This window comes from Inquilinus limosus, assembly GCF_002195995.1.
GTDB lineage: Bacteria > Pseudomonadota > Alphaproteobacteria > DSM-16000 > Inquilinaceae > Inquilinus > Inquilinus limosus_C.
Map to the genome: position 1 here is coordinate 282764 of NZ_NHON01000001.1, position 57671 is coordinate 340434.

Below are 57671 nucleotides of genomic sequence, written 5' to 3' on the forward strand. Positions count from 1 at the left end.
GCGTCTCCGGCATCATCGCCGAGCTGTTCTCCTACCGGCTGCTGCGGGCCGGGGTGAACGCGCATTGCATCCGTGACGCCGTGCTGGCGCATGAGGTGGCGAACGGGCTGGGCGCGGACAGCGCCGCCATCGCCATCTCCGAATCGGGCGCCACCACCGAGACCGTGGCCTTCCTGGAGGTGGCGCGGAAGGCCGGGGCCTTCACCGTCGCCGTCACCTGCCAGGAGCGCAGCGCGCTGGCGACCCACGCCGACGCCGTGCTGCTGATGGCGCGGCTGCAGCGCCCGGCCTATGGCGCCACCATCGCGCCGGTGCCGCGGGCGGTGTTCCTGGCCGAAGCCCTGGCCAGCCGCCTGGCCCCGCCCGGCAGGATCGCTCGATAGAGCAAAACTCCATCATCGATTCATAAAACTGAAGTCACACTCCGTTATGGTCTCCCCGACTCGATCGGGGGTCTCGCATGACGGACAAGGCACTGATACTGCGCGGGCTGACGAAGCGTTACGACGCGGCGGACATCCTGCGTGGCGTTGATCTGGAGCTGGGCACGGGCGAGTTCGTCGCCCTGGTCGGCCCGTCGGGCTGCGGCAAGTCCACCCTGCTGCGCCTGATCGCGGGCTTCGACGGCCCCGATTCGGGCTCGATCGCGATGGCCGGCCGGCCGATCGACCGGCTGGCGCCGCATGAGCGCGACATCGCCATGGTGTTCCAGAGCTTCGCGCTGTACCCGCATATGAGCGTGTTCGAGAACCTGGCGACGCCGCTGGCCGTGCGCCGGCTGTCGCTGGCCGGCCGGCTGCCGCTGACCCGCCACCTGGTGCCCGGCGCGCGCGCCGGCTGGGCCGGGATCCGCCAGGATGTCGCCGAGATCGCGCGGATGCTGCGGATCGAGCCGCTGCTGGGCCGCCGGCCGGGCCAGCTGTCGGGCGGCCAGAAGCAGCGCGTCGCGCTGGGCCGGGCCATCGCCCGGCGGCCAAATCTGTTCCTGATGGACGAGCCGCTGTCGAGCCTGGACGCGGCGCTGCGCACCGAGCTGCGGGTCGAGCTGGTCGAGCTGCAGCGCCGGCTGGGCGTGTCCTGCCTCTACGTCACCCATGACCAGACCGAGGCCATGACCATGGCCGACCGCATCGCCGTGATGCTGAACGGCCGGGTGGCGCAGGCCGGCACGCCGGCCGAGGTCTATGGCGACCCGCAGCACCTCGCCGTCGCCCGCTTCATCGGCACGCCGTCGATCAACATCCTGCCGGCGGAGCTCGGTCCCGACCGGCGGCTCTTCGTGCTGGGCCAGGCCCAGCCGCTGCGCGTCGCCGCCGAGGCCGGGGCCGGCCTGATCGCCGCGATCCGGCCGGAGCACCTGGCCTTCCGCCGCATCGCCCAGCGCACGCCGGAGCCCGGCGACCTGGTCGGCACTGTCCGCCATGTCGAGCATCTGGGCCATGAGGCCATGGTGCAGCTGGCCCTGGCCGGCCGGCCGGACCTCGCCGTCAGCATCCGGGTCGGCCAGGCCCGGCTGCACGAGGCCCTGGCCCTGGCGCCGCAGGAGCAGGTGGCGCTGCGCATCGCCCCCGAATCCCGCCTGGTGTTCGACGCCTCCGGCGCCCGCCTGCCGGCCCTGCCGGTGATCGGCCACCCGGCCGAGACGGCGGTGGCGTCGTGACCGCCGCCTCGCTGACCCGCTCCGCGCCCCTGTCACGGCCGGCCACGGCCCGGCGCGAGGCGCTGCTGGGCTGGTGCCTGGCGCTGCCGGCGACGCTGCTGCTGGCCGTGCTGGTGCTGGCGCCACTGGCCGTGGTGCTGGGGCTGAGCCTGACCGATTACAGCCTGGGGCAGGCGGACACCCGCTTTGTCGGCGGCGCCAACTATGCCCGGCTGTGGGGCGACCCCACGATCCGCCGAGCCCTGGCGAACACCGCGACCTATGTCGGGCTGGTGGTGCCGGCCGCCGTCGGCCTCGGCCTGGGGCTGGCCCTGCTGATCCAGGCGCGGCGGCGCCTGCGCCATGTCTACGAGGTCGTGTTCTTCCTGCCGGTCACCAGCACCTTCGTCGCCATGGCCTTCGTCTGGCAGTACCTGCTGCACGGCCGGATCGGCCCGATCAACGGCTGGCTGCAGCAGCTCGGCCTCGGCCGCGTCGACTTCCTGACCGACCCTTCGGTCGCGATCTATGCCCTGGCCGCGATCGGCGCCTGGCAGCTGATCGGCTTCAACGTCATCCTGTTCCTGGCCGGCCTCGCCTCCCTGCCGCGCGACGTGCATGACGCCGCCGCCCTGGACGGGATGCGCGGGGTCGAGCGCTTCGCCCGGGTGACCTGGCCGCTCTTGGCGCCGACGGCGCTGTTCGTCACCGTCACCTCCTGCATCACCGCCTGCCAGGTTTTCGATTCCGTGGCGGCGCTGACCCGCGGCGGCCCGATGGGGTCGACCGACGTGCTGCTGTACCGGATCTACCAGACCGCATACCAGCAGCTCGACATCGGCCTGGGCGCCGCCCTGTCCGTCGTCTTCCTGGCGATCATCGTCGCGATCTCGCTGCTGCAGGTCGCCATCGCCGACCGCCGGATCCACCAGTCATGAGCGCCCCCGCGCTCCCCCTCGCCTCCGTGCGGCGCGCGCTGGCCCCCCTGCTCGGCCATCTGGTGCTGATCGCCGCGGCCGCCGTGGTGCTGCTGCCCTTCGCCTGGATGGTGCTGACCGCGCTGCGCCCGCCGGCCGATGTGCTGTCCGAGCCCTTCGGCCTGCCGACCGATGCCGGGGCCGCCATCGCCAATGTCCGCCAGGCGGTGACGTCCATCCCCATGCTGCGGCTGCTGCTGAACGGGGTGGTCGTGGTCGGCGGCATCGTCACGGTGCAACTGCTGGTCGCCATCCCCTGCGCCTACGCCCTGGCCAAGCTGCGCTTCCCCGGCCGCGGGCTGCTGTTCGGCCTGGTGCTGCTGGCGCTGTGCATCCCGGTGCAGGTGCCGATGCTGCCGCTGTATCTCGGCCTGGCCAAGCTGCACCTGCTCGACAGCTACGCCGCGCTGATGCTGCCCTTCCTGCTGTCGGTCTTCGCCATCTTCCTGCTGCGCCAGCATTTCCGCGCCTATCCCGACGCGGTGCTGGAGGCGGCGCGGCTGGACGGGCTGACCCAGCTGGAGATCCTGCTGCGGCTGGTCGTGCCCAGCGCCCGGCCGGCGATCGCCGCCTTCGTCGTGTTCTCGGCCACCGCCCATTGGAACGACCTGTTCTGGCCGATGATCGTCGTTTCCTCGACCGACAAGGCGACGCCGCCGCTCGGCCTGCTGTTCTTCCGCGACGGCGAGCTGGGCGCCAATTACGGCGCGCTGATGGCCGCCGCGCTGATCGTCACCGCGCCGCTGGTCGCCGCCTTCTTCGCCGCGCAGCGCCAGTTCATCCGCGGCATCGCCATGACCGGCCTGCGATGACGCCGGCCGTCAACAACAGGGAAGCCTCGCCATGAAACAGATCTGGACCGGCCTGTCCGCCGCCCTCCTGCTTGGGGCCGCCTTCGCCGCTCCGCCCGCCGCGGCCGAGCAGGTGACGCTGCAGGTGCTGCACGCCTGGCCGTCGCACAAGCGCTTCCACGAGCCGATCGCCGAGGCCTTCATGAAGGCCCATCCGGACATCAGGATCGAGTTCCAGGCGCCGGCCGCCAGCTATGGCGACGCGCATCAGCGGATCATCCGCGCGGCGATGACCGACACGCTGCCGGATGTCTACTACGCCGCCTACAACACCCTGCCGGAGCTGGTGCGGACGCTGCAGCCGCGCGGCCAGATCGCGCCGCTGGACGGGCTGCTGCAGGCCGAGGGCGCGGGCTGGATCGCCACCAATTACAGCCCGAACGTGCTGGCGCTCGGCCAGGTCGACGGCAAGCAGTGGGGTCTGCCCTTCAACGCCTCGACCCCGATCGTCTATTTCAACCGCGACCTGATCGCCAAGGCGGGCGCCAACCCCGACGCCTTCCCGGCCGACTGGGACGGCATCATCGACCTGGCCCGCAGGATCAAGGCGTCGAGCGACGCCGACGGCATGTCCTACGCCGTCGACGAATGGGGCGACGACTGGCTGTGGCAGGCGCTGGTCGACAATTTCGGCGGCCAGGTGATCGACCCGCAGACGCAGAAGGTGGCGTTCGGCGGCGACGCCGGGCGCAAGGCGGTGACTCTCGCGCGCCGCTTCGTCGCCGAGACCGACATGCCGTTCCTGAACGAGGACCAGGCGATCCAGCAATTCGCCGCCGGCAAGCTGGGGATCTTCATCGGCTCGACCGCCGAGGTCCGCAGCATGGGCGACGCCATCGGCGGCAAGTTCCAGTTCGGCACCGCGGCCTATCCGGTCGCCGACAAGGCCAAGGGCGGCCTGCCGACCGGCGGCAACGCCGCGGTGATCCTGACCCAGGACCCGGCAAAGCAGAAGGCGGCCTGGGAGTTCCTGAAATTCGTCACCGGGCCCGAGGGTCAGACAATGGCCGTGCTCGGCTCCGGCTACATGCCGACCAACCTGCAGGTGACCAAGCCGGACTATCTCGGCGACCACTACGCCAAGAATCCGGACTGGACCACCAGCCTGAAGCAGTGGCCGATCGCCCGGTCCTGGGCCGGCTATCCGGGCAACAAGAGCGTCGGCATCTGGGACGAGCAGAAGGCGATCCTGTCCGCGATCATGCGCGGCACGGTGACGCCGGAGGACGGGCTGGCCCAGCTGGTCGCCGCCACCGACACGATCCTGACCAACTGACCGATCCCCGATCCATCACCGCCGGGCGGACCCCATGCGCAAGATCATCCATCTGACCGACCTGCATCTCTGCCCGCCCGGCGGGCGGGTGGTCGGGTTCGAGCCGGAGGGCCGGCTCAGGGCCTGCATCGCCTCGATCAACGACCGCCATGCCGATGCCGATCTCTGCGTCGTCACCGGCGACCTGACCGATGCCGGTGACGCCGCCTCCTACGACCGGCTGCGCGGCATCCTGGCCGGGCTGCGCGTGCCGGCGCGGTTGCTGCTGTGCAACCACGACCGGCGCGCGGCCTTCCGGTCGGCGTTTCCGGAAACGCCATGCGACCCGCACGGCTTCGTCCAGTCCGTGCTCGACCTCGGCGACGCGCGCCTGCTGTTCCTGGACACGCTGGACGAGAGCCAGCCCGGCGCCGGGATCCTGTGCCGCGACCGCCTCGGCTGGATCGCCGACCGGCTGGCGGAGGTCGTCGACCGGGCGGTGACGGTGTTCCTGCACCACCCGCCCTTCGCCATCGGCGTCGAGTATTTCGGTCACATGCTGCTGGCCAACGGCGCCGAGCTGATGGCGCTGCTGCGCACCCACGGCAATGTCCGCCATCTCGCCTTCGGCCACTGCCATGTCGGCCTGTCCGGCCAGCGCGGCGGGCTGTCCTTCAGCGCCAACCGCGGCACCTGCCACCCGATCGACGTCGAGCTGCGCGGCCTGCGGGCGCTCTATGTCGACCGCCGGCCGACCTATGATGTGCTGCTGCTGGAGGAGGGCGACGTCGTCGTCCACAGCGTCGAGCCCGGCAGCGATCAGGATGTCGTGGCCGAGGAGCGGGCCGAGCTGGACGGCGGGTCCGGCGTGATCGAGATGCGCCGGCCGGTGCTGGCGGTGGCGGGATGAGGTCCGCGATGGAATTCGACCTGCTGATCTGCGACTGCGACGGTGTGCTGATCGACAGCGAGGTCATCGCCTGCGAGATCGACACCGAGATGTTCACGGCCGCCGGCTTCCCGCTGACCGTCGCCGACGTCCGGCGGCGCTTCGTCGGCATGTCGCAGGCCGGGATGCGGGCGGTGCTGGAACGGGAGGCCGGACGCAGCCTGCCGGCGGATTTCGACGCCCGGCTGTCCGCCCGCCTGGCCGCCGCCTTCGAACAGGAGCTGGCCGCCCTGCCCGATGTGCGCCGCACTGTGCTGGCGCTCGGCATGCCGCGCTGCGTCGCCTCCAGCAGCTCGCTCGACCGGCTGCGCCAGACCCTGACCTTGACCGGGCTGCACGACCTGTTCGCGCCGCACATCTTCAGCGCCTCGCAGGTCGAGCGGGGCAAGCCGGCGCCGGATTTGTTCCTGTTCGCCGCGTCCCGTTTCGGCGCCCCGCCCGGCCGCTGCCTGGTGGTCGAGGACAGCGTCGCCGGCGTCACAGCGGCAAGGGCAGCCGGCATGACCGTGATCGGCTTCACAGGCGGCGGCCATTGCGACGTGGGGACGCCGGACCGGCTGCGCGAAGCCGGCGTCCACCACATCGCCCGCAGCTGGCAGGACATTGCGCTTGAACTGGTTCAGGCGGCCCCCCTTCCGGCGGGCTAGCTTGCTCTGGCCGGTCGAAGGCCGGTTGCAGTCGAGCCGCTGCGGCCGCTGCCGGAATCCTTGATGGTCGCGCCGCCATGGCCATGTCGCACCTGCAAGGTTCCCGCATGGACGCTGCCAAGCAGGTCTGATTGCCTGCTGCAGCCGGGCGATCCGTGTCCTGACCTCCGGATCACGGTCGGGCGCGCTGGTTCATGCCGACGCGGCTTGCCGATGCTGGCCGGCCCGGCGGTTTCGAGATCGGCGCCGGTCGGCTCAAGCCGCCGCCTGGCTCTTCGGCTGAATGTCATAGATGCGGAGCGGCACGCTCTTGCCCCTGAGGACGATCGGATCGAGGGCACGGGTGGCAACCGGCAGCCCGAGATGCGCCGCCGCCTCGACCACCGTGGCGGTGGCCAGCGCCTGCCGGGGCTTTGCCGCCGCGCACAGGCGCGCGGCGACATTGACATGGTCGCCCAGCACGGTGAAGTCCATGCGGTCCCTGGCGCCGATCGCCCCCATCACCACCTCGCCCATATCGATGCCGATCCCGATCGAGAGGTCCCGGTCGGGGCTGGCCGCGGCAAGCTTGACCATGCTCTCCTGCAGCGCCACCGCGCATCGGAGAGCATCGGCGGCCATGGCGGGACCTTGGAACACGGCCATCACCTGATCGCCGACGAATTTGTCGATATCGCCATGATGCGCCGCCACAAGATCGGCCTGCACCGCCAGGTAGAAGTTCAACGTCTCGATCACGGTCTCGGGGTCGCGGCGCTCGGCGAAGGCCGTGTAACCGCGGATGTCGGCGAACAGGATCGCGACCTCGCAGCGCCTTCCGCCCAGATGCACGCCGGTCTCGTCGGAATGCTGGATGGCATCTATCGTCCCGTGGGACACGAACTTGGCCAGCTCGAACCGCTCGTTGATCTGCACGATCATGTGGTTGATGCGCTTCGCCAGATTGCCGATCTCGTCCCGCGAGCGGATATTCTTCACTCGGACCTGGTAGTTCCCCTTGGCCACCTCGCTCGCCGCCTCGCTGATCGCCAGGATCGGGCGGCTGATGCGGTGCGCGAACACGGCCGCGCCCAGGACCGCGACGGCGAGGCCGCCGACCACCCAGAAGACCAGGCTGCCGATCATGACGTCGACGGCATAATACGCATCCGCCTCCCGCTGCTCGACGATCACGGCCCAGTCGAAGCTGCGGGTGAAGGCGAAGGTGCCGAGCATCGCCGTCCCGTCCGGCCGCAGATAGGTGTCGACGCTGATCGCGCGGGCACGGTTGCCCGTGCGCGCGGCCAGCGCCTCCTCGACGATGTCGCGCCGCCCCAGCTGCTTCACCTGGCCGAACTCGTTGAGCTCGGTGTCGAACAGCTTCCGCCCCTCCGCATCGACGGTGGTGATCATGCCGACCTGGCGGAACGGCTGGCTCATGATGAAGCCCCGAATCCGGCCGAGATCGATCTTCGCCGAGAGCACGGCACGCGCCCCGCTGAACCGGCTCTCGAGCGGCAGGGCGACGGTGGCCAGCCAGGTCTCGGTCTTCGGCTCATAGACGACGGCGGTGACCCGCGCATCCGTCTCTTCATCGGACGCCGCCGCGGCCAGCATCACCTCCGGCGGCGCCCGCAGCACGTTCAGCGGGTCGACGCCGGCCTCGGTGAGCCTGGTGCTGAATCGGTTCTGCGAGATCACCAGCGGCAGCCGGCCGCCGTCGAGCGTGATCTGCAGGGCCACGATGTCCGGCAGCCGGGCGATGCCATGGGTCAGGATAGCGACCTTCTCCCCCACGCTGATCTTGTCGCTGTCGATGGCGCTGCGGATCAGCATGAGCGGGGCCAGCCAGGCGCGCTCGTAGATGTCGTCGATCTGGCCCGTTACCTCGCGGACGGTGGTGACAAGGCGTTCGTTGGCCACGCTCTTCATCTCGTCGCGGGCGATCCGGATCAGCGACTGGCCGGCGAACAACAGCGGCAGCGCCGCGATCAGCGCCGAGAACAGCAGCAGCTTGCGGCGGAGGCTGAGCGACAGGAGGCGGAACGCCCGCGGCAGGATGCCCACGGCGCCGGCCTTAGTCCGGCGGGATGGCCGGCGGGACGGCCGGCGGCGCCTCGGTCACCTGCACCGGGTCGTGCCGGCGGACCGTGGCGACGGTGCTGTCGGTCGCAGTGCCGCAGGACAGCCCGGAACCGTCGGTAACCGTCAGCTCCACCGGGATGTCGCCGGCCTGCCGGAACAGGTGCCGGACGCGCTCGCCGGATTCGGTGGTGCCGTCGCCGATCCGCCAGACATGGGTCAGGGCGCCGCCATCGGGGTCGCGGGACCGGGTGCCGTCGAGCAGCACCGCATCCGCGGCGCCGCCGATGAAGGCCTCGAAGGGCGGCCCGGCATCGGCGACCGGCGGTGCATTGACCACGACCTGCACCGATCTGCGGGTCGAGGCGCAGCTCGACTCCGTGTCGTCGGTCACGGTCAGGGCCACGTCATATGTCCCCGGCGCCGCGAAGCTGTGGGTGGCGGTCGGGCCCTGCGCGCTGCCGCCATCGCCGAAGTTCCACTGGTAACGGATGATGCGGCCGTCCGGGTCATAGGACGACGCGCCGTCGAAGACGATCTCGGTCATCGGGCAGACGAGGCGCTGCGGGCCCGGCATAGCCACCGGCGGCCGGTTGATGTGGAGCATGCGGGTCAGCGGCCGGCGGCTGCTGGCCAGGTCGCGGCCGTCATCCGGGATGATGGTCACGTCGTAGCGGCCCGGCGTGTCGAAGCGGCGGACGAAGCTGTGGGCGCCCTCCGCCGTGCCCGCGTCCCGCCATCCGCTTTCCATCGGCTTCGCGGCCGTTCCCTTGACGGCGAGGCGGACATCCTCGCCGATGCAGGCAGCGGCGGGCAGCGCGATGTCGGGAGCCGGCGGCGGGCGCACGGTCAGCGGCTTCTCCACCGTCATGGCGGAGTTCTCGACCCCGGCCTCGTCGGTCACCGTCAGCCGCACCCTGTAGCGGCCGGCCGCCGTGAAGCGGTGGCTGGCCCGCACCCCCTTGGCCGTCGTGCCGTCGCCGAAATCCCAGCCATAGGCGGCGATCGCCCCGTCCGGGTCGTGCGAGGGCCCGGCATCCAGCAGAACCTCTTCGCCCTCGGAGGCGCTGTCCGGCCCCGCGATCGCCGCGACGGGCGGCGCATTGACGGTGACGACATGGGTGGCGGCCACGCGCTGGCAGGTGGGCGAGGCGGAATCGCTGGTCACGGTCAGGGTGACCTTCTTCCGGCCGGGTTCGGTGAAGAGATGCCCGACGGCCGCGCCCTCGGCGGTGCCGCCATCCCCGAAATCCCAATGCCAGCCGGTGATCCTGCCGCCCGGCATCTGCGAGCCGGAGCCGTCGAAGGCGACCTCGCCGAGCGGCGCCGCGGCGCGGGCATCGATCTTGACGACGGGGCCCTGCAGGATCCGCACCGACATCTCGTCGGTGGAGTGCGGATCGCATTGGCCGAGGCGCTGGCCCTCGATCTTCAGGAACACGCGGTAGTCGCCGGGATGCTCATAGACATGGTTTGGCTTCTCGCCGATCGCGAATTTGCCGTCGCCGAAATCCCAGTCGTAGCGCTTGATCGTGCCGTTCGGGTCGAAGGAGCGGGAGGCGTCGAAATCGATCGGCGACATGGCGCAGGCTTCGATGTCCGGGCCGGCATCCGCCGACGGGCCCTGGTCGACCTTGACCGACACGCTGTCGGCATCCTTGCTGTTGGCGAGGCCGGCGCTGTCCTGCACCGACAGGGTGACCGGATAGACGCCGCCGCTGCGGTAGGTCTTGGTCGGGTTGACGATGCCTGAGGTCGTGCCGTCGCCGAAATCCCAGTCGTAGCGCAGGGCGCCGCCCTGGGGGTCGACGGATTTGGACCCGTCGAAGGTGATCACATCCCCGGTGCAGACCTGGCGGTTGCCGCCGGCATCCGCCACCGGCGGCTGGTGGATCACCAGCGACCTGGCGGCCTGGGCGACGGAGTTGCGCAGGCCCTTGCCGTCATCGACCACCAGAATGATCGGATAGGTCCCGGCGGTGGCATAGCTGTGCTGGACCTTGGCACCGGCGGCGGAGGCGCCGTCACCGAAATCCCAGCGATAGGTGAGCGCGTCGCCATCCGGGTCGAGCGAGGCGGTGCCGTCGAAGGAGACGATCAGGCTTTCGGTCAGGGTGTCGCGGCCGGGATCCGCGACGGGCGGATGGTTGACCGCGATCGTGATCTCGCGCGAGTTGAAGCCGTTCGACGCGCCGCTGTCATCGGCCACGGTGAGGCGGGCCGTGTACAGCCCCGGCGCGGCGAAGCTGCGTTCGACCTGCGCCGAGGTCGCGGGGGCGCTGCCATCGCTGAAGTCCCAGCGATAGCTCGTGATCCGGCCATCGGCATCATAGGAGTTCGCGGCGCTCAGCCTGACCTTGTCGCCGGGGGCGACGATCAGGTCGCCGCCGGGATCGGCGACCGGCGCGGCGTTGACCGTGATCCGCGCCTCCTTGTAGTCGACGGCATCGGCATCGCCGCTGTCGTCGGCCACCGCCAGCCTGACATCGTAGAGGCCCGGCCGGGCGAAGCTGTGCGACGCGATGCGGCCCCTGCCCGTGCTGCCGTCGCGGAAATCCCAGCGATAGTCGGTGATGTCCCCGTCCGGGTCGAGCGAGCGGCTGCCGTCGAACACCACCTTCTCCCCGGGCGCGACGACCCGGTCGGGGCCGGGATCGGCGACCGGGCGGACATTGACGGTCACGGTCATGCCGTCGGTCGACGAGCTCCATTTCGTTCCCGACCGGTCCGTCACGGTCAGGCGGACCTGGTAGCGCCCGGTCGCCTCATAGACATGGGTCGGCCTGGGGCCGGTGCCGGTGCTGCCGTCGCCGAAATCCCAGACGTATTGCGCGATCGCATCGTCGCGATCGAAGGAACCGGTGCCGTCGAAGGCGACGACGCTGGCGGTGACCAGCTGGTCGGGGCCGGCGAGCGCGACCGGCGGATCGTTGACGCGCACGCTGAGCGTGCTTTCGCCGGTGGCCGAGCCGGTCCCGGAATCGTCCCGGACGGTGAGGCGGACCGTGTAGGTTCCGGGCCGGGCGAAGGCGTAGGTGGTCTTCTGCCCCGTCCCCGTGTCGCCATTGCCGAAATCCCAGTCCCAGGTCAGCACGCGGCCGTCCGGATCGCTGGAGGCGGAGCCGTCGAACACCAGCGGCTCGCCGATGGCGGCCGACCTGTCGGCGCCCGCGACCGACAGGGGCGGCGCGTTGACGAGGACGGTCGTCGCCGCCGACGTGGTGGAGTTAGGCAGCCCGGCATCGTCGGCGACGGTCAGCCGGACCGCGTAGGTGCCGGGCCGGCTGTAGGCATGGGTCGGCTGGGCGGCGTCGCTGCGCGTGCCGTCGCCGAACTCCCACTGATAGGCGGTGATCCGCCCGTCCGGGTCGAAGGACTGGCGGGCGTCGAAGGCGATGGTCTCGTCGATCGAGACACGCCGCGCCGGGCCCGGGACGGCGACCGGCGGCGTGTTGACGACGATGGACGCCTCTGCGGTGTCGGCGCCGCAGGGCTGGCCGGAGCCGTCATCGACCGTGAGGCTGGCGAGATAGCGTCCTGGCCGGTCGAACCGCCGGCCGACACGGGGGCCCACGAGGGTGTCGCCGTCGTTGAAGTGCCAGGTCATGTGCCGGATCGGCAGCCGGCCCGCGACCGAGGCGCTGCCGTCGAACGCGACATCGGCGCCGACCGAGGCCGAAAGCGGAGCCTCGAGGCGGGCCTCCGGCGGCACCGGGACATCGACCTCGGCCTCGGCCGCCGCGCCGTCGCCGATCCTGGCGGAGGAGCCGAGGACCTCCAGCCGGGCCTTGTAGCGACCAGGCTCGCTGTAGTCGTGACGGACCAGCGGGCCCTCCGCGGTGGCGCCGTCGCCGAAATCCCAGCGATAGACGAGCGGCCCACCTTTCGGATCCGTCGACCGGCCGGCATCGAAGGAAACGGACCCGCAGGCGGCCAGGTCGGACCGGTCGATCGCGGGCTTCGGCCGCACCAGGGCCGGCCAGAGCTTCACCGGAAGCTGGAACGGCACGGGATGGCCGGCGCCATCGGCGATCATGAAGGTGGCGTCGTTCGGCATCTCCATGCCGCGGCCGAATTCGAGGGCCGCTTCCGCCCCGCCCAGTCCGGCGGCGGCAGGAATCTCGGCTGCCTGCCACTCGTCCTGACCGGATGCCTTGAGCGGCGCCGACTCGAAAGCAGTGGTCAGGTCGAGCGACCCGTAGGCCAGGTCGAAATTGTGGACGACCAGCCGGCCATCCCCGGGCGGCGGGCGAAACCGCAGCTCGGCGAAGGACCGGGAATCGGGCACGCGCACGACCGGCCGGTAAGCGAAGATCTCCAGCCCCTCCGGCGCCAGCGGCCGCGTCTCCCGCGCGCTCACCGCGACGTCGAAGACATTGCCGGCCGCCCCGGCCACGCCCTGCACCAGTAGGCGGAAGATCCGCCGCCCATCGACGGCATCGCCCTGGCGCGGATCGACGACCGCCACGGTCTTCCACTGGCCGACCGCATCCGCCTCGCCGCCGAACACCCTGTCCGCGATCAGCGTGCCCGCGGCCTCCTGCTCCGGCGCCGGGACGGCGGGGACCAACGGCGGAAGCCAGAAGGCGCCCGGGCCGCCGAACACCGCGTAGCGGGTCCGGCTCGCCCCGGGCGGGCCTGTGGACTGGTCGTATTCCGGGCTGATTCCGGGGTCGAGCACATTGATCCACAGCCGCCCGGACACCCCCTCGGGCACGCTGATATAGATCGTCTGCTGGCGGTAGAAGTCGCCTTCCCGGGTCAGCGCCTTGGGGCCATAGGTGATGAGGGCCGGCCTTTCATCGGCCGCGCACGCGGGCGATGCCGATGCGCCCGCCAGCGCGGCCGCGGCAACGACGAATAGCCATCCTCCCGTCCGACCTGCCCTCATGTTCCTGGCCCCGACCGTGCTTGCCCGAACGATCTCCCGCTCAATTGATGCGGTAGGATTGCCGGTTGCCGGCCGCATCCGTGAGGTCCACCGTCCTGACCGCGGCCGATTTCAGCTCGCCGCGGGGGACGGGAAGCGATCCCTGATAGGCCTGGGCGGCCCGGTTGAACCGGAGCACCGCATCCGCTGTCCCCGACCCGTATCCCACGGTCGCGAGGGCGGTCGCCGCCAGCCCCGAGGCGTCGGAGGCCCGGATCTCGAGCGCCGCGTAGGATCCGGCCTCCCCCACCTCGGGCGTAAGCTTCGCCGCCACCAGCCGGGGCGGCTCCTGGTCCAGCGTGACCGTGAACCGGACCACGTCGGTGTTGCCGAGCGTGTCGGTGGCGACCAGCTCGATCGGGTTGTCGCCGACGCGCAGGCTGACGATCTCATCGAAGGCGCCGTCCTTCAGCCCAACCTCGCCGCCATTGATGCGGAGCGTCGCGTCGGTCTTGGCCACCTGGCCGCTGACGACGAGCGTTTCAGATGCGGTCAGGCGGGGCAATTCCTCCGAAAGAGTGATCACCGGCCGCTGGCGGTCGACCATGACCTCGATCCGCTGCGCGCTGCGGAAGCCCGACGGGGCGGTCACCACGATCGACAGCACCTCCTCATCGGCGCCGAGCGCGATATTGAGCGCAAAGCGGCCGGCGGCGTCGCTGGCCGTCGACCCGCGCAGGGTGCCGTCGGCGCCGACGACATCAATGCGCGAATCCGGCCTGGCGCGGCCGGCCAGGGAGGCGATGTCGCCGGCCGCCAGCACCCGGCCCGCCGGGTCCCGCGGCACCGACGCATCCAGCGCCACCGCCTCGGACCGGTCCGGCATGACGCTGAACCGGCGCTGCACCCGGGTGGCGTTGCCGGCGCGGTCGGTGGCCACGACCTCGACGCTGTTGTCGCCCTCGCAGGCGGCGACCGGACCGGCGAACCGCCCGGCGGCAGTCACCTCGACCGGTTGCCCGTTCACGGACACGACGGCGCCCGGCTCGGCCTCGCCGCGGACCTCGATCGCCCCGTCGCGCTCGATCGCCCCCTCCTCCGGCGCGTCGATCCGCAGGAACGGCGCGACCTTGTCGACCATCACGGCGAAGCGCCAGGGCGTGCTGCGCTCCCCCGGCAGGCCGAAGGCATCGAGGGCGGAGACCCGCCAGTAATAGTCGCCGGGCGGCAGGTGCTCCACCCGGTAGGCGGGCTTCTGCAGCCCGAACTCCGAGACCAGCATGGTGTCGAAGGACTGCTCGGCCCCGATCTCGAGCCAGTAGCCGGCGGCCCCCTCCGGGCCGGTCCAGACGAGATCGACCGAGGTGCCGTAGGCGATGCCGTCATCGGCCGGTGCGGCCGGGCCCGGCGCGGCCAGCACGTCGCGTTTCTCGCCGGCCTTGCCCTTCGCGGACAGGACGATGCCCTCGTTCCGCCCCAGGACGACCGTCTCATCCCGGGTCGCGACGGCGACGGGGCGGTCGTCATAGTTGGTGAACTTGGCGCCCTCATCGCCGCTGCTGACCCAGAAATCCCCGGATTCGATGCGCGCCTTCGCCTCCGGAATGTCGACGGCGAAACTCGTGCGGTCGCTCTCGCTGGCGAGAAGGGCGTAGAAATCGCCTTCGACCAGGCTGACCTTCGCCTCCTCGTGCCGCGTCAGCGGGTCGTAGCGCATCTCCTGGATGACGGCGTTCGAATTGGCGTTGAGCCGGAGCCGGCTGGCATCGCGGAAGGTCAACTGGGCCGTCGATTCCGACAGGGTGCGGACCTTCTCCTGCTCCACCAGGATGGCGCGGAGCTGGGCGGCGTTCCATGCCAGGTCCTTCGGCTTCTGGGCCTCGACCCATCCGTTCTTGTCGCTCAGCAGCGCCTCGGCCGCCTCGTCGCGGCTCTGCTCCGCTATGGCGAGGGCTTTCGCGGCCTGGGACTGGGATTCGAGCGCCAGATCCTTGGCGTCGCTCCAGGCGCGCTCGACACGGCGGCCGAGCGCCCGGTCGTAGAGGCCGATGGCGCGGCCGATCTCGTCCGGCGCGAAGAGCTGGGCCCCCGCCAGATTGGCCAGCCGGATCTGGTCGGCGCAGCGGGCCAGGGCGCGCTCCGCCGCGGCGATCAGGTCGACGGGGATCCGCAGCGGCTGTCCCGGCGACAGCTGGGCAACCGAAGCCACATCGCTGGCCTTCAGAATCTCGGGCCAGAGGTCGGGATCGCCCAGATAGCGCTCCGCCAATTGCCTGATGGTCTGGTTCGGCTCGAGATGAACCTCGATGGTTTCGGCCCGGGCGATGGACACAGAAACGATAAGAACGAGCGGCACCGCAGTCAGGCATTCGACAGCCGCGCGGCCAACCGATTGGAAACGTGATCCGCGATCCACCGATACCTCCGGTCGGGCGAAGGGTCTCAGCACCCTCAACGAGGTCTGCCGCGCCTGAACGAGTATTGATGTATTATTTCGTCGATCGATTTATGATTGGATCTGATTATCTTATCTGTTCAAAAAAGTCTCTGAGAGAAATTTCCTGTAGGATCTGGATCATAATGTGTCGCGATCGTCGCTTCCGGACACTGGAACTCTCGACACGCTGTCGCGCATTGAGCTCGATCTGACGATCGAGGCTGGTCGGAACACATCCGAACCGGGCATGGAGCGGTACCTCGGGAGCGAAATTTCGCCGACAGCCATTTTTGAACCTGCACTGCGGCGCGGGACCGGCCGGTCAGACCCGGCGACGATCGACGTTATCCTTCGCTGTCGAGCCCGAAAGTGCGCACCTTCCGGTACAACGTGCTGCGTGAGATGCCCAGGGCTCGAGCCGCCTGGACGAAGTTGTGGTGATGCTTCCGGATGGTGTCGGCGATCAGCAGGCGCTCGGCGGCATGGAGGTTGTTCGGTCGATCGAGCGGCCCCGCGACATCGTCGGATCCCATGCCTGCATCGGCGAGTTCCGGCGGCAAGTCCTCCGATGCGACCGGGCCGCCGCCCGACAGCAGGAGCAGGCTCTCCACCATGTTGCGCAGCTCGCGGACATTTCCCGGCCAGGCGTAGCTGTGCAGCCTGACCAGGACCTCGGTCGGGAAACTCCGCTCCGGCACCTGGTGACGCGCGGCGAGACGCCCGTTGAAGTGTTCGATCAGCGGTTCGAGATCGCCGCTGCGCTCCCGCAGCGGCGGGATGCGGAGCCGCGTCACGCTGATGCGGTGATACAGGTCGCGGCGGAAGCGGCCGACCTCCACCTCGTCGTGCAGGTTCCGGTTGGTCAGCGCAAGGAGACGGACATCGACCCGGCGTGGCTGCCCGTCCCCGAGGCGGTAGACGATCCCCTCCTCCAGCACGCGCAGCAGGATCGGCTGCAAGTCGAGCGGCAGCTCCCCGATCTCGTCGAGGCAGAGGGTGCCGCCATCCGCCAGCTCGAAGCGGCCAGGCCGGCCCTCGCTGGTCGCCCCCGTGAAGGCGCCCCTGACATGGCCGAACAGCTCGCTGGCCAGGAGTTCCTTGGACGTGGCCGCGCAGTTGAAGGCGATGAAGGGCGCCGCCTCCCCCTCCTCGCCGTGGATGGCGCGGGCGAAGAGCTCCTTGCCGACACCGGTCTCACCCTCGATCAAAACCGGCACGCGCTTGCCCACGAGTTGCCGGGCGCGCCCGATGACAGCTGTCATCGCTGCGCTGCCGCCGATGATGTGGGCAAAGGCGCTCCGCGCCGGGTCGGCCTCCGAACTCTGGTTCGCGAACCGGTGCCGGACGCGCGGCCGGTCCGGCACCACCAGCAGCGCGCCGATCGCCCGGCCATCGGCTACCACCGGATTGAACCACTCGGCCCGCAGGCCATCCGGCAGCCGGTTCACCCAATGCTCGACGGCGACATCGCGGTCGAGGCCCGGCATCCGCTCCCCGACCCGGATCGGCAACGAGACTTTCCCCGTGGTCTGCACCAGCCTGCCGTGCCGGTCGATGACGACGATGCCGGCGGCGTCGGAGGCGGAGAGGCGCTGCAGGCAGACCTCGAGCAGCAGCATCCGCTCCCGCGTCGACCGTTCGGTCAGCACCATCTCGATCTGCCGGGCCGCGGCCACCGCCAAGCCCAGATTGTTCCGCTGATAGGTGGAGGGAGGGCCGGAGATGTCGATCACGCCCATGATCGCACCGGTGCCGGGCTCGAAGATCGGCGACCCGGCGCAGGTCCACCCCTTGATGCCCTCGCAGAAATGCTCGGCGGCATGGATCTGGGCCGGCCGGCCGGTGGCGATGGCCGTGCCGATCCCGTTGGTGCCGATGACGCCCTCGCGCCAGTCGCCGCCGGACATCAGGTGGATGTTCTCGCCCTTCTCCAGGGTCGGCATGTCCCCGACCGCCTGCAGCACGACGCCGTCCGGGTTGGTGAGCAGCATGATCGAGCCCGAGCCGGCGAGCAGGTCGACCGCATCGGCGAACAGCCCCGACGCGGCGGAGACGAGATCGCCGTGCCGGCGCCGGAGCTCGCCCATGGCGTCGCTGCGCACCGCGAGCGGGGCCGAACGTCCGGTCGGGTTGACGCCCGAATGCAGGCTGCGCTGCCAGGAGGCGACCACGAAATTTTTCGCCGGCACCGTCGCCTGCGGCTCGCCGGACAGATACCGCTCCCAGGCGAGCATGGTGTCGGTCGCCTCGCAGGGCGCTCCCACGAACGCCGGGGTCACGCCCGGGCGAGCCAAGCCGGTCGGCGTCTCGTCGCGTCTGGGCATCGGTCGCTCCCGGTTGCCGGTCGTCTTGTCCGGACGCTCGGTTGGCCGATCGTCCCGCGACCTGTCACGCCTTCACCATACACCATTCCGCGGCCTCGTCCGCCCGGACCTTGGACGGACAACGCATCCGTCATGCCCGGCCGAGGCGTTCGGCACCGCCGCCCAGGGCCGGGCCGGCTGTCGGATCGACCGTCTCGCGCTTGTCCGCGATCAGCGTGTGGGTCGTCAGGACCAGCCCGGCGACGGAGGCCGCGTTCCGCACCGCGCTGCAGCTGACCCGAACCGGGTCGACGATGCCGGCCTCGAACAGATCGACGAAGGCGCCGTTCCGGGCGTCGAAGCCCACGCCGTTGGTCGAGCGCGCCACCTGGGCCGTGACCGCCTCGCCGTTCACGCCGCTGTTGCCGGCGATGTGGAACAGCGGCTTGGCCAGGGCCCGCTGCAGCAGCCTGATCCCTTCCCGGACGTCGCCATCGCTGCGGGAGGCCAGGTCGTCGAGCGCGGGCGCCGCCCGCAGCAGAGCCGTGCCCCCGCCGGGAACGATGCCCTCCGCAATCGCCGCGCGGGTCGCATTGACGGCGTCCTCGACCAGTTGCAGGCGGCGTTTCTGCTCGACCGGCGTGGCGCCGCCGACCAGGATCACCGCGGTGCCGCCGGACAGTTTCGCCAGCCGTTCCTTGAACTTGTCGCGCTCGATGTTCTCGGGCGCCGCCTCCCACTGGCGGGCGACCTGCTGGCGGCGCGCCGCGATCACCTCCGGGAAGCCGCCGCCGCCGGTGACCACGGTCTGGTTGGCCGAGATCCTGACCTGCCGCGCGCTGCCGAGGTCGCGCAGTTCGGCGCGGTCGATCCGCCCGCCGAGATCGCGGGCGATCACCCGGCCGCCGGTGACGATGGCCACGTCCTCCAGCATCATCTTGCGCCAATGGCCGTATTCCGGCGGATGGATGGCCGCGACCACCGGCCCGCCCTTGTCGCGCGCGGCGAGCAGGGCGACCACGCAGGCCGGCGCCACCTCCTCGGCGATGATCAGGAGGGGGCGGTTGCTGCCGGCGACGAGCGCCAGCACGCCCGCGACCTCCTCCGGCGTCAGCAGCTTCTGGTCGGTCATCAGGATGTGCGGGTGGTCGAGCACCACCTGCATCTTCTCGACATCGGTCACCATGTGGTGGGACAGGTAGCCGCGGTCGAAGGCCATGCCGTCGAGCACGTCGAGCTGGGTCTCGACCGTGCTGCCGTAATCCACGGTCACGATCCCGTCCGGGCCGACCCGCTCCAGCGCCTCGGCGACCAGCCCGCCCGTCACCGCGTCATTCGCGGCGATCACCGCCACGGACCGGACCTGGTCCCGGCCGTCCAGCGGCTTCGCGGCCCGCTTCAGCGCCGCGATCACCTGCTCGACCGCCAGCTCCAGCCCCTGCGCCAGCTCGACCGGGTTCGCCCCCGCCGCCAGGCGGTCGAGCCCGTCCTGGACCAACGCGTCGGCCAGGACCGTGGCGGTCGTGGTGCCGTCGCCGGCGACCTCGTTGGTCTGCTTCGACACCTCGCGGACGACCTGCGCGCCCATATTCTCGAACGGATCCTCCAGTTCGATCTCGCTGGCGATGCTGACCCCGTCGCGGGAGATGATCGGCGTGCCGATCGGCCGGTCGATGATCGCATTCATGCCGCGTGGGCCCAGCGTGCCGCGCACCGCCCGCGCCAGCTTGGCGACGCCACGGCCGAGCGCCTGGCGGGCGGCGTCATCATGCAACATGATCTTGGGCATTCTCTCCCCTTTCCGATCCCTGGTGTGGCGGGCGAGGATCGCGCTGCGCCCGGCGGATGAAGTCGGCCAGGGTCGGCTCGGCGCCGGGCGCCGGCGCCTCCTCGGCGAACCGCGCCGCAAGCAGCCCCCGGCACAACGCCCCGTTGAACTCCGTGTTGATCCACACCCGCCGGAGGGCTGCGAGATGGTCTTGCCAGCCCTCGGCCGTGATCGCGGCACCGCCGGGGTCGACGAAGGCGGGCCCGCCGGCGCCGACGAGGTCCTGCCGCAGCGCCAGGTAGCGGTCGATCAGCCGCCGCCCCTCCGCGCCGGCGTCCTGGGCGCGCAGGGCCTCGACGCCGAGTATGCGGAGCGCCGCCGGATCGCGCCCCTGGTCCAGCAGATGGCGGATCACCGCCTCCTGCCGGCGCTGGAAGGCCTTGAGCGTGAAGGTCCGGCGGATCTCCTCCAGGTCGTCATCCGCCTCGTCGCCGAACGCGTCGCGGAAGGCGAGGCCGTGGACCATGCCCTGGTTGATCGCCTCGGCGTACATGTGGTCGCCCAGCTCGACCGTCGCGTTCGTGACCCAGGGCAGCGACAGCGCCGCCCGGCGCATGTCGTCCGCCATCAGGTAGGCGAAGTTGGCGGCGCACCAGTAGGTCGGCAGCCGGAAGCGGATGTGGACCGCGCCGTTCCCGGCGACCTCGACGCCGGTGACGAAGCCGAGCTCGGTCACCGGCTCGTCGAGCTCCGGATCCGTCACCGCCTGGAGGCTGGCCCAGACCTCCCCGGCCCTCGCCGCGTCGGGCCCGGCGGCCACGGCGCTCACTCCGCCGCGACCGGCCGGCGGGCGTCGGCCAGCACGGCCTTCTTCGCCTCGATATCGACGCCGTAGAGCCGGGCGGCATTGAGGCCGAGGATCTTCTTCTTGGCCTGGAGGGTGAGCTTCGCCCCGGTCTCGCGGGTGATGTCCTCCGGCAGCTCGAACGCCATGAAGTCCTCGACCAGCCAGTCCGGCGTCCAGATGCCGTAGTCGCTGCCGTACAGCAGCTTGTCCTCGCCCAGCCACATCAGCAGCTGCGAGATCACATGGGCGAAGTATTTCGGCTGGTTGCGGATGAACGGCAGCGCCACCGCCAGCCCGCCATAGACATTGGTTTCCTGGGTCGCGATCCAGCAGAAATCATCGAGGCGCGGCAGGCCGCAATGCTCGACGATGAAGTTCAGGTTCGGGAAGCTGGTCGCCGCATCGTCGATGTCGGCGACATCGAACGCATCCCGGTTCAGCGGCAGGATGGTCGGGCCCTTGTGGACATGGATGTTCCTGATGCCAAGCGTCTCAGCCCGCTCCAGGAACCTCTGGGCCTCGGGGTCGGACAGCTTGTAGCCCTTGCTGTCGCCCTTCCATTCGGCGGTGTAGAGCTTGACCCCCTTGAGGCCGTGGATCTCGACATCCTTCTCCAGCTGGGCCAGGCCGGCCTCGCCGTCGCGCGGGTCGAAGGCGCCGTTCAGGATGAAGCGGTCGGGGTACTTGGCCTTCAGGACGGCGTTCTGCTCCAGCGTGTTGAAGCCGTTGACGTAGAAGTCCTTCAGATAGGTCGGCTGGAAGATCGCCATGTCGTCATAGCCGCGGACGAACAGGTCGTCATGCATCGTCTCGGCGCCGTAATGGTAGAACTTCTCCCGCGCCCACTGCCTGTCCTTCGGCTGCAGGAAGGTGTGATAGCCGTAGAAGCAGTCGATGAACTGCTGGCCGTGGACGTTCTTCCAGTTTTCCGGGCGCCCGTCCCAGAGATGGACATGGCCGTCGATGACGAAGATCTCCTCGCCGTCCTTGGTGCGATACATGGCTGGCTCCCTTGGGCTGGATTTTCGGCGGCGCCTTGCGGCCGGCGCCGCCGTCGGATCTGGCGGAATGCGGACGGGCGGGCGCCTCACTCGTAGAGCAAGGCGTCGTCCATGTTGCCGAACAGCATGACGGTGTCGTCGTCGATCATGACCATCCGCCCGTAATGGGTGGAGGTGGAGATCTCGAACAGATGCGGGGTCATCGGGCGGCCGAGCGCCTCGCTGATCTCGTCCATCCGGAACTCGATCCTGCCCTCGCCATCGACGCGGATCATGGCCGGCATGTAGGTGACCGTGATGCCGGGCTTCTCGCTCATCACCTCGGCGATGACGCGGGCCTCGACGCTGTCGTTCATGGTGACGCCGCACTGGTGCGAGATCGTCGTCTCGAACTCCATGTCCTTCATGGACTTGAAGATGTTCGCGGTCGCGTGGGTCATCTCGATACTCCTCTTGCCGACGCCGGCGTCGGCGGCTGATGGGGCGCTCAGGCCGAGAGCTGCGGCGGCAGGTCGAGGCCGATCTCCGTGACGATCTTCTTCAGCCGGTTGCGGGCCTGGTCGAAGGCGTCGGTGAACTGCGCCACCTTGACCCGCGGCTGCGACCACAGCGGCTGCAGATGCCGGGCCGCGCCGATGGCCAGCGCCCCGTGCCGGTCCAGCCACTGGATGAACAGCAGGCGGTTGTGTTCGCCATGGGCCGGGTCGTGCGCCAGCAGGTGGAACAGCTCGACCGCATTGGCCAGGTTGCGCTCGTAGTCGCCCTCGGCCGCGGACACGACGGCCGGGGTGCTGAAATCGTTCTGGGCGGCCGCCATCTGCATGATGAAGCCGCTGCGGAACAGCTCCGCCACCAGCGGCTCGAACACGATGTTCACCGCGAAATACTTCTCGAGATAGTCGGTGGCGCCGCCGATCGTCTCGACCGCCCGGCGGGTCTCCTGCCAGATCGGATCCTCGAGCCAATGGGTCTTGCCCGCGCTGCTGTCGAAGGCTTCGAGATCGAGGCCGATCTCGCTGAGATACAGCGTCAGGTCCTGCGAGAAGCGCAGCTTGTAGGAGGAGTTCGTCAGGATCGCGTTGTTGATCATCTGGGTGTAGCCGTAGCGCTGGGCGTGCATCGCCGCCGTGCCCAGGCCGAATTCGGCGTGCTTGTAGGCACCGAGATGATCCTGGAGGACCTTGATCCAGGCCGGGTCGAAGCGGCGCGGCGCGCCGGACCGCCGGGCGTTGTCGATCACGTTGCCGATCATGCCGACGATGGTCGACTGGCGCTGGTAGTGGGTGCGCTCCCACTCCTGGTCGACCGAGCGGTACTTGTGCCAATCCGAGCTCTTGGCCGCGGTCCAGGTCTCGCTGTAGGTCGGCGTGCCGTCGGGGAAGGAGACGATCCAGTCCTGCAGCAGGTAGCGCTTGGGGTCCGGCTGGACGTCGACAGTGACGTCCTCATAATGGGTCGCCTTGCGCCCCTGCGGTTCGAAATAGTTGTATTTGCGGCTGTCGGACCCGGCGAACTGCGCCGCGCCCGCGGCGCCGGACTTCAGGGGTGCTATGGCCTGTTCGAGGTTGGTCATCGGTATCCTCCCTTGCTGGCGTTGGCGGATGAGGGATTCCAGGATCGCCGGTCAGCGGACCGCTGGCGTGAACTTGTCGAAGTAGATTCGCTCCGGCTCGACGCCGGCCATCTGCAGCATCGGCAGCACGGCATCGATCATCGGCGGCGGGCCGCAGGTGTAGGCGTCGATGTCGCCCGGCAGGCCCTCCTCGCGCAGGACCCGCGCCACGACCTCGTGGATGAAGCCGGTCTCGCCGGCCCATTCATCGCCGGGCTCGGCATGGGACAGGGCCGGGATGAAGCGGAAATCCGGGATGTGGCGCTCGAATTCGGCGAACTGGTCGAGATGGAACAGGTCGCGCCGGGTCCGGGCGCCGTAGAAGAAGCGCACCGGCCGCTGCTCGCCGCTTTCGGCATGGTCGCTGAGGATCGACCACAGCGGCGACATCCCGGAGCCGCCGCCGATCAGGACCATCGGCCCCGGCCGCTCCTCGCGCCGGAAGCAGGTGCCGTAGGGGCCCTTGGCGGTCAGCCGGTCGCCGGGCTTCAGCTCGCCGTCGAGCAGCGCGGAGAAGGCGCCGTCCGGGTACTTCTTGATGATGAAGGCCAGCCGGTCCTGGCGGCTCGGGGCATTGGCCATGGAGAAGGAGCGGGTGATGCCGCGGCCGGGGACGGTCAGGTCGACGAACTGGCCCGCCCAGAAGCGCAGCGGCTTGTCGATCTCGATCTCGACCAGCCGGATGTCGTGCGTCAGCGGCGTGACCCCGGTCAGCACCGCCTCGTACTCCTTGACCGCGATCGAACGGCTGAGCAGGTCTTCGTCATAGTTGAGGAGCTCCACCGTCAGGTCGCTGTAGGCGACCGTCCGGCACAGCAGGATGTGGTTGGTCTCGCGCTCGTAATCCGGCAGGGCGAAGGTCGAGTACTTCAGAAGCTCGGCATCCCCGTCGATCAGAAGCGACTTGCAGCTGCTGCACTGACCTTCCTTGCAGCCATGCATCACCGAGATGCCCTGGCGGAACGCCGCCTCCAGCACCGTCTCGCCCTCGGCGACCTCCATCTCGATCCCGACCGGTTCGAACCGGACGGTGTGCACGCGTGTCTCCGCCATCGAAGCCGTCCCTTGTCGTCGGACCCTGTGGCGCCGGACCGTCGGCCGGCCGGCGCGGTGGGAGGATGGAAGCCGGCGCCGATGCCGGCCCCCACCCCGCAACGGTCAGTGCACCGGGTTGATCTTGAAGCCCGCCCTGTAGTCGGCGATGTGCTTCTCGCGCTGGTCCGGCGTCATGCCGCGCAGCAGCACGATCGGGCTCTGGATCGTGTGGCCGCGGACATGGTCGAGCGTCCACATGTCCTTGTCGTCGAAGCGGAGATGCGGCTGCTGGATCAGGGTCTTGCCATCGGGGCGGACGAAGCCGAGATCCTTGATGGCGTCGGCTAGGTCCCAGCCGTGATAGCACTCCTCCCACTCGCGACGGCCGCTGAACCGGCCCATGGCGGGGGTCGGCCGGCCCTCATACTCGGCCGCGAAGGCGACCTTGTGGGTCCAGCGGCACTGCTCGGAGCAGTAGGTGTAGAGCTGGCCGTCGACCTCATCGACCACGAAGTCCTCGCGGATCAGGCATGGCACCAGGCAGCTCCAGCAGCGATGCGGGTAGACGTAGCCGTTCTCCTGGTCGAACAGCATGTTGGTCTCGCCCGGCACGCTCTTGCGCGCGTACCACTTCCAGTAGTCGCCGAACTCGGCATACCAGCCGGGATATTTGTGCTCGAACCACTCGAAGTCGCGCTCGGTCTGCGCCTCGATCCGCCAGAAGTTGACCGGCCAGCCGACCGAGAAGAACTGCGCCACCTTGTGCACGTAATTCTTCTTCACCAGGCGGTCCCAGGCGGCGCCGACGTCGTCGTGGTGGATCTTGATGCCGTACTTCTCCAGCGGCAGCATGTAGGTGCGGTAGTAGTCCTCGTAGATCCAGCGATGCCAGAGCTCGGCGTAGGACTCCTTGGTCTTGTCGCGATTGGTCGTGCCGTATTCGATGAAGGTGCCGATCGCGGCATCGACGATCGCGTGGTTCTGCCAGAAGGCGTATTTGATGTCGCGTTCCAGCAGCAGGTGGTTGTCCGGATCGTTGATCACCGACATCAGCAGCGAATGACCGTTGCCGATATGCCGGCTTTCATCCGATTGCACCGACAGGAACACGGTCGGCAGGGCATAGTCGCCGTTGCGCGCCGCCTCGGACGGCATGGCCACGAACAGCGTGTTGGTGAAGGCGGTTTCGGCGACGACCTGGAGATAGACATTCGCCGCCGTCACCGCGTCGCCGGTCAGGAAGCCCTCGGCGAATTGCCGGCCGATCGTGGTGGCGTAGCACTTGCCGAACGCGGCCTCGGTGATGTCGAACCCGGCCGGGTCGATGTAGTTCTCCATGTACCATTTCTTGAGGTTCATCTGGATGGTCGAGTGCCGGAACTCGTCGACCATCTGCATGGTGAAGCCGGTGCGCAGTTCCTCGCCCGGCGCCAGCCGGCCCAGCATCGCCATCGAGCGTGCCGCCGAGATCTCCGGGAACGGGATGATCGCCAGGAACAGCTTCATCCACTCGACCCAGCGCGGCTCGACATTGCGGAACATGTCGCCGCGCAGCGCGGCATCGAGCGCGCCGTAGACGCGGTTGTCCTTCTCCTCCTGCATCGGGAAGTAGGAGCGCAGCACCTGCTTCATCGGGTCCCGCGGCACCTTCGCGATCTTGTAGTCGGTCGGGAAGGTCATCGCCTCCTGGACATAGCTCGGCGTCCAGCCGAGATCGGCGATGCGGCGCGCCGCGTCGGCGACACCGATCCCGCGTTGCGCGGTGATCTTGTTCAGCGTCAAACCGTCAGGCATCGAAATCTCCTCTTGGGTTGGATGGGGTCTGCTCTGCGGTGCTGATCGGCCTTGCTGGCTCAGGCGGCTGGTGCCGGCGCGCGGATCGCGGCTGTCCCGGCGATCGGCGACGGAATGGCCTGGTCGCCGCATGTCGGCTGTAATGATGACGGCGTCATGCCTTGCTCCCCTCGCCAATCTCTTCTTGTGCACTCGACGGAGCCGGTGCCGTGATTGGCCTTCCGGCAAGCATTGCAATTTGCGTGCCAAATGTGTGGAGGTCCGTTAATCCGGCCGCTCTCGCCGTTTTCCTTGGTGCTGGCTGTCCGATGCTGCAGCGCGTCATGTCCTGTTCTGGGACATATCCGTCGCGGGCCTGTTTCACGTTGGGCCATATCCCGGACCGGAGCCGGCGGCTGATCGCGGTCATGCCCCCTCCCCGTCCGGATCGGGCATCTTCCCGACCGGCTTGCCTTCGGCGATGAAGCGGGCCGTGATGATCAGGGCCCCCATCGCGAAATCCGCCCCGTAGGCGGCAACCATGGCGTCGGCGAGCGCGCCGACCCGTTCGAAGAACTCGCTCTTGGACGGATGCGGATCGGTCATGGCTGAGCCCTCGCCGGCATGCGATCGCGCGCCGGTTCCGCCGGCTCGGGGCGCAGCAGCAGATCGGGAAGCGGAACGAGTCCCGCCTCGCCATCCTCCGTGCCGAAGGCCAGCCCTTCCCCGTCGGCCGACCAGGCCAGGGCGCTGACCGGGCTGCCGGACGAGCCTCGGACGAACAGGCTGTCGGCGGCGCCCGGCCGGCACAGCAGCACCGCGCCGTTGTGATAGCCGGCGGCGATCAGCGGGCGATGCGGATGGCAGGCGACCAGCGTCACCGGGATCCGGCTCTGGATGCCGCATTCCGCCGGCCCGTCCTCCCGCCCCGGAGGATCGAACCGCCAGCACACGACCCGCGGCCCGCCGCTGGTCGCCAGAAACCGGCCATCGGCCGAGAAGGACAGCGACAGCGGCTGGCCCGGATAGCCCGCCATGTCGATGGCGCCGCTATCGGCGACCCGCCAGCCATGCAGCGCGTTCTCCTGCAGGCCGCTGACCAGGTATCGGGCGTTGGGGCTCCAGGCCAGGGCGCGATGGACGCCCGCCCCATCCAGCCGGTGCAGGCCGCGTGTCCCGGCCGACCACAGCGTGACGCCGCCATAATGGCCGATCGCCAGGGTCCGGCCGGTCGGGTCGAAGGCCAGGGCGAAGACGGTACTCGGCAGGTCGATGCTCTCGCCGGCCGGGCCGAACACATGCACCCGGCGGCCGACCGCGCAGGCCGCCCGGCCCAGGGGGCCGGCGGCGACCGGGTCGGCCCAGGCACCGGGAAAGCTGGCGATCGCCACGACCGTCCCATCCGCCGCGACCCGGGCCAGCCGACCATCGTCGCCGCCGCAGAGGAATCCGCCCGCGGGATCCGCGACCAGGCCGAGGCAGGCGCCGTCATGGACCCCGGCCCGCATCACCGGCGGCGCGGACTGCTGTGCGGGGACCAGCTCGGCCCCGCCGCCGGCGCGCGGCACCAGCCTGGAGCCGCCATCCCATCGGCCGCGCGCCAGAGCCAGCGTGCCGTCGCCGAGCCCGAAGCCGGCGACATCCCCGTCCCAGGCGGCGCCCACCACCGGCGCCTCGAGCTGCCAGCGCGCGCCGATCAGCTCGATCAGGGGACGCGACATCACGACGGGTCGGCCTGGCAATGGCCAAGCCCCTCGCGCAGATCCGCTCGATCGAGGTTGCGGCCGATGAAGACCAGCCGGCTGTCCCGCTTCTCGCCGTCGAGCCAGGGGCGGCCCGCATCGGTGTCCATCATCATGTGCACGCCCTGGAACACCAGCCGCCGGTCCGACCCGGCCAGTGCGACGATCCCCTTCGCGCGCAGCAGGTCCCGCCCCCGCTCCATCACCAGCTGCTGCAGCCAGGGCATGAACCGGGTCGGGTCGAGCGGCCGGTCGAGCCGCAGCGAGACGCAGTCGATGCCATGGCTGTGCCGACCGGCCGGGCCATGGTTGTCGGTGTGATCATGAGGAGTGTGGTCTTCGTGACGATCGTCATCGGCCTCGGCCGGCAGGCTGAGGCGGCCGAGGTCGAACCCGCCCTGGTCCAGGATCGCCGCCAGGGGCACATCGCCCCGGGTCGACAGCAGCAGCCGGGCCGTCGGGTTGATGCGGCGCAGCGCCGTTGCCGCGGCGGTCGCGCCAGCCGCGTCGACCAGGTCGCGCTTGTTGATCAGGATGGTGTCCGCGAGAGCGACCTGCTCCGGCGCCTCCCGGGAATCGCCGAGCCGCGCCAGCAGGTGCCGGGCATCGGCGACGCAGACGATGCTGTCGAGCAGCGTGTGCTGGCGGATCCGGTCGTCGCTGAAGAAGGTCTGGGCGACCGGGGCCGGATCCGCCAGCCCCGAGGTCTCGATCAGGATGCCGTCGAAGCCGCCCCTGCGCTTGATCAGGCCGCTGATCACCCGGATCAGGTCGCCGCGCACCGTGCAGCAGACGCAGCCATTGTTCAGCTCGAACACCTCTTCCTCGGCCCCGACCACCAGGCCGCCATCGATGCCGAGCTCGCCATACTCGTTGACGATGACCGCGTAGCGCCGGCCATGCGCCTCGCCCAGGATGCGGTTCAGCAGCGTGGTCTTGCCGGCGCCGAGAAACCCGGTCACGACGGTCACGGGGATGCGGTTCGCGTTCATGGCTGAGGTCATGGGATCAGCACCGCCCGGCCCTTGATCTTGCCGTGATGCAGGTCCTTGAGCGCCTGGTTGGCCTCGCTCAGCCGGTATTCCCGGGTGGCGAGATGGACCAGGCCGCGATCGGCCAGGGCCATCAGCTCGACCAGCTCGGGATAGGTCCCGACCAGGTTGCCGACGATGGTCTTTTCGGTGGTGATCATGTCCATCGTCGGCAGGTCGATCTTCCCGCCATAGCCGACGATGTAATAGAAGCCGGCATTGCGGGTCATCGCCAGGCCCTTGGCCACGGCGTCGCCTTCGCCGACGAAGTCGATCACGGCCTCGGCGCCGCGGCCGCCGGTCAGCGCCAGGACGGCTTCAACCTCGTTGCCGTCGGCCTTGACCAGGTGGTGCGCACCGCATTCCTGGGCCAGCTTGAGCGCCGTGTCGGACCGGTCGACGATGATGATCTCGGCCGCGCACAGGGCAGCCAGCACCTGGATGCCGATATGGCCCAGGCCGCCGGCGCCGATCACGACCGCGAATTCGCCCGGCAGCAGGTGGCGCGACGCCTTCTTGGCGGCGCGATAGGCGGTCAGCCCGGCATCGGTGTAGGGGGCGACGTCCTTCGGGGCCAGGGTCTTCGGCAGCTTGATCAGCGACCGCTCGCCGGTCAGCAGCAGCTCGGCATAGCCGCCATTGCTGTTGATACCCGGGAAGCGGCTGTCGGTGGCGTGCATGTCGTCGCCGCGCCGGCAGGCCAGGCAGTGGCCGCTGGTCACCAGCGGGTGGCAGATCACCGGGTCGCCGACCTTGACGCTTTCGACGCCGCGCCCGACCGCCTCGACCCAGCCGGCATTCTCGTGCCCCATGATGTAGGGCAGCGCGACATCGACCTTGCCGCGCCAGATACCCTCGACCACGTGCAGGTCGGTGCGGCAGACGCCGGCACCGCCGATGCGCACGATGATGTCGGTCGGCCGTTCGATCTTCGGATCCGGAACATCCTCGTAGTGCACGAACTCGTCGCGCGACAGGGACTCGTCGTATTGATGCAGCACCGCGGCCTTCATGCATCGCCTCCCATGATCCGGCATCCAAAGTGGTTGCGGACCAGCGGTGCAATTGCCGTGCCAGGATCTGGAGTCCGCGGAATCCTTGAATTTTCTCAGCCCAGACCGCGAAACGACTGTGGCGTTGCTTCACAACGGAACGGAACAACGCTGTTCCATTTTGGAACACTTGGCCGGTCCTGATTTCTCAGGTTGGAAGCGGGCGGGCACCGGGGTAGCCTGACGGCAATGGACATCCGGCGGTGCCGGACAAGGAACCAAGAACAAGGCCGCGTCCCACGGCGGCCAGCCAGGAGGAACGCCCATGCTGCCGGCCATGGCCGATGAGCGCCTGAGCCAGGCCCGCATCCTGCTTCAGCGTCGCGGCATCGCAGATGCCGACCTGCTGGCGCCGGCGATCCATGACAGCTGGACCCGCTGCCTCGCCGCCGGGCTGGACCCCGAACGGCCGCCGCCCCTGACGATGGTTGACGATGCCATGCTCCGGGAGGCCCGCGACCAGTCGGAGCTGGCGCTGCGCCTGGCCCGCACCGAGATGAAGAACCTCTACCACCAGATCGCCGGCACGAACTTCATGATCGCGTTCGCCACGCCGGACGCCCTGCTGCTCGATACGATCTCCGATTCCAGCTTCAGCGCCACCGCCCGCGCCACCGCCATCCGGCCGGGCTCGCACTGGGCCGAGATCCGCTGCGGCACCAATGCGCTCGGCACCGTCGCGCAGCAGGGGCAGCCGATCACCGTCCATGGCGGCGAGCATTTCTTCCATCGCTACGGCACCCTGACCTGCACCGCGGTGCCGGTGTTCGGCCCCGATGCCGGCCTCGCCGGCGTGCTGGACGCATCTTCCGACTGCCGCTCGCGCCAGCAGCACACCCGGGCGCTGGTCGCGATGGCGGCGACCCAGATCGAGAACGGGCTGTTCCGGGAATGCCACCATGCCGCCATGGTGGTCGCGTTCCACAGCCGCGGCGAATATCTGCGCACGCTCAATGCCGGCTTGCTGGCGCTCGATCCGGACGGTGTCGTCCTCGGCGCCAACCCCCAGGCGCGCTTCCTGCTGCAGGGCCTGCCGGCCCTGCCCGGCCGCCGGTTCGAGGACCTGTTCCGCACGCGCTTCGGCCCTTTCCTGGACGGCGCCCGGATCCGGGAGCGCCAGCGCCTCGACGATCTCGTCGGCAGCGCCTTCGTCGCGACGATCGAGACGCTGCCCGCGGCACCGAAGGCGTCATCCGCCCCGAGGATGTCCCCGACATCGCCGACCGGCTTCGTCGCTGGCGACCGCCGGGTGGCGGAGGTGGTCCGGCAGGTCGAGGCGGCGGCGTCGCGCAAGCTGCCGATCCTGATCCGCGGCGAGACCGGCACGGGAAAGGAGCAGCTGGCCCGGCACGCCCATATCGCCGGCCGGCGCACCGGCGAGTTCGTGCCGCTGAACTGCGCCGCACTGCCCGACACCCTGGCGGAGGCCGAGCTGTTCGGCCATGCCGACGGGGCCTTCACCGGCGCCCGTCGCGGCGGCGCTCCCGGCCTCGTGGTCGAGGCCGATGGCGGGACCCTGTTCCTCGACGAGATCGGCGACATGCCCCTACCGCTGCAGGCCGTACTGCTGCGGCTGCTCGACGACTGGACGGTGCGTCCGGTCGGCAGCGGGCGGCGGCGCCAGGTCGATGTGCAACTCGTGGCGGCGACCAATGCCGATCTGGAGCGGTCGGTCGAAGCCGGGCGGTTCCGCGCGGATCTGTTCTACCGCCTGAGCGCGGTCGAGGTGACCCTGCCGCCGCTGACCGGACGGCAGGATTTCGCCGCCATCGCACGGCACCTTCTGTCCGAGATCGCCCCCTGCTGCTCGATTACACCGATGGCCCTGGAGCGGCTGGCCGTGCGGCCCTGGACCGGCAATGTGCGCGAGCTGCGCAACGTGCTGATCCGCCTGACGCTGAGCGAACCCGATCGCCCGATCGATCTCGATGCCGTCGACACCCTTCCCGATGGAACGGCCGCGTCGGCCCGGAGCACAGGCTCCGGCGGCCTGAAGGAGGCGATGCATCAACAGATCCGGACCGTCCATCGGGACGTCGCCGGAAATGTCAGCGAGACCGCGCGGCGGCTCGGCGTGTCACGCAACACCATCTATCGGGCGCTGCGGGCATCGGCGTCCGTCTGACCGGCGTCCCGGGGGAAGCCGGTGGCGCCGCAGTCAGCCAGCGAGTGAAGACGTTGGGCGCGCGCGTCATGAATCTGCGCGGACGGCCGCGCGAGGCGTCTGCTCAAGAGCGGGTATCCGCCTCCCGCTGCCGGTCGAGCTTGCCCGGGGTGCGCCATATGCGCTCATCGCGTCGACGCCCCGAAAGCGGACATCGCCCGGACGCGACCCGATGCGGACAAAAGGTGTCGCGCCTTCCTTCGGACCGAGATCGGGCTCGCTGCGGCAGCACAAACAGCTCAACATCGCTGACTGTAGATCACCGCTGAGCTCCGCCGAGGTCTTCGCCGACGGCCAGTGCCAGTCGCCGGCGAGGCTGATGCACGATCAGCCCGTCACGGCTCTGCGCAAATCGGAAGCGACCGCGGCGGGGCTGCCGGATGATCTTCCTGGTATCGAGCGATGATCGGTTCGAGGGTCGCTCTCGGCCAGAATTTTGGAGAGCCGATCTGCTTCAGGCAGGAAGCGTTCCAGTAAAGTCCGGCTTGCGACAGCGGACGGCCGGTCGCCACCGCCCGAGCGACGGCGTCGATGTCGCGCGATTCAGGATAGATGTAGAGGGTGGTCGGATTATCGCTCAGCATCGTGATGATCTGCCGGGCGTCCGATGGTGACCAGCTGGTGCAGCCGTTGCTGCGGCCGGCGGTGTAGTCCACCAAGTCTCCAACCGGAACGTAGCCATCCTGCGTCGCGTAGGGGCTGCCCGGATTTCTCTGCAGACACATTCCCCTCAACACCTGGGCTGCATGCCCACCAATGGCACGCTGTCTGGCGTTTGCGGTCTCGCCCTCGCCGTCGAACTGCACGAAGGAGCGAACCAAAGCCGCGTCGTGCCCCGGCGAGACACGGTAATAGCCTTTGAAGGAGTCTTTCGTCTCAGCCGTCACATAGGCTCCGCCGGTCGTCAGCTCCGAATCCAGGGCATTGCTGAAGTTCTTGGCGCACTGCCTTCCGTTTGCGAAATCCGCGACACCTTTCAAATTGCGACCACTGCCGTGACCCGCCGAAATCGCGCGGAACGACCGCTCGGCTTCACAGATGACATAGAATCGACGCCCCGGGCTTCCGTTGCCTGGATCTCCGGGGCGCGTCGCATCCATGGCGAAGTAGCAGGGGTTCTTCACCACGCCCTCATTCACCTTCTGCAGATAGAGCGCCCGTGCCCTCTGAAGCACCACGCCGGCGATTTGACCTTCGCCTGCGCCGATATTGGCTCGCAGCCAATCCGGAACATCCGGCACCGGCTCCGCAGCGATCGTTCGCTGCGGAGCCAAAAGGATGCTGGAGATGATCAAGAGGGCAGGGATGCTGATGACATTCAAGAAGACCGATCTTGTCCACATTGGATCAGCTCTCCTAACGAAGCGTGTTGTGCCGTCTTTCGGCGTTATTGCCAAACACCCACAACAAACGGGTCGGCCATAGAGCGGCTGCGGGCCGGATACGCATGAGAGCCGATCAAAGGACAGGCCCCTGAAGCAGTCTGGGGTGAGCTTCCGCCGGCCTCGAAGGCATCAAGGCGCTCTCTTCGGGCCGTCGCCCGAATATCACGTAGTTGTCGAGCTGCTGCCAGACGGTGCCCGCCTCGACAAAGCCGGCGTGACGCAGCGCGGCAACGTGAAAATCGACGGAACAGTCCTCTCCACTCGCCGCCCGTTTCGCCGGCCGGGAGGAATAGAAGGCATCACGCCGCTCCTTGAGAGCAGCCAGACGGGGAGTGCTTCCCGCGCGTTCCCACCAGGCCGCCCAATCATCCTCACCTTTTGCCACGGCCTCGCGCTCGACGCGCTGCCGAGCCGACTTCGCGACCCGTGCCAGTGTCGGCCAGCGGCTGTCAAATCGCATGTGATCGCCATTCATGACGATCCCGCCGGGCTTGAGCAGCTCGCCTGCTGTGCCGTAGAACTCGGCCAGATCGCCGGGAGACAACCAATGCAATGCGGTGGTCGAAACAAGCGCCGATGGCGTATCCGCATTCATGGATCCGGCCGCATCGACCACCTTTCCTCTCCATGACGGATCGCCAAGGTCCGCCTCGACGACCCGCACCCTGTCTCCATCGGCCGCCAACACAACCCTTGCCATCTCGAGGAGCATGATGTCCGCATCGACGGCGACCAGTTTGGCCGAAGGAAAGCGGTCGAGAAGGCGCCGGCTCAGCGAACCCGGTCCGCAGGCGGCATCGATCACGGTGAACGCTCCGCCCAGGACCGACTCCAGCACCTGAAACATGATCTCGAAGCGCTCCTCGCGCTGCTCGATGTACCCCTCTTGCTGGCGATCCCATCGGCCCAGCAACGTTATGATCTCATTGTCATCCGCCATTTGTTCTTCCTCCAGGGATCACAGCGCGAAGTGATCCAGGTGTTCGGTTCGTGAGAAGATACGCGGAACCGTCGAGCCGCGTGATCGGAAGCGCTCCACGCCTCTTCGGCGAGGGCTGCAGCACAGCGCGGTGTTGCCCGCCCTGATCGGGCCCACGGCCTGGCTGGGCGGAGCCGATCGGGGCGCACGGACACCGATTCGACCCGGCCATGGACGGAGCTCAGTGGAGCGGATGTGACGGCATGGAGAGCACGGCCTGCATCAGCAACAGGCCGAGCGCCAGCAGAATCAGTCCGCCCAGCAAGCCGACGGCATCTGCAATGGCGGCCTGCCGCGCCGATCCGTTGGACAGGGAGGCCATCAGCCGCAGCGACGCCCCGCGGGCGTGCCGCGACAGCAGGGCGAGGGCGTAGACAGTCACCGCGGTTCCGGCCGACATGGCCAGCACCGCGGCGATGCCCGTCCAGCGCAGCTGCAGCGCCCGGGCCAGGACCAGCACCAGGACCGCGCCGCTACACGGGCGGATGCCGACCGAGGCGACGACGCCGAGCAGCCGCCGCAGCGATGTGGATCCGGCGGCGTCCTCCGCCGGATGGGAGGTCCAACCATGGTCGTGACCGCAGGCGCCATACGCCGCCATGCCACGCCGCACACGCCACAGGCGGCGCCCATGCGACAGCGCGAGATATGCTCCCATCACCGCCACCAAGGCAAAGCCTACGGCCTCGAGCCTGTTGCCCGTCGCCTCGGCCTGGCGGAAGGGCAGGCCGAACAACCCGATCGCCAGCTCGACCATCAGGATCGCCGCCACGCCCTGGGTCAGCGAGGACAGCGCCGCCAGCAGCAGGGCATCGCCGGGCCGGCCGCGCTGGGTGGCCAGGTAGGTGGAGATGACGGCCTTGCCATGGCCGGGACCGACGGCATGAAACACACCATGGGCGAAGCTCAGCGCCACCAAGCCCCAGACCGTGGCGCCGTCCGCCTGCACCGCCCGGAGCGCCGCCGCCAGACGGCGGTGCAGCTCGTCCTGCGCCGTCAACGCCGGCGGCAGGCCGGCGCGGATCGCGGCCAGCGCGAGCAGACCAGGGCCACGCCGCCGAGCGCCAGAGACTGCCAAGCCCGCAGCCAGATCATCGGCAGGTGACCTGCACGGTCGCGACGAAGATCTCGCCCAGCGTGTCGTCGGCCGCGGCGCCACGGCGGCCATGGCCACTGCCTGCGCCGGCGGATCGGCAGGCACCACACGGGCGCCGCAGCCCTCGGCCGCGACGCCACGCAGGGCGACCGGATCGTCAGCCACATAGCGCATGTCGATGTAGTAGGTCGGGTCGAAGATCTTCAGGGTGACCGCCTTCGCCCGTGGGTCGATCGGCTCCGCCAGCGGCACGACGAAGCGCAGCCAGATTCGGCCGTTGCGCAGCGTGCTCTCGAAATCCGTCACTGTCCCCAGGGGCACCGCCTGGCCATTCGCCCGGATCCGGGTGAAGTAGTCATAGGGTTCGAGATTCCGCAGATTGGTGCGGGCAAGCGCGGTCACCGCCTCCGGTGTCGGCCGGTCATCCGGACTTTCGCTCTCAAACACGGCCGAGGTGTAGAAGTCGTCGAACAGCCATTGTTCCTCGACCGCGGCGATCCGCCCGTCCTCTTGCAGGAGGAAGGCGCTGCGCAGGTCGATCCAGGCATGGGGATGCGCCGCGGCGACGCTCGGTAGGATGAGCGTCGCGATGGTTGGGCCGATCGAAACCAGACGTGCCGGCCATCCGGTGGCGCCCCCCTTCCTCATCGCGATCTCCGCAACAGCAGCTGCCAGCCCAGCATAGAAGGCCGCGGGCGCGGCTCCAACCGCGGGCCGGTCCGCCGGCTGGATATCTGGGGCATGTCTGCTCATGGGATGATTGCGAAGGTCCACTGAAGGTCAGGCTCGGCTCTCGTCGGAGTCAGGCAGTTTGATTCGGATGATTCACGGCGATGCCCGGCACCATACCGCGCAGCCGAGACGGACCGTCCCTAAGCCCGAAAGGCGAGTTCCGCCGCGCCACACGCTGGGGCGCCCTCCTCCGGTCCAGCCAGCCTGAGCATCCGGGTCGAGATCTTCTCCGCGAAGGTCCGGTCGTGGGTGACCAGGAGCATGCCCAGCCCGGCCTCCGCCACCATCTCGAGCAGCAGCTCGACGACCTCGCGCTGGCTCACCGGATCGAGGCGCGGGGGCAGCGGCGCGTTGCAAGGCGCCGCGGTGCGAGGAGCTATTCAGTCCGGGCGCAACGCGGTTGTGAGCCGCCGGCCCGCTCGTGAAGCTTGGAGCTACCCGGCGCGGGCCGGCGTCGGGCGCCGGTTGTCGATGACGTTCGCCCGAACGGCATACAATCCTACTCAGATGCGAATGTCACCAATCGAATCGGCCCGCACGACCGCGAGGCACCATTTCCGGCCATCCCCGGCGCGCCGCAAAGCCGGACGTCGCTCGAACGCACCGGATCGGGCCGTTGGGGAGAGCAGGCGCCGAGCCGGCGTGCGCCCTAATCGGACATTATCTGGGTTCTCAGAAGCGGTCGTCCTGTCCAATTGGCATGCGTCACGATACGGGGCTCCGTCCAACTCATTCGGGGTGAACAGAGGACGGCATTCTGCGCCCGCAGGCGTGCGTCACACCATTCCAATTTGGGTCTGCGACATTCCCAACCCGACTTGGACGGGCCGTGTACTGCGCGGCTATGACAGAAAGTACACCGCCCGGACAAGTCAATGAAAACTCTGCTACTTTCCTTCTCCGCCTTTCTCTCTCTTCTCACTTCTCCGTCGTGGGCGGACACGCGCACGATCTGCACGATCGTCCTCAGGGCGGACACAGGGGAAGCCATCGTCGATCAGGGGGATTGCGACAGACGGATCTCGCCGGCTTCGACCTTCAAGATCGCGATCAGCCTGATGGGCTTCGATGCCGGTATCCTGACCTCGCCCAGCGAGCCGGAGTTGCCGTTCCGCGAAGGTTACATCGACACGCGGCCGGAGTGGCGGCGAGCGACGACCCCGGCGACGTGGATGCGCGACTCCGTCATCTGGTACTCGCAGCAAGTCACGCAGCGGCTGGGAGCGGACCGGTTCTCCACCTACATCGCGGCCTTCGACTACGGCAACCGCGACCTGACGGGGGACCCCGGGGCCCACGACGGGCTGACCCGCGCCTGGGTTAGCTCGTCGTTGCAAATATCGCCAACCGAACAGGTGGCATTCCTGCGCAAGCTGGTCCGGCACGAGTTGCCGGTTAGCGACGCTGCCGTCGAGAACACGGCGAGAATCCTGGATCAGGGCATCCGACCTAGCGGCTGGCATGTCTTCGGCAAGACGGGCGCTGGAGCATCGCGCAGCGCCGAAAGCGGTCCAGCCGGACCTTTCGGCTGGTTCGCGGGCTGGGCGGATCGCAAAGGGCAGACGGTCGTCTACGCCCGACTGATCCAGGACAGCGAGCGTCAGCCTACGCCCCCCGGTCCTCGCGCCCGCGATGCCCTTTTGTCGGATCTATTCTCCGATAGCGGTCTCCTGGCGCGATGAGGTCATGTTCGCGAGGTTGCCCGAGATGCCGGGGCCGGGCATGGTGAGGATTGCCCGGTCGCGGCGGACGCGCTGCACATCAATCCCTCGGCCGGGGAGGGCGAAACGCGACCCGACATGAACATCGAGCTTCTGCGCGACTTCCTCTGCGTCTCCGAGAGCATGAGCCTGACGCGGGCGGCGGAACTCCGGAACACCACGCAATCGAACCTGAGCAAGCGGCTTCGTTCTCTCGAGATGTGGCTGGGGCGCGACCTGATCGACCGACGTGGCAGACCGCTCACGCTGACGCAGGCTGGCGAGGACTTCGTGCCGAAAGCCCGCGGCATCCTGGCCGAACTCGATGGCGTCCGTGGGGCCGCTATCTCCTGGGATGTCTCGAACGGCGCGGTGAGCATCGCAATGCCGCACAGTGCGACTGTCAGCGTCTTCCCGGCGTTCAAGAAGCGATTGCTGCGGCGCCTGCCCAAGGCGAGCTTCGCGCCGCGGATCGCCAATCACGACATGGTGGCGAGAATGCTCTCTCGATCGGAGTGCGACCTTGCGCTCGTCACCCGTCACCCCCGTGTGCCCCAAGCCGACGAGTTCGCTGTATTCCGATCCGTCGAAATCGCCCGCGACCGTCTGGTTCTGGTCGCTCCTCCCGGCGCGCGCGAAGGCGAGGCACTGCCGCTTCATGTGTCGGATGCACGGACCTACATTGGCCAGATCTGGCAAGCGTGCAAGGTCGCCGTGCCTGCAATCAGGGAGGTCGAACACGGCATGGCCGCCGACATCAGGGCGCATTGCGTCGCGGGCGATGGTCGGGGCGTGCTGCCTGAGACCATGGTCGAAGCCGACATCGCCTCCGGCCGGCTGGTCGTGTGCGACTGCCCTGCCAATCTGGGCTACGATGTCTCGCTCTTCTGCGCCCCAAAAGCGAGTCCTCAGGCAAAGCGAATCTGGGCGCTGGCATCCGACATCTGAGGTGAAAGCGCCTTCCGGAAGCCCAGCCGCGCAACGTCAGCGATGGCCTTCTGCCGTCGACAGTGTCTGACCTCGGGGAACGGAGGATGCGCACGGTGAGAACGACGTACACCAGGCTCTCGATGGCTATGACGTCACTGCTCCTTCTGCCGATAGCGGGGCAGGCGGCAGAGATAGCGATCACCCTGGATGATCTACCCTATGCGATGCCGTCACGCGTCTCCCTGGACGAGGGATGCGGTATCGTCGACGCCGTCAACCGGACGCTGAAGGAGCACGGGGTGCAGGCCATGGGCTTTGCGATCGGAGCCCGCATCACTCCCGAAACCGAGCCACTGATTGCATCGTTCGTCCAGTCCGGCCATGACCTCGGAAATCACAGCTGGTCACACCCGGACTACAACGAGCTAACCTCCGGGGAATTCCGAACGGAAACGATCCGGGCGCACGACGTGATCTCACGCTGGACGGGATCCGGGAACTTCTATCGCTTCCCATTCCTGCACCAGGGCGAAACGCCCGAGAAGCTGGCCGCTTCGAGCGCAATCCTCGCCGAGCTTGGATATCGGAACGTCCCGGTATCCATCGACGACGACGATTTTCTGTTCAACAGCGACTATATGCAGGCTCTCGCCAACCGTGATCCCGACGGAGCGGACGCGATCGCCGAACGATACCTGGAGCACATGAAAGAGCGGACGGCGTTCTTTCAGAACCTCGCCCAAGAGCAGCTCGGCCGCGACGTCAAGCACATCCTTTTGTTGCATATGAACAAGATCAATGCCGACCACCTTGGCGACCTGCTGGATTGGTACCGATCGGAGGGCTGGAATTTCATCCCCGTTCGCGAGGCGCTGGCAGATCCGATCTATGCCACGGCGGGCCGGTACGTGGGGCCAAAGGGATTGTCGCAGATCCAACGCATGGCCGAGACAGAGTGACTTGAAGCTGTCCCTGCCCTAACCAGCTCTGATCTATTGTGGAACGCTCGCATCCCCCGTGGCCTGCCCAGTTGGCCAGGTTGAGGTGCGCCACTTCCGGCCATCGCGCCCACGCTCCGACACCGGACATCGACCGGGTCGGCGTTCCGCGGCCGTTTTCGACCGTGCTGGCCCAGTTGATGCGCCTCCACTCCGGACATCGCCGTAGTTCTCTCCAGACCGGACCTAGCCCGCTTCGACCTCTTGCCGGCGAAACCGGGAGCTCGAAGGATGATTAGTTGCTTTTCCCCGGAAACCCGGCGTCCTGGCCGATGACCGTGCCGGACGCGATCAGCGCCCTGACCGATTCCTGTACGGCCGCGAAGCTCGTGTAACGGGGCTTGTAGCCGAGACGCTGGCGGCTCTTCTCGATCGAGTGGCAGGAACTGCGGATGACGTGTCCGCGGGAAGTCTCGGCATCCCGTCCCTCCAGGCCGCGGATCCATTCATTGAACGGCTTGAATGCGATCCGGGGTTCCCTCCCAAACCAGCGGTAGACCGTTTCGGCATAGCCCCTCAGGGTAACGGCCTGCTCGGACACCGTGTTGAAGGTCTCGCCGATCGAGGCCGGACGGTTCTCGACGGCACAGATGATCCACCGGGCCACGTCATCCGCATGGACGTGGTGCACCATCTCGAGTCCCAGATTCGGCAAGACCAGCTCGTCGCCACGAGCAATCAGCGAAAACACATCCGGATTTGCATTACCGATCGGGTTGATAGGGTTCCATCCCTCTCCGACGATATGGCCTGGGCGGAAGCAGGTCGCTGGAAAGCCGGTGAGGCGGGCCTGCTTCATCAGCCACGCTTCGCTCTCTGCCTTGCCGGCCCCGTAGGTGTCTATGGGGTTGGGCGGCTCGATCTCAGTCGCCGGGATCACAGATAGGCGGCCATAGACCCAGATCGAACTGCAGAACAGATAATGCTCGATCTTGCCGCGCAGCGCCTCGACCAATTGCCGTGTGCTTGAAAGATCGAAAGAGATCATGTCGACGACGATGTCGGGATGCAGATCTGCGACCTTTGTCCCGAACTGCCCCTTCTTCTCTTCAGCCACACGGTCGAGCGCTACGGTCTCGACCGACCTCCAGGCATGATGAGGACGGTAGGGCACCGCCGTGCCGCGGCTGACATTCACGACCTCATGCCCGGCCTCTACGAGCGCAGGAATGAGGTAGCTCCCGACGTGACCGCTCCCTCCAATGACGACAATGCGTGACATGGCCTGCCTCCCCGCTGCTCGCACGATATCCGAAGACGCTAGCATGCGTTGCTTTCGGCGATTAGGAGCAGCAAACTTGATACCTTTGTGAAATAAGCTCAGCAATGCCGCGCGATCAGATCAACGAGCTCACCGCCTTCCTGACCGTCGCCCGGGAGCGCAGCTTCACCAGGGCGGCGGCCGAGCTTGGCGTGACGCCGTCTGCCTTGAGTCACAGGATCAAGGGTTTGGAGGACCGCCTCGGGCTGCGGCTGCTGTCCCGAACCACCCGCAATGTGGCCCCGACCGAGGCGGGGGAGCGCCTGCAGCGCCAGGTCGGTCCGCTCTTCGACCAGATCGCCACCGAGATCGATGCGGTCAGCTCGCTGCGCGACAAGCCGGCGGGATCCATCCGCATCACCTGCACGGACCACCACATCGAAGCGATCTTTCGGCCCAGGCTCGGCGCGTTCCTGCAGCGGTATCCCGACATCCGTGTCGAGCTCGACATGAATTACACCTTAGTCGACATCGTCGCGGAGCGCTTCGATGCCGGCGTCCGCATCGGCGAGGCGCTGGAGAAGGACATGGTCGCGACCCGGATCGGACCGGACTGGCGGTTCAGCGTCGTCGGCTCCCCTGCCTACTTCGCACGTCGGCCGCCGCCCGCGACACCCCGCGACCTGGCCAACCACAACTGCATCAACATCCGGATGGCCACCGCCGGCGGCAATCTGCGGTGGGAGTTCCGCTCTCCGGACGGGCGCGACCTGAATGTACGCGTGGAGGGGCAGGCGACGTTCAACACCTCCGGTGCCGCCGTCAACGGCGCCGTCGACGGCCTTGGTGTCGGCTTTGTCCCGCAGGAGCAGGCGGCTCCATACCTCGTGGACGGGCGTCTGATCGAGGTCCTGGCGGATTGGTGCCCTTTCCATGAGGGGTGCTATCTCTATTATCCCAGCCGCAAGCAGAACTCTCCGGCGTTCTCTGCCTTCATCGAGGCAATGCGCTACCGTGGACCGCGTCGCTACGGGGAGGAGTGCTAGCGTCCAGAACGGATTGAATTCGAGCAGCACCATGCCGCCTTTGTCGTCGGCACGGCTCGGGAGCGCCATATCCGGCCATTGCCGAGAGTTCCCTAAACCGGACGCGACTCGATCAAGCCGGGAACGGCCATTCCTTGCAGCTTGGCGCCCCGGACGGTTGCCGAAACCGGTCACCGAATTCGGTTCCCCGAAGCGGACCGGCCCCCTGGTAAGGGAGAGATCGTGACGGCGCGCTACGCGTGCCCCACCGAGCGCCCACTGAGCCAGACTGGCTGCGGGGGAAAGGATATATCGACAAGGGGCATCAGGTGTGCGGGGGCCTAAGTAGGAGGCGATGCTGTCGGCTGAGCCGGCTACGGCGTGGACGGCGGAGCGATATTGATGATCGCAGTGCCAACGATCATCCCCAGGGCGAAGGCGGCGAGATAGCGAGCCGCGCCATCGAATTCCTTCCGGGGAAATCATTGACATTATGTGACGAAATATAACTGCGCGTGCGCAGATCGGCAGTGGGGCGGGCCGCTCGGGTCGAATGTCGGGCGCTGGATTGCTGTCGGGCTGCTCCAGCCCGCGACCGTCGGCGTGATCGCCGGCGGCCTGCGCGGCCGGGAAGGCCAGCGTCACCGCCCAGGCCACCGGGAGGCGCTTTCCGATGTCTTTGATGTCGTCCGGCGCGATCATTCACAGCGTCCGAACGGTCAATTGGCGTCCCGACTAGCGGACGATCGTCAGGACGGCAATCACCGGCCCAGGGCCTCGCCGGCGCCACGGATCACCAGAACTGCCTTTGGCAGACCTTCGGGCATCACTTCTAAGTTGCGAGCCATGTCAGCGGGCCCTCCGGAAACTGTCCGACCGCATATTCCTTGAGTCCCTCCCCTCGCTGCCCCGGAAATCCGCTTAGAATGATCCGGTCTTGCGGCTGACCGGACTCGCAGTAGAGCAACGCGGTATGTTCCTGGATTTGGCACGGTCCGCCCTCGGCATCTAACATCTCTCTCTGGGTCGCCTGCCATGCGTTTTGCCGTGGCGCGACGACGACAGTTGTGCGAATTCTCGAATCGACACCCGAAATCAGATGCACCTTGTATAACCCTGCCATCTTTACCTCCGATTGCGATGAGTGACGCTCAACTCTTCGCCTTTGTCTCCAAGATAGACACAATCTCGCCAGGGCCCTATTCCTGCCCGTGAAATCACTTCAAATGACATCCCCGCGCACCAGCGCGATCCGTCGGCCGAGTCCAAACTCGGCGAGCCGGCTTCGAGCGAGCAAGCGCAGCGCTGATGCGACGGGTTCTGTGCCTTGCCGTCAGCAAACCTTCTGCGGTCACTCTTCCGTGGCGAGCCATTTCAGTGGACCCTCCGGAAACCGCCCCTTCCGGTAGACCTTCTTTCCTGTGCCTTCCGCCCCCGGAAATCCTTCCAGCACGATCCGGGCGGACGACGAACCGAGTTGGCCAAGCAGCTCAGCCGACCCACCTTCGGCCAAATATTGTCCTACGTCGACTCCGAGCATTTCTACGTCGCCACGTGCCCACATATTTTGCTTTAGAATGATAGCGAGCTTGGTCCGAATGGACGGATCGACTTCCGAAATCAGCTCTACCTTGTATCCATCTGGCATTCTCGCCTCCGGCTGCAGGAGTTTACACTAAATTCTCGGATATTTTTACAGACCCCCGTTGATATATCAGTGACCATATCCGCGCCCGGGCTGTCGGGTCAATTGACGCCGCTGCGGTCGCGGCGGGGACCGAGGCCGAGCTCGGCGAACAGCGCCTCGATCCGGCTCTCCACCATGCGCAGATCGGAAAGCACCTCCGTGTAGTCCACCTCGGGCGGCGCCTTGCGCTCGGCAGGGAGGGATGATCGCCGGCTGCTCCTCTGCAACGTGGCCCGGTGGCGGCCGGTGGCGCGCCAGGCATCACGGCGATGCCGAGAACGGCCAGGTCCCGAGCGACATAGGTGCGGTGGGTGCGACTCCCCGTCATCTCGACCAGCCAACCGGACCTCCGGCGGTGGGGAAGGTCCGTTCCCGTTCCCGCCGAGTCGGCGCGGTTCGGGAGCGCCAATTCCGGCCGCTGCGCCGGTTGCCCGGAACCGGACATCGGCGAACTCAGCCGATTCGCCCCTTTCCGCCCAGTCTGGATCAGTGGGAGTGACCAGAACCGGCCATCACATTGGAATCCCGACAGCGACCATGGTCGGGTTCGATTTTTTCCTGCTGAAGTGACGTGGCTGAAGGGCACCATTTGCAGTTAGCGCGACTGGGCCTCCACGATCGCCACCGTATGGATTCCACATTCTCCGAAATGCGATCTATCTCGCGAGGATTCGGAAACATCCAATGAAAAAACATCGAAAAATCAATCTATCTCTATATCTTTCTTTGTCGTGTAATTCACATCGAAGAACTTTACAATTGCATCTGTTGAGATCAAAAATATTCGGATTATCAATTATAATTTCGCCCCCCCCCATAATGACACCCCTCAATTCCCGCTGGCCGTCCGCATCTTCGCGAACTGCACAACAAAGGAGTCGCCGCCCGCTGGGCGGTGCCGAGCCCATCGCAGCCAGAGCAAGAGCCACCTGACACGCAGTGCAGGGGCAGGGCTGTCCCGTTGCACGCCATGATGTGAGAGATCCACCTCCCGCGGGAGGCCGTAGTGATCGTGGAAGAGGAGAGGAAAATGCCGGCCCCCATTGAGAAGCTCGATCTAGTCGTTTCCGGTAACGCCAGCGCACAGGAGCAGATCGCGCAGACCGTGGGCCGTGGAGACAGCGTGACGCGCCGCGACTTCCTGGCGGGGGCGGCGGCCGGTGCGCTGCTGGCGGGCTGTCCCTGGCCGGCCAAGGCGGCGGTTTCCGCGACAGGCGCGGAGCGTGCGCCGAACGGGGCGGAGACCGCCAAGGTCCGGATCTATCCGGCGATCGGCATCTGCCGGGTGGGCGGCAGCCGGCAGTGGTTCCTGGCGCCCGAGGTGCCGGGCCTGGCGCTGCAGCCGGAAGGTGGCTTCAAGGACGGCGACAGGCGGGTCAAGAAACAGGTCCAGCGCTTCCGGATCTACGCCTTCGATGCCCAGGACCGGGTAATCGGCGAACTGACCGGCGGCACGGCCGGGGTCGAACGTCTGGCTTGGAGCGTGCGTCTCGCCAACACCAAGGCAGCCTGGTACGGCTTCAACAACCCGCTCGACAACGGCGAGCTGGCGCCCGCCCTGCCGGGTCAGATGAGGAACCAGTACTTCGTCGACGATGCCGATCGCGAGCGCATGCTGGTCATCGACGGCGGCAGCAAGACCATCGCCGGCACCTCGGTCAACGAGGGCGGCGGCGATCCGCTCCACCGCTTCGTCGGCCGCTTCTGGGACGAGGTCGAGGTCGGCCTGGGCGAGCTCAGGACCGACGCGGCCGGACGCCTGCTGGTCGTGCCGCCGGACGGCAAGTCGAACTCGCCGGCCGGTGCGGGCATCACCTCTTTCGCCGACAACGACGGCTGGCACGACGATTGGTGCGACGGGCCGGTGACCGCCGAGGTCACCCTGGCCGACGGGCGCAGGTTGACGGCCGAGCCCTCCTGGGTTGCCTGCGTCGGACCGCATTTCGCGCCCGAGATCCCGCCGATCGCCACGCTCCACGACGTCATCGAGAACCTCAATGTCGAGCAGGGCTGGAGCCAGCCGCCGGCCCTGCCGCTGTCGTTCCGCCGACACGTCTATCCGACCTTCCGCCGGGTCGCGCTGATGGACTGGGTGACCACCGCCGCCGACCTGCGCCAGGGCTGGCTGGAGGTCGGCGACTTCGCCGATCCCGCCTTCATCAAGCGCCTGGCCGACCCGAGCCTGGCCAACAGGCCCTTCCGCGAGAAGATCCTGGCGCAGTTCCGCGATCCCTACGACCAGGCCCCCGACGCTTTCCGGCGCCAGCGGCTGAAGATCCCCTACATGCTGGGCGACGGCGTCAACTACGACGGCAGCCCGCTGCAGTGGTTCCAATTTCCCAAGCTGCAGTACCAGCACCTCAAGGACTGGGCCGCTGGCGACTTCGTCGACGACCTGGAGGATTCGAAGTCCGATGCCATCGCGGCCCTGGAGGACCTGCCGGTCGAACTGCAGCCGGCGGCGCTGACCGAGGCGGCGCTGGAGCCCTGCTCGGGCGGCGCCTTCCATCCCGGGGTCGAACTCACCTACTACCTGCGCCTCGCGCCGATGTATGCGCGCCAGCGCGACCCCGAGGCCGAGCCCTTCCGCATCGCTCACGGCGACCGCAGCAGCCTGGTCCAGACCGTCGGACGCCTGCTGACCCCCGAGAAGGCCTTCGAGGGCAGCGGGACCGTGCCGCCGCCGATCGGCCCGCAGATGGCCGGCGACCTCACCCGCTGGATGGGCCTGCCCTGGCAATGCGACGCCTTCTCCTGCCAGCAAGTGCTGCTGCAGGAGAACTTCCCGACCGCGGTCTGGTGGCCGGCCCTGCTGCCGATCAACGTGCTGCCCGAGGTCTACTACCGCCAGCTCCTGCGCACAGACCTCTCGGCCGAGGAGCGGCTGAAATTCTTCCACAGTCGGGTCGCCTGGTCGCGCGGCATCGCCGGCATCGGCTATCACGCCAACGCCAGCTACTGGGACGGCATCACCAACATGATCAGCCTGTGGGAGCGCATGGGCTTCGTGGTCAGCCGCCCGGGCCCGACCGACCCCGGCCGCCCCGAGGGCATCCCCGACACCCTCTACGTCGAGGTCGGCCGCTCCGACACCATGGAGTTCCGCTTCGACTGGCAGCCGCCCGATGGTATGTTGCCGAGATGAGGGGGCGCCGCCCATGCACTTCCCGCTGAGCCTGTCGCAGGGCAACTCACCCCGGCCCTGCCGCCGCGTACCGTGACAGCCCCTGCGACCGCACCCGTCGCCGTCATCGGCGGCGGCATTGCCGGTGCCGCCGCCTGCCTGCGCCTGTCCCAGCTCGGCCACGCGCCGATTTGGATCGCGGCCGGTGTCCCAGGGACCACCCATCCCGACGACAAGCCCGGCGAGCATCTGGCGCCGGCGGCGCGGCCGCTGCTCGCCAAGCTCAGCGCCCTCGACCTGTTGGCGGCACCAGGGCACCGGCCAGCCAACGCCGTGCTCTCAGCCTGGGGCGGGCCGCATCTCGCCGAGCGCAATGCCATCGTCCACCTGGAGGGCCCCGGCGCGGTGCTCGACCGCCCGGCCTTCGAGCGCGACTTGGCGGCGCGGGCACTGGACGCTGGCACCCGCCGCATCGAGGCCGCGCTAGAGGTGGCCGAGACTGCGGACGGGCTCTGGCGGCTCTACGCCGGCGGAGCCGACCTCACGGCCGGCTTTCTGCTCGACGCCAGCGGCCGGACCGCGGTCGTCGCGCGGAGCCAGGCCCGGCGTTTCCGCGCCGATCGCCTGGCCGCGCTGTGGGCCTTCCTCGAGCAGGATCCGGCGAGCCCGGTCGTGCCGACCCGGGCGACCCTGATAGAATCGGCGCCCGACGGCTGGTGGTATGCCGCCCTGCTGGCCGATGGCCGCCTGGCGCTCAACTGGTACAGCGACCCCGACCTGCTGCCTCCCGAGGCAACCCGCGGCGCCGAGGCTCTCGCGGCCCTGACGGCCGAGAGTCGCCATGTCGGCCGCTGGATCGACGAGGCCGGCTTCCGCTTGGTGGCCCCTCGCCTCGCCTCCGCCGGCACGACCTGGCTGGCGCCGGCGGCCGGGCGGGCGGAGGGCGCCGGCTGGGCCGCCCTCGGCGACGCCGCCGCCGCCTTCGACCCGCTCTCCTCTCACGGCATGACCACCGCGCTCTGGACCGCAATCGCCGCCGCCGAGGCCGCCGTTGCGTCCGTGGCTGGCGACCTGGCCCCGCTCGCCCGCTACGCCGCCGCTGTTGCTGGCGGCGTCCAGGACTTCCTGGCCGCCCGAAGCCGCCTTTACGCGGCCGAGCCGCGCTTTGCCGACCATACCTTTTGGCGCCGCCGGGCGGCCAGCCATGATCCCGCCGACATCGGGGCTCCTGCTCCGCTCTCAACGGGAGTTGAAAAGGGCAGACTTCGCCTTTCTCCTTCATCCACTAGGTGGCCGCTCATCGCGCTTCGCTGACACCTCCGCCAGGCTGGGGTGCGCCAAAAGCGGGAGCCGCGAGGACATTTCAGAACCGGACATCGGAACGGTCGGCCGGCGTCAAGCTCGCCCGGTTGATTCCGTGTCATTCGAATGCCAAAAAGCGGCCGCAGCGACCAGTCCCGAAGGGGACAGGCGAACCAGGGCAGCAGCGCCTCGATGATCCGACAGCGCGCCCAACTCGTGGAATTGCGCCGCCCTCGTCCAAGAACCGGGCGCCCCGATCGTCAGTGCCGCCGCTCTTCCGCGGAGGCGGCCCAGAGAGCCGAGCGCTTGCCGCGCCCGGCTCGAGGACCGCTACAGTACAAAATCCGCGGCGGTCAGCGCATGGTCGGCGTACACGGTGATGATCGAATCCGGCTGCCTGTCGCCATTCGTGTCGAGATAGACGCCCTGGCGGCCGTCGCCGAAATCGACCACCCGCAGCTCGCCGGCATGGCTGGTGAAGGCGCCGGTGCCGAAGGTGAAGGCGGTGTCGCCGTTGCCGCTGTTGCCGTCGGCGTCGATCGCCGACAGGTCGATGTGGTCGCCGGTCGAGAAGTCCGCGATCGTGTCCTTGCCCGACGCCGCCACCGTGCTCTCGCCGACGCTGGTGTAGAGGAAGGTGTCGTTGCCGGTCCCGCCCTTCAGCAGGTCGGCGCCGACCCCACCCTGGAGCGTGTCGTTGCCGGCCCCGCCCCAGAGGCCGTTGTTGCCCGCATCGCCGCTCAGGCTGTCGGCGAAGGCCGATCCGTACACCTGCTCGATCCCGGTCATCGTGTCGCCCTGGGCGTCGCCGCCCGTGCCGGTGCCGGCCTGCAGGTCGATGGTCACTCCCGAGGAGGAACCCGCATAGGACGCGGTGTCGATGCCGGTACCGCCGACGATGGTATCGGCCCCCGCGCCGCCCTCGATATAGTCGTGGCCGGCGCCGCCGTCGAGCCGGTCGTCGCCCGCGCCGCCGACGATGCTATCGTTGCCGTCGTCGCCGAAGACGATGTCGTCGCCGGTGCCGGCATCGATCGAATCGTTGCCGATCCCGCCATGGATGGTATCGATGCCGTCGCCGCCGACGAGCCGGTCACTGCCGTCGCCGCCGTCGAGGTTGTCGTCGCCGGCCTCGCCCGAGAGACTGTCATCGCCGCCATTGCCGACGAGCGTGTCGTCGCCGAGCTCGCCGCCGATGATGTTGCGGCCGCTTTCGCCGGTCAGCGTGTCGTCGAAGCTCGACCCGTACAGGTGCTCGATGTTGACCAGCGTGTCGCCGGCCGCGTCGCCGCCGGTATTGACATTGGCCAGCAGGTTGACGTTCACCGCGGCCGACGAGCCCTGGTAGTTGGCGAAATCCGGTCCGTCGCCGCCGTCGATCGTGTCTGCGCCGGCGCCGCCGCGGATGACGTCGGCGCCGTCGAGGCCCAGGATGGTGTTGTTCGACGCGTCGCCGTAGAGGTAGTCGATAAAGGCGCTGCCGGTGATGTTCGTGATCTCGTCCAGGAAATCACCCCGGGCGTCGCCGGCGTAGCCGGCGCGGGCCGCCAGGTCGACGGTCACGCCGTCGCGCGAGTTGGAATAGTCGGCCGTGTCGACACCGCCATTGCCGTTGAGGATGTCGCCCCCGGCGGCGCCGCTGAGGGTGTCGTCGCCGGCCGACCCGTCGAGGACGTCGTCGCCGGGCGAACCGATCAGGCGCTCGATGCCGGTCAGGGTGTCGCCCTGGGAGTCGGCCTGGCCGCCGGAGCCGGTGCCGGTGGTCAGGTTGACCCTGACCGACACCACTGAGCCGGAATAGTCCGCCGTGTCGAAGCCGGCGCCGCCCTGCAGCGAATCGGCGCCGCCGCCGCCGATGAGGACGTCGTTCCCGTCGCCACCGAGCAGGATGTCATTCCCGCCCTGGCCGTCGAGCCTGTCGTCGCCGCCCTGGCCGTCCAGGGTGTCGGCGGCCGCGCTGCCGGTGAGATTGTCGTCGCCGGTATTGGAGCCGATCAGGTTGACGATGCCGACCAGATAATCGCCCTGGGCATCGCCGCCGAAGCCCTGCGACGCGCCGGTCAGCTGCAGGTTGATGCCCAGCAGCGGCAGCGTCAGGTTGACCAGCACCGACAGGTCGATGGTCACGCCATCGACCGAGGTGGTGTAGTCCGCCGCATCGATGCCTGACAGGGTAATGATGCCGGCCGCATTCAGCAGGCCGCCGATGATGACGTCGGCCCCGGCGCCACCACGGATCACGTCATCGCCCGACCAGCCGATGGCGATGTCATCACCGCCCAGCGAATCGACAAAGTCGTTTCCGATGCCCTGGACGGGACCGATGATGAGATCCGGCAGGACTTCGGCGCGGTTGGAGCCGGTGAAGGTGGCCATGGGACATTCCCCTGAAAGTGTACCTATATGCGAGCCGACCGTGCATTTCCGACCGTCACTGCCCCCGCGTCGCGGCTGGTGATCTTCTCGCCGCGAGGGTCTCCGCCGTACTGCCGCCCCGCTGATGGACTGCGCTTCGATCGCCCCCCCCGCCGCGCGACGCGGTCGATGGTCCCCGCCGTGACGCTCCGCATTTGCGATCATGGCAGTGTAGGCCGTTCGAGGGCGATGTCTGTTCGATGAAACGGAGAATATACTCGATGAGACGTTCGCAGCTGTGAATCGGCATGGAATAAGGGCTCTGACTCAATTTTGATGGGATTAGGGAGTCTGCTGATGTTGGTTTCACGAGGGGAATCAACATCATGCGAAATGCTCTCCGGCCATCGACCCTGGTGCCGCGCGGCTTCGTGGTGAATGACGCCATCTGCGATGCCGCGGGCCTGCTGATCACCGTCCGCGCCGGGAACAAGGCGAACGCCTGCCCCGATTGCGGGGCGATCTGCAGGCGGGTCCACAGCCGATATCGCCGGCGTCTGGCCGAGCCGCCCATGGCCGGCAAACTGGTCCGGCTGGTGGTGCTGGCGCGACAGTTCCACTGCGACGCGATGCTGTGCAGGCGGCGGATCTTCGCCGAGCGGTTCGACGCGGCGGTGCTGGCGCCGTGGGCACGGCGGACCGCCCGCCTCGATCACATCATCCGCCACCTCGGCCTCGCGCTGGGCGGGCGGCCGGCAGCTGGCCTGGCGAGGAGGCTGAGGCTGCCGGTCAGCAACGACACGTTGCTGCGCGTCGTGCGCCGGCACGGCGGCTCACGCCTCATCCCGCCGACCGTGATCGGGATCGACGACTGGGCGTGGCGCCGCAACCAGCACTACGGGACCATCATCTGCGACCTGGAGCGGCGCAAGACCATCGCCTTGCTGCCTGACCGCGAGCCGGCGCCGGCACAGGCCTGGCTCTCGGACCAGCCGCAGATCGCCGTCGTCGCCCGCGACCGCGGTGGTGGCTACGCCGTGGCCACGGCCAAGGCGCTGCCGCAGGCCACCCAGGTCGCCGACCGCTGGCACCTGGTGGAGAACGCCAGCCGGGCCTTCCTCGACGCGGTGCGGAAGTCCATGCGGCAGATCCGCGCCGCGATCGGCGCCGCCACGATCGATCCGGACCTGCTCACCGCCGCCGAGCGGATCCAATATGAGGGGTACCTGCGCCGCGAGGACACCAACGCCGCCATTCTCGGGCTGGCCAGGGATGTCGTCACGATCAAGGAGATCGTGCGCCGCACCGGGCACAGCCGCAATCTGGTCTGCAGGGTGCTGCGTGGCCAGCGCTCCGACGTCTTTCGCGTCCGGGAGAGCTCGCTCGAGCTCTATCTGCCCTGGCTCGACGCCCAGTGGGCGGCCGGACAACGCAATGGCGCAGAGCTGTGGCGGCACCTCAAGAGCCAAGGCTTCCGCGGGTGCCTTCGCGTCGTGGCCGAGTGGTCTGCCCGCCGCCGCCGGGCTGAACAGGTCGACGGCAATGCCCTGAGCGGCGCTCCCTCGGCGCGCACTATCGCGCGTCTCATGACCATCGGCCGTGACAGCCTCTCCAAATCCGAGACCGTCACCGTCGCGGCGATCGAAAGCGACGTTCCACAGCTGGTCGAGGTGCGGAGCATCATCGCCGCCTTCCAAAACATGATCCGCAAGAAGTCGCTGGCCGATCTTGAGCCCTGGCTGGAACGGGCCGGCTCGAGCCTGGTCGCTGCCTTCGCCCGCGGCGTCACAAAGGACCGGGCGGCGGTCAGTGCCGCCATCACCTCGCCGTGGTCGAACGGACAGACCGAGGGTCAGATCACTAAGCTCAAGCTCGCGAAACGCCAGATGTACGGCCGCGGGCATATCGACCTTCTCCAGGCCAGGGTCATCGGCACCACTTAGCCAAGCTCCATCAAAACTGCGTCAGAGCCCCTTTTTCTCCGCCGGCTGTGAGGCGCCATATGCGGACTCTGCACCGGCCTCTCCAAACCGGACACGGCCGGCTCCGCCCCATTGCTGAGTTCGCCCACCCAAGCGCGAAGGTCCGCTGCCGCCCCAAGATTGCCACCCGCCCGGCCGGCGCATAGGCTCGCCTGCAACAGCTGAGCGAGGCTCCATGAGCGACAACGACCGGGGCGGCGAGCCATCCGCGACCGCAGGCATGGCCAGGCAGTACGGCGACAGTCGGAAGCTCGCGGCGCGGGCGCGCCTGCATCGGGAATACACGGTAGCCGAGACATCGTGGTTCGCCTGGGTGGCGCAGCAGCTACCCTTCAGGGCCGGCGATCATGTGCTCGACATCGGCTGCGGCCCGGGCTGGTTCTGGGCCTCGGTGGCGGACAGGCTGCCGGACCAGCTTGCTCTGACCCTGGCCGATCAGTCGCCCGGCATGGTCGAGGAGGCGACGGGCCGGTGCCGGCCGCTGCCGTTCGGTTCGGTCGCGGGCCGGCAAGCGGACGCGGCGGCCCTGCCTTTCGATGACGGCAGCTTCAACGCCGTTGTCGCGATGCACATGTTGTATCACGTGACCGATCCGGCCGCCGGCGTCGCGGAGATGGCCCGCGTGCTCAAGCCCGGCGGTGTCCTGGCGGTCACCACCAACGGCGCCGGCAACATGCGCGAGCTATACGAGCTGACGACAGTGTTCGGAGGCGCCCCGTCCGAGCCGATGGCCACGATCTTCGGCTTCGACACGGCCGAGCGGCTGATGCGGTCGCAGTTCGGCAACGTGGCTTGGTCCCGGCATCCGGCGAGCCTCCGGATCACCGATCCCGAGGACATGTTCCTGGCGCTGACGTCCTTTCCACCGGGCGAGACCGCCAGCGAGCGTCAGCAGAAGTCCTTCCGCGAAGCCATCGACCGCGCCTTCGGGCAAGCGGGCGGCGTGCTGGAGGTCCGGACGGAGATGGGGCTGTTCCTCAGCCAGAAGACTTAACCAGGGAGGGGCCACTGTCGACCGTCTCGGCTGCGCCATAACGAGACATCTCCGTGTCGCCCCGAAACCGGACATTGCCCAAAACCGTAGTTTCTCAGCCATCTCGGCCACGCCGAGGCGACAAGGATGCGCCCAAACCGGCCACTGCGGTCGGCTCCCGAAGCGGACGTGACGGCAGCCGGCTCAATCCCCGGAGTCACTCCTGATTTCGTGCCAGGAAGGAATGGATCTGCGCAATGACGGCCGCACCCTCACCGACGGCGGCGGCGACCCGCTTGGTCGAGCCGGCACGGACGTCTCCAACGGCAAAGATGCCAGGGCAACTCGTTTCCAGCGGCAGCCGCTCGCCATCGCCGGCACGGTCCCCCGCGAGGACGAAGCCGTTCCCGTCGATCGCGACGCAGCCGTTGAGCCAGCCTGTATTGGGATCGGCGCCGATGAACAGGAAGAGGTGGCGCGACGCGCACTCCTCAGTCTCGCCGGTCCGCGCGTCACGGAAGGTGGCGCCGGTCAGGCCGGTCTCCCGATCGCCGTGCAAGCCGACGATCTCGCTGCCCACATGCAGCTCGACATTGGGCAGCGCCGCGATCCGGTCGATCAGATACCGGGACATGGTCTGCTCGAGCGGTCGCCGGACCACGAGATGCAGGTGCCGGACCTGCGGCGCGAGATAGGCAACGGCTTGGCCGGCCGAGTTGCCGCCGCCGACCAGGGTCACTTCCTCTCCGGCACAGAGGCGCGCCTCGATCGGCGACGCCCAGTAGGAGACGCCGGCCCCTTCCAGCTCCTCGACATTGGGAACGTCGGGCCGACGATAGCGCGCGCCCGACGCGATCACGATTGAGCGCGCCCGCGCGGTACATCCGTTGCTGAGTTCGAGGGAGAATGGGGCCTCCGCATCGGCTCCATGACAGCACAGCCTTCCGACTGTCAGCGGAATCGCGAGCTCGGCGCCGAACTTCGTCGCCTGGTTGAAGGCCCGGCCCGCCAGAGCCTGTCCGGAGATGCCGGTGGGGAATCCGAGATAGTTCTCGATCCGGGCGGATGCGCCTGCCTGGCCGCCGAAGGCCCGTGAATCGCAAACCAGGACGGACAGCCCCTCGGACGCGCCATAGACGGCAGTGGCCAGCCCGGCCGGCCCCGCTCCGACGACCGCCACGTCGTAGACGCTCTTCGGGTCGAGATCCGGCATGATGCCGAGACAGGATGCGGCATCCGCATCGCTCGGATTTCTGAGCAATGTGCCATTCGGGCAGATCATCAACGGCAGATCTTCGGAGGCAATGCCGAGCTGTTCGACCAGCTCGCGCCCCTCGGCCTCGCAGGCGGCGATGATGGCGTGGGGATAGCCGTTGCGGGTCAAGAATCCGGACAGCCTGACGATGTCGGCTGCGTCCCGGCGGCCGACCAGAACCGACCCTGCGCCGCCGATCCGCCCTTCCTCGATCAGCGATACGCGCCGGAGGATGAAGGCGCGCATGATGGCTTCACCGAGATCTGCCGACCCGATGACAAGTGCGCGAAGGTGCGGGGCATCAAAGGGGATCGCCAGCACGCCCTTGTCGCCGGCGACCACCGACGCCAGGGTCGCGTGTCCCGACAGCTGGTTGGTCTCGCCGGTGAACTGGCCGGGCGTGTAGGTGGCGATCACCGACGATCTGCCGGCTGCGCCGCGCTGAAGCGCGTCGGCTGAGCCTTCGAGGATCAGCCAAGCGGGGACGTTGCGGGTGCCGATCTCATAGAGGACATCGCCTGGGCCGAAGCGGCGCGGCTCACCGCTCGCGAAGCGCCGGGCCGTGCCGATCTGGAGAGCCGAAAGCGTCGGATATGTCTGCTCCCGCCGATCGTTGCTGATCGCCATGGTGTGAACTCCGTATCGGCCTGTGCTCGTGCTGGCATCGTCCGGCATCAATGCGTCAGTCTATGCCGCGAACCAGCTGAGCCAACTTTTTCCGCAGAGTCTGTGGGTCACGCGGGCGCCAGCTGGGGCGCCTTCGGCAGGGTGAGCGCGAAGACGAGAAGGCCAAGAAGGGTCAGCCCGAAACCCGCCCAGACGGCCGAGAGCAGGCCGTAGCCGGCGGCAATGGTCAGGCTGCCCGCCCAGGCGCCGATGGCATTGGCGACATTGAGCGCCGCGAGGTTCATGGCCCCCATCAGCGTCGGCGCCTCCGGGGCGAAGCGCGTCAGGCGGACCTGGATCGTGGGGATGGCGACCATCATGGTCGCGCCGACGCCGAACAGCGCCGGCATCAGGATCAAGACATTGCCTCCGCCGGTCGCCAGCAGCGCGAGTGCGATCAGGGCGCTGCCGAAGCCCACGATCAGTCCTCGCGCGGGATAAACATCGGCAAGCCGTCCGCCGATCAGGTTGCCAGCGGTCATGCCGAGGCCGAACAGCGCCAGCGCGACCGGAATCCAGACCTGGTCCAGCGTTGCCACATCGGTGACGAAGGGGCCGATGAAGGTGTAGACGGCGAAGATGCTGGCCACACCGAGCGCCGCGACGAGCATCATGGCCCAGACAGCCGGCCGGCGCAGCGAGGCCAACTCCTGCACCACGGGGCCGCCGTGCAGCGCCTCCGTCCGCGGCACCCAGATCCACAGGGCCAGGAAGGCGAGACCGGCCAGCGCGGCGACGGTGAAATAGGTGTTCCGCCAGCCGAGAGTCTGGCCGAGGAAGGTCGCCAGCGGCGAGCCGATGATCGTCGCGATGGTCAGCCCGGTCATGACCAGCGCGAACGCCTTGCCTGAGTGGCCAGGCCCGACGATGTACGAGGCCACCACGGCACCGGCGCCGAAATACGCCCCTTGCGGCATGCCGCTAATGAATCGGGCCAGGGCAAACATGCCGAGATCCGTGGCGACGGCCGAGAGGACATTGCCGAGGATGAACAGCCCCATGAGGCACAGCAGCAGAGTTCGCCGGTTCAGCCGCGCCGCCACCAGCGTCACGAGAGGAGCACCGATCACCACGCCGAAAGCATAGGCCGCAATCGCATTCGTTGCCGTGGGGATGTCGATGCCGAGGCTCGCCGAGAACAGCTGGAGAATCCCCATGCTTGCGAACTCGGAGGTCCCGATGCAGAAGCTGCCGAGCGCCAGGGCGAACAGTGTAAGGCCCCGCTTGCGCTGTTCCGCTTCATTCGTGCAATGCACCGTCACAGCGGCGCATTGACCGCGATAGGCCTTGTCCAGCATCCCTGCCTCCCATTCGCGATGCCCGTGTGAGCCCGCGCCGGACCGGCGCCCGGCGTTTCATCCGATGTCCTGTCGTCCGGATCCCCTAAGCCCCGCCTCCGCCAGGCTTCGTCAACCGACTGCCGGGGCGCCGCGGAACGGACGACCGGCTCTATCGCTTGAAGACGATCATCTTCTCCGCGGTCATCTCGCGCGCCGTGTAGGGAATGCCGCCGACGCCGTAGCCGGACTCGCGCCGGCCGGCAAAAGGCATCCAGTCGGTGCGGAAGGCGCTGTGGTCGTTCACCATCACCGCCGAGGCGTCGAGCCGTTCGGCGGCATCGAGGGCGACGTCAAGTTCACGCGTGAAGATGCTCGCTTGGAACGCGACGGACAGGGAATTGGCGGCGCCGATCGCCTCATCGATCTCGTCATAGCCATAGACGCAGGTGACCGGCCCGAAGATCTCGTGCGTCGAGACCTTGGCGTCCTTCGGCGGCTCCACGAGTATCGCGGGCTGCAGCGTCGTCGTGCTGAAGCGCTCGCCGCCGATCCGGCGCGCACCGCCCGCCACGGCCTCGGCGATCCAGCTTTCGACCCGCTCCGATTCCTTCGGCGTGATCAGGGGCCCTACCTCGGTGTCCGCACGGGTCGGATCGCCGACGCGCAGTTGCCCTACCCGCGCGGCAAAGCGGTCGACGAAGGCCTGCTTGATCTCGGCATGCACGTAGATGCGCTGGACCGACACGCACACCTGGCCGGCGTGATAGTAGCCGCCCTTGGCGATCGGCTCGATGATCGCATCGAGATCGGCGCTACGGTCGACGATGACGGGCGCAACGCCGCCATGCTCGAGCGCGCAGCGGGTCCCGGGCGCCAGGATCGAGCGCAGCCGCCAGCCGACCGCCGCCGACCCGATGAAGCTGAGGAACGCGACGCGGGCATCGGTCACGAAGGATTCGGAGAGATCGCGGCTTTCGGGAAGCAGCG

The 57671-nt window shown here is 68.3% G+C and carries 41 protein-coding genes (2 of these 41 running past the window's edge); 16 read left to right on the top strand and 25 right to left on the bottom strand.

The features are described from left to right. The 7 genes from BWR60_RS01300 to BWR60_RS01330 form a co-directional block, all read left to right on the top strand. Window positions 1-383, top strand: partial view of a MurR/RpiR family transcriptional regulator gene (locus BWR60_RS01300; RefSeq protein ID WP_088149185.1) — the 3' end only. 457 nt of this gene lie to the left of the window's left edge; only the last 383 of its 840 coding nucleotides appear in the window; the start codon falls outside the window, past its left edge; its stop codon occupies window positions 381-383. A 77-nt stretch (window positions 384-460) separates the two neighbouring features. Further along, window positions 461-1660 carry an ABC transporter ATP-binding protein gene (locus tag BWR60_RS01305; protein WP_088149186.1) on the top strand — a complete coding sequence of 400 codons (1200 nt, stop codon included), beginning with the start codon at window positions 461-463 and terminating at the stop codon, window positions 1658-1660. Beyond that, the gene (locus BWR60_RS01310; RefSeq protein WP_218823270.1) at window positions 1657-2577 is read left to right on the top strand and encodes a carbohydrate ABC transporter permease; all 921 of its coding nucleotides are present in this window, start codon (window positions 1657-1659) and stop codon (window positions 2575-2577) included. Before BWR60_RS01305 ends, BWR60_RS01310 begins: the two co-directional genes overlap by 4 nt. Further along, window positions 2574-3428, top strand: coding sequence for a carbohydrate ABC transporter permease (locus BWR60_RS01315; RefSeq protein ID WP_088149187.1), 855 nt, complete (start codon window positions 2574-2576; stop codon window positions 3426-3428). Before BWR60_RS01310 ends, BWR60_RS01315 begins: the two co-directional genes overlap by 4 nt. A 31-nt stretch (window positions 3429-3459) precedes the next feature. After that, window positions 3460-4743 carry an ABC transporter substrate-binding protein gene (locus BWR60_RS01320; protein WP_088149188.1) on the top strand — a complete coding sequence of 428 codons (1284 nt, stop codon included), beginning with the start codon at window positions 3460-3462 and terminating at the stop codon, window positions 4741-4743. A 34-nt stretch (window positions 4744-4777) separates the two neighbouring features. Beyond that, window positions 4778-5632 carry a phosphodiesterase gene (locus BWR60_RS01325; RefSeq protein WP_088149189.1) on the top strand — a complete coding sequence of 285 codons (855 nt, stop codon included), beginning with the start codon at window positions 4778-4780 and terminating at the stop codon, window positions 5630-5632. Between the two features lie 8 nt (window positions 5633-5640). Continuing rightward, complete coding sequence (locus tag BWR60_RS01330; protein WP_088149190.1) at window positions 5641-6318, top strand: HAD family hydrolase; 678 nt, start codon at window positions 5641-5643, stop codon at window positions 6316-6318. A gap of 255 nt (window positions 6319-6573) precedes the next feature. On the opposite strand, the gene BWR60_RS01335 is transcribed toward BWR60_RS01330, so the two are convergent. The 15 genes from BWR60_RS01335 to BWR60_RS01405 all read right to left on the bottom strand — a co-directional run bounded on the left by BWR60_RS01335 (window position 6574) and on the right by BWR60_RS01405 (window position 29811). Then, a complete protein-coding gene (locus BWR60_RS01335) occupies window positions 6574-8364 on the bottom strand; it encodes an adenylate/guanylate cyclase domain-containing protein (protein WP_088149191.1) in 1791 nt (596 codons plus the stop codon). Window positions 8365-8374: 10 nt separating this feature from the next. After that, window positions 8375-13270: a PKD domain-containing protein gene (locus BWR60_RS01340; protein WP_088149192.1), complete on the bottom strand. Its 4896-nt coding sequence runs from the start codon at window positions 13268-13270 to the stop codon at window positions 8375-8377. A gap of 40 nt (window positions 13271-13310) precedes the next feature. Then, window positions 13311-15605, bottom strand: a complete 2295-nt coding sequence (locus BWR60_RS01345; RefSeq protein WP_218823271.1) for a FecR domain-containing protein — start codon at window positions 15603-15605, stop codon at window positions 13311-13313. Between the two features lie 425 nt (window positions 15606-16030). Continuing rightward, complete coding sequence (locus BWR60_RS01350) at window positions 16031-18010, bottom strand: sigma-54-dependent Fis family transcriptional regulator (protein WP_088149194.1); 1980 nt, start codon at window positions 18008-18010, stop codon at window positions 16031-16033. Between the two features lie 130 nt (window positions 18011-18140). Continuing rightward, the gene (groL, locus tag BWR60_RS01355) at window positions 18141-19766 is read right to left on the bottom strand and encodes a chaperonin GroEL (protein ID WP_230982909.1); all 1626 of its coding nucleotides are present in this window, start codon (window positions 19764-19766) and stop codon (window positions 18141-18143) included. Then, window positions 19756-20577 carry a metal-sulfur cluster assembly factor gene (locus tag BWR60_RS01360; protein WP_218823272.1) on the bottom strand — a complete coding sequence of 274 codons (822 nt, stop codon included), beginning with the start codon at window positions 20575-20577 and terminating at the stop codon, window positions 19756-19758. Before BWR60_RS01360 ends, groL begins: the two co-directional genes overlap by 11 nt. Window positions 20578-20582: 5 nt before the next feature. Continuing rightward, window positions 20583-21605 (bottom strand): amidohydrolase family protein, encoded by a 1023-nt coding sequence (locus BWR60_RS01365; RefSeq protein WP_088149197.1) that lies wholly within the window; start codon window positions 21603-21605, stop codon window positions 20583-20585. Window positions 21606-21691: 86 nt separating this feature from the next. Then, entirely contained in the window at window positions 21692-22045 is a 354-nt protein-coding gene (locus tag BWR60_RS01370) for an MmoB/DmpM family protein (RefSeq protein WP_088149198.1), read from the bottom strand. A 47-nt stretch (window positions 22046-22092) separates the two neighbouring features. Beyond that, window positions 22093-23178, bottom strand: a complete 1086-nt coding sequence (locus BWR60_RS01375; protein WP_088149199.1) for an aromatic/alkene monooxygenase hydroxylase subunit beta — start codon at window positions 23176-23178, stop codon at window positions 22093-22095. 51 nt (window positions 23179-23229) lie between these two features. Continuing rightward, the gene (locus tag BWR60_RS01380) at window positions 23230-24270 is read right to left on the bottom strand and encodes an NADH:ubiquinone reductase (Na(+)-transporting) subunit F (RefSeq protein WP_088149200.1); all 1041 of its coding nucleotides are present in this window, start codon (window positions 24268-24270) and stop codon (window positions 23230-23232) included. A gap of 105 nt (window positions 24271-24375) precedes the next feature. Then, entirely contained in the window at window positions 24376-26046 is a 1671-nt protein-coding gene (locus BWR60_RS01385) for an aromatic/alkene/methane monooxygenase hydroxylase/oxygenase subunit alpha (protein ID WP_088149201.1), read from the bottom strand. A 405-nt stretch (window positions 26047-26451) separates the two neighbouring features. Then, window positions 26452-26631, bottom strand: a complete 180-nt coding sequence (locus BWR60_RS01390; protein ID WP_088149202.1) for a hypothetical protein — start codon at window positions 26629-26631, stop codon at window positions 26452-26454. Further along, entirely contained in the window at window positions 26628-27746 is a 1119-nt protein-coding gene (locus BWR60_RS01395) for a WD40 repeat domain-containing protein (RefSeq protein WP_088149203.1), read from the bottom strand. Before BWR60_RS01395 ends, BWR60_RS01390 begins: the two co-directional genes overlap by 4 nt. After that, window positions 27746-28759 carry a CobW family GTP-binding protein gene (locus BWR60_RS01400; protein ID WP_088149204.1) on the bottom strand — a complete coding sequence of 338 codons (1014 nt, stop codon included), beginning with the start codon at window positions 28757-28759 and terminating at the stop codon, window positions 27746-27748. The genes BWR60_RS01395 and BWR60_RS01400 overlap by 1 nt, the downstream gene beginning before the upstream one ends. An 8-nt stretch (window positions 28760-28767) precedes the next feature. After that, window positions 28768-29811, bottom strand: a complete 1044-nt coding sequence (locus BWR60_RS01405; protein ID WP_088149205.1) for an NAD(P)-dependent alcohol dehydrogenase — start codon at window positions 29809-29811, stop codon at window positions 28768-28770. Window positions 29812-30115: 304 nt separating this feature from the next. Here BWR60_RS01405 and BWR60_RS01410 point away from each other — a divergent pair, with 304 nt between their 5' ends. Further along, the gene (locus BWR60_RS01410; RefSeq protein WP_218823273.1) at window positions 30116-31975 is read left to right on the top strand and encodes a sigma-54-dependent Fis family transcriptional regulator; all 1860 of its coding nucleotides are present in this window, start codon (window positions 30116-30118) and stop codon (window positions 31973-31975) included. A gap of 374 nt (window positions 31976-32349) precedes the next feature. Here the strand turns inward: BWR60_RS01410 and BWR60_RS01415 are convergent, their stop codons facing one another. From BWR60_RS01415 to BWR60_RS37585, 4 genes are all read right to left on the bottom strand, one after another. After that, on the bottom strand, window positions 32350-33336 hold the full coding sequence (locus BWR60_RS01415; protein WP_218823274.1) for a murein L,D-transpeptidase catalytic domain family protein: 987 nt from the start codon (window positions 33334-33336) through the stop codon (window positions 32350-32352). 136 nt (window positions 33337-33472) lie between these two features. Next, entirely contained in the window at window positions 33473-34339 is an 867-nt protein-coding gene (locus BWR60_RS01420) for a class I SAM-dependent methyltransferase (RefSeq protein ID WP_088149207.1), read from the bottom strand. A 220-nt stretch (window positions 34340-34559) separates the two neighbouring features. Further along, window positions 34560-36122: a DUF1007 family protein gene (locus BWR60_RS01425; protein WP_179221584.1), complete on the bottom strand. Its 1563-nt coding sequence runs from the start codon at window positions 36120-36122 to the stop codon at window positions 34560-34562. A gap of 224 nt (window positions 36123-36346) precedes the next feature. Further along, entirely contained in the window at window positions 36347-36529 is a 183-nt protein-coding gene (locus tag BWR60_RS37585) for a hypothetical protein (protein WP_088149209.1), read from the bottom strand. Window positions 36530-37081: 552 nt separating this feature from the next. Here BWR60_RS37585 and blaOXA point away from each other — a divergent pair. From blaOXA to BWR60_RS01445, 3 genes are all read left to right on the top strand, one after another. Further along, window positions 37082-37888, top strand: coding sequence for a class D beta-lactamase (gene blaOXA, locus BWR60_RS01435; protein ID WP_088149210.1), 807 nt, complete (start codon window positions 37082-37084; stop codon window positions 37886-37888). 117 nt (window positions 37889-38005) lie between these two features. Further along, window positions 38006-38854: a LysR family transcriptional regulator gene (locus BWR60_RS01440; protein ID WP_088149211.1), complete on the top strand. Its 849-nt coding sequence runs from the start codon at window positions 38006-38008 to the stop codon at window positions 38852-38854. 95 nt (window positions 38855-38949) lie between these two features. Next, entirely contained in the window at window positions 38950-39795 is an 846-nt protein-coding gene (locus tag BWR60_RS01445; RefSeq protein ID WP_179221585.1) for a polysaccharide deacetylase family protein, read from the top strand. 274 nt (window positions 39796-40069) lie between these two features. Here the strand turns inward: BWR60_RS01445 and BWR60_RS01450 are convergent, their stop codons facing one another. After that, window positions 40070-41056, bottom strand: coding sequence for an NAD-dependent epimerase/dehydratase family protein (locus BWR60_RS01450; protein ID WP_088149213.1), 987 nt, complete (start codon window positions 41054-41056; stop codon window positions 40070-40072). A gap of 104 nt (window positions 41057-41160) precedes the next feature. Here BWR60_RS01450 and BWR60_RS01455 point away from each other — a divergent pair, with 104 nt between their 5' ends. Beyond that, entirely contained in the window at window positions 41161-42081 is a 921-nt protein-coding gene (locus tag BWR60_RS01455) for a LysR family transcriptional regulator (RefSeq protein WP_088149214.1), read from the top strand. Window positions 42082-43411: 1330 nt separating this feature from the next. Here BWR60_RS01455 and BWR60_RS36150 read toward each other — a convergent pair. Continuing rightward, a complete protein-coding gene (locus BWR60_RS36150; RefSeq protein ID WP_144445491.1) occupies window positions 43412-43708 on the bottom strand; it encodes a hypothetical protein in 297 nt (98 codons plus the stop codon). A gap of 1069 nt (window positions 43709-44777) precedes the next feature. On the opposite strand from BWR60_RS36150, the gene goxA reads away from it, so the two are divergent. Together goxA and goxB are read left to right on the top strand one after the other, a co-directional pair. Further along, entirely contained in the window at window positions 44778-46892 is a 2115-nt protein-coding gene (gene goxA / locus BWR60_RS01460) for a CTQ-dependent glycine oxidase GoxA (RefSeq protein ID WP_179221586.1), read from the top strand. 72 nt (window positions 46893-46964) lie between these two features. Continuing rightward, window positions 46965-48185, top strand: a complete 1221-nt coding sequence (gene goxB, locus BWR60_RS01465; RefSeq protein ID WP_088149216.1) for a glycine oxidase maturase GoxB — start codon at window positions 46965-46967, stop codon at window positions 48183-48185. A gap of 318 nt (window positions 48186-48503) precedes the next feature. Here goxB and BWR60_RS01470 read toward each other — a convergent pair whose 3' ends face one another. After that, on the bottom strand, window positions 48504-50549 hold the full coding sequence (locus BWR60_RS01470) for a calcium-binding protein (protein WP_088149217.1): 2046 nt from the start codon (window positions 50547-50549) through the stop codon (window positions 48504-48506). A gap of 365 nt (window positions 50550-50914) precedes the next feature. Between BWR60_RS01470 and BWR60_RS01475 the strand changes: the two genes are divergently transcribed. Continuing rightward, on the top strand, window positions 50915-52471 hold the full coding sequence (locus BWR60_RS01475; RefSeq protein ID WP_088149218.1) for an ISL3 family transposase: 1557 nt from the start codon (window positions 50915-50917) through the stop codon (window positions 52469-52471). Window positions 52472-52685: 214 nt separating this feature from the next. Beyond that, a complete protein-coding gene (locus BWR60_RS01480) occupies window positions 52686-53504 on the top strand; it encodes a class I SAM-dependent methyltransferase (protein ID WP_088149219.1) in 819 nt (272 codons plus the stop codon). A gap of 196 nt (window positions 53505-53700) precedes the next feature. Here the strand turns inward: BWR60_RS01480 and BWR60_RS01485 are convergent, their stop codons facing one another. From BWR60_RS01485 to BWR60_RS01495, 3 genes are all read right to left on the bottom strand, one after another. Further along, window positions 53701-55365 carry an FAD-dependent oxidoreductase gene (locus BWR60_RS01485; protein WP_144445493.1) on the bottom strand — a complete coding sequence of 555 codons (1665 nt, stop codon included), beginning with the start codon at window positions 55363-55365 and terminating at the stop codon, window positions 53701-53703. A 107-nt stretch (window positions 55366-55472) separates the two neighbouring features. Beyond that, complete coding sequence (locus BWR60_RS01490) at window positions 55473-56702, bottom strand: MFS transporter (protein ID WP_088149220.1); 1230 nt, start codon at window positions 56700-56702, stop codon at window positions 55473-55475. Window positions 56703-56853: 151 nt separating this feature from the next. Further along, window positions 56854-57671 carry the 3' portion of an aldehyde dehydrogenase family protein gene (locus BWR60_RS01495; protein ID WP_088149221.1) on the bottom strand. 559 nt of this gene lie beyond the right edge of the window, so 818 of the gene's 1377 nt are visible here — the last part of the coding sequence; its start codon lies beyond the right edge, outside the window; its stop codon occupies window positions 56854-56856.

Bases quoted from the DNA above. Each gene is read 5' to 3' on its own strand.
- BWR60_RS01470 (WP_088149217.1), bottom strand. From the start codon at position 50,549: ATGGCCACCTTCACCGGCTCCAACCGCGCCGAAGTCCTGCCGGATCTC.
- BWR60_RS01340 (WP_088149192.1), bottom strand. From the start codon at position 13,270: ATGAGGGCAGGTCGGACGGGAGGATGGCTATTCGTCGTTGCCGCGGCC.
- BWR60_RS36150 (WP_144445491.1), bottom strand. From the start codon at position 43,708: ATGCCAGATGGATACAAGGTAGAGCTGATTTCGGAAGTCGATCCGTCC.
- blaOXA (WP_088149210.1), top strand. From the start codon at position 37,082: ATGAAAACTCTGCTACTTTCCTTCTCCGCCTTTCTCTCTCTTCTCACT.
- BWR60_RS01400 (WP_088149204.1), bottom strand. From the start codon at position 28,759: ATGAACGCGAACCGCATCCCCGTGACCGTCGTGACCGGGTTTCTCGGC.
- BWR60_RS01390 (WP_088149202.1), bottom strand. From the start codon at position 26,631: ATGACCGATCCGCATCCGTCCAAGAGCGAGTTCTTCGAACGGGTCGGC.
- BWR60_RS01365 (WP_088149197.1), bottom strand. From the start codon at position 21,605: ATGTATCGCACCAAGGACGGCGAGGAGATCTTCGTCATCGACGGCCAT.
- BWR60_RS01370 (WP_088149198.1), bottom strand. From the start codon at position 22,045: ATGACCCACGCGACCGCGAACATCTTCAAGTCCATGAAGGACATGGAG.
- BWR60_RS01405 (WP_088149205.1), bottom strand. From the start codon at position 29,811: ATGAAGGCCGCGGTGCTGCATCAATACGACGAGTCCCTGTCGCGCGAC.
- groL (WP_230982909.1), bottom strand. From the start codon at position 19,766: ATGTTGCATGATGACGCCGCCCGCCAGGCGCTCGGCCGTGGCGTCGCC.
- BWR60_RS01305 (WP_088149186.1), top strand. From the start codon at position 461: ATGACGGACAAGGCACTGATACTGCGCGGGCTGACGAAGCGTTACGAC.
- BWR60_RS01385 (WP_088149201.1), bottom strand. From the start codon at position 26,046: ATGCCTGACGGTTTGACGCTGAACAAGATCACCGCGCAACGCGGGATC.
- BWR60_RS01480 (WP_088149219.1), top strand. From the start codon at position 52,686: ATGAGCGACAACGACCGGGGCGGCGAGCCATCCGCGACCGCAGGCATG.
- BWR60_RS01420 (WP_088149207.1), bottom strand. From the start codon at position 34,339: ATGGCGGATGACAATGAGATCATAACGTTGCTGGGCCGATGGGATCGC.
- BWR60_RS01410 (WP_218823273.1), top strand. From the start codon at position 30,116: ATGCTGCCGGCCATGGCCGATGAGCGCCTGAGCCAGGCCCGCATCCTG.
- BWR60_RS01455 (WP_088149214.1), top strand. From the start codon at position 41,161: ATGCCGCGCGATCAGATCAACGAGCTCACCGCCTTCCTGACCGTCGCC.
- BWR60_RS01485 (WP_144445493.1), bottom strand. From the start codon at position 55,365: ATGGCGATCAGCAACGATCGGCGGGAGCAGACATATCCGACGCTTTCG.
- BWR60_RS01325 (WP_088149189.1), top strand. From the start codon at position 4,778: ATGCGCAAGATCATCCATCTGACCGACCTGCATCTCTGCCCGCCCGGC.
- BWR60_RS01490 (WP_088149220.1), bottom strand. From the start codon at position 56,702: ATGCTGGACAAGGCCTATCGCGGTCAATGCGCCGCTGTGACGGTGCAT.
- BWR60_RS01395 (WP_088149203.1), bottom strand. From the start codon at position 27,746: ATGTCGCGTCCCCTGATCGAGCTGATCGGCGCGCGCTGGCAGCTCGAG.
- BWR60_RS01350 (WP_088149194.1), bottom strand. From the start codon at position 18,010: ATGCCCAGACGCGACGAGACGCCGACCGGCTTGGCTCGCCCGGGCGTG.
- BWR60_RS01380 (WP_088149200.1), bottom strand. From the start codon at position 24,270: ATGGCGGAGACACGCGTGCACACCGTCCGGTTCGAACCGGTCGGGATC.
- BWR60_RS01320 (WP_088149188.1), top strand. From the start codon at position 3,460: ATGAAACAGATCTGGACCGGCCTGTCCGCCGCCCTCCTGCTTGGGGCC.
- BWR60_RS01475 (WP_088149218.1), top strand. From the start codon at position 50,915: ATGCGAAATGCTCTCCGGCCATCGACCCTGGTGCCGCGCGGCTTCGTG.
- BWR60_RS01450 (WP_088149213.1), bottom strand. From the start codon at position 41,056: ATGTCACGCATTGTCGTCATTGGAGGGAGCGGTCACGTCGGGAGCTAC.
- BWR60_RS01440 (WP_088149211.1), top strand. From the start codon at position 38,006: ATGAACATCGAGCTTCTGCGCGACTTCCTCTGCGTCTCCGAGAGCATG.
- BWR60_RS01315 (WP_088149187.1), top strand. From the start codon at position 2,574: ATGAGCGCCCCCGCGCTCCCCCTCGCCTCCGTGCGGCGCGCGCTGGCC.
- goxA (WP_179221586.1), top strand. From the start codon at position 44,778: ATGCCGGCCCCCATTGAGAAGCTCGATCTAGTCGTTTCCGGTAACGCC.
- BWR60_RS01375 (WP_088149199.1), bottom strand. From the start codon at position 23,178: ATGACCAACCTCGAACAGGCCATAGCACCCCTGAAGTCCGGCGCCGCG.
- BWR60_RS01330 (WP_088149190.1), top strand. From the start codon at position 5,641: ATGGAATTCGACCTGCTGATCTGCGACTGCGACGGTGTGCTGATCGAC.
- BWR60_RS01425 (WP_179221584.1), bottom strand. From the start codon at position 36,122: ATGAGGAAGGGGGGCGCCACCGGATGGCCGGCACGTCTGGTTTCGATC.